Source organism: Nitratidesulfovibrio vulgaris str. Hildenborough (assembly GCF_000195755.1).
In the GTDB taxonomy this organism is placed as follows: domain Bacteria; phylum Desulfobacterota; class Desulfovibrionia; order Desulfovibrionales; family Desulfovibrionaceae; genus Nitratidesulfovibrio; species Nitratidesulfovibrio vulgaris.
Genome location: NC_002937.3, coordinates 2,632,490 through 2,689,762 on the forward strand (window position 1 = coordinate 2,632,490; position 57,273 = coordinate 2,689,762).

General features: G+C 64.4%; 55 protein-coding genes and 1 tRNA gene (2 of these 56 only partly in view). 27 read left to right on the forward strand and 29 right to left on the reverse strand.

What is annotated here, in order from left to right:
• The 8 genes from rplM to DVU_RS11815 all read left to right on the forward strand — a co-directional run.
• Nucleotides 1–37: the 3' end of a 50S ribosomal protein L13 gene (gene rplM / locus DVU_RS11780; protein WP_010939788.1), read on the forward strand. The gene continues 398 nt to the left of window position 1, outside the view; only the last 37 of its 435 coding nucleotides appear in the window; its start codon lies beyond the left edge, outside the window; its stop codon occupies nt 35–37.
• Between the two features lie 18 nt (nt 38–55).
• Nucleotides 56–448 (forward strand): 30S ribosomal protein S9, encoded by a 393-nt coding sequence (gene rpsI, locus DVU_RS11785; protein ID WP_010939789.1) that lies wholly within the window; start codon nt 56–58, stop codon nt 446–448.
• Between the two features lie 551 nt (nt 449–999).
• On the forward strand, nt 1,000–1,542 hold the full coding sequence (gene thrB / locus DVU_RS11790; protein ID WP_010939791.1) for a homoserine kinase: 543 nt from the start codon (nt 1,000–1,002) through the stop codon (nt 1,540–1,542).
• Nucleotides 1,535–2,137, forward strand: coding sequence for a hypothetical protein (locus DVU_RS11795; RefSeq protein ID WP_010939792.1), 603 nt, complete (start codon nt 1,535–1,537; stop codon nt 2,135–2,137). The genes thrB and DVU_RS11795 overlap by 8 nt, the downstream gene beginning before the upstream one ends.
• A 29-nt stretch (nt 2,138–2,166) precedes the next feature.
• Entirely contained in the window at nt 2,167–2,643 is a 477-nt protein-coding gene (locus tag DVU_RS11800) for a lipoprotein (protein WP_010939793.1), read from the forward strand.
• A gap of 519 nt (nt 2,644–3,162) precedes the next feature.
• Nucleotides 3,163–3,576 carry a cytochrome c3 family protein gene (locus DVU_RS11805; RefSeq protein ID WP_014524526.1) on the forward strand — a complete coding sequence of 138 codons (414 nt, stop codon included), beginning with the start codon at nt 3,163–3,165 and terminating at the stop codon, nt 3,574–3,576.
• Nucleotides 3,573–4,547 carry a hydrogenase small subunit gene (locus tag DVU_RS11810; protein ID WP_014524527.1) on the forward strand — a complete coding sequence of 325 codons (975 nt, stop codon included), beginning with the start codon at nt 3,573–3,575 and terminating at the stop codon, nt 4,545–4,547. Before DVU_RS11805 ends, DVU_RS11810 begins: the two co-directional genes overlap by 4 nt.
• A gap of 12 nt (nt 4,548–4,559) precedes the next feature.
• Nucleotides 4,560–6,209, forward strand: a complete 1,650-nt coding sequence (locus tag DVU_RS11815) for a nickel-dependent hydrogenase large subunit (RefSeq protein ID WP_010939796.1) — start codon at nt 4,560–4,562, stop codon at nt 6,207–6,209.
• 142 nt (nt 6,210–6,351) lie between these two features.
• Here DVU_RS11815 and DVU_RS11820 read toward each other — a convergent pair whose 3' ends face one another.
• From DVU_RS11820 to DVU_RS11885, 14 genes are all read right to left on the reverse strand, one after another.
• A complete protein-coding gene (locus DVU_RS11820; RefSeq protein ID WP_010939797.1) occupies nt 6,352–6,750 on the reverse strand; it encodes a MucR family transcriptional regulator in 399 nt (132 codons plus the stop codon).
• Nucleotides 6,751–7,102: 352 nt separating this feature from the next.
• Nucleotides 7,103–8,284 (reverse strand): phosphoglycerate kinase, encoded by a 1,182-nt coding sequence (locus DVU_RS11825; protein WP_010939799.1) that lies wholly within the window; start codon nt 8,282–8,284, stop codon nt 7,103–7,105.
• A 136-nt stretch (nt 8,285–8,420) separates the two neighbouring features.
• Nucleotides 8,421–10,415 (reverse strand): transketolase, encoded by a 1,995-nt coding sequence (tkt, locus tag DVU_RS11830; RefSeq protein ID WP_010939800.1) that lies wholly within the window; start codon nt 10,413–10,415, stop codon nt 8,421–8,423.
• A gap of 90 nt (nt 10,416–10,505) precedes the next feature.
• On the reverse strand, nt 10,506–11,174 hold the full coding sequence (rpe, locus tag DVU_RS11835) for a ribulose-phosphate 3-epimerase (RefSeq protein WP_010939801.1): 669 nt from the start codon (nt 11,172–11,174) through the stop codon (nt 10,506–10,508).
• A 47-nt stretch (nt 11,175–11,221) separates the two neighbouring features.
• Complete coding sequence (locus tag DVU_RS11840) at nt 11,222–11,605, reverse strand: MerR family transcriptional regulator (RefSeq protein ID WP_010939802.1); 384 nt, start codon at nt 11,603–11,605, stop codon at nt 11,222–11,224.
• A gap of 24 nt (nt 11,606–11,629) precedes the next feature.
• Nucleotides 11,630–14,026 carry a phenylalanine--tRNA ligase subunit beta gene (pheT, locus tag DVU_RS11845; protein WP_010939803.1) on the reverse strand — a complete coding sequence of 799 codons (2,397 nt, stop codon included), beginning with the start codon at nt 14,024–14,026 and terminating at the stop codon, nt 11,630–11,632.
• A gap of 179 nt (nt 14,027–14,205) precedes the next feature.
• Nucleotides 14,206–15,243, reverse strand: coding sequence for a phenylalanine--tRNA ligase subunit alpha (gene pheS / locus DVU_RS11850; protein ID WP_010939804.1), 1,038 nt, complete (start codon nt 15,241–15,243; stop codon nt 14,206–14,208).
• Nucleotides 15,244–15,414: 171 nt separating this feature from the next.
• Nucleotides 15,415–15,768 carry a 50S ribosomal protein L20 gene (gene rplT / locus DVU_RS11855; RefSeq protein ID WP_010939805.1) on the reverse strand — a complete coding sequence of 118 codons (354 nt, stop codon included), beginning with the start codon at nt 15,766–15,768 and terminating at the stop codon, nt 15,415–15,417.
• Nucleotides 15,769–15,850: 82 nt separating this feature from the next.
• Nucleotides 15,851–16,048, reverse strand: coding sequence for a 50S ribosomal protein L35 (gene rpmI / locus DVU_RS11860; RefSeq protein WP_010939806.1), 198 nt, complete (start codon nt 16,046–16,048; stop codon nt 15,851–15,853).
• Nucleotides 16,049–16,217: 169 nt separating this feature from the next.
• Nucleotides 16,218–16,748, reverse strand: coding sequence for a translation initiation factor IF-3 (infC, locus tag DVU_RS11865; protein WP_010939807.1), 531 nt, complete (start codon nt 16,746–16,748; stop codon nt 16,218–16,220).
• A 7-nt stretch (nt 16,749–16,755) separates the two neighbouring features.
• The gene (thrS, locus tag DVU_RS11870) at nt 16,756–18,690 is read right to left on the reverse strand and encodes a threonine--tRNA ligase (RefSeq protein ID WP_010939808.1); all 1,935 of its coding nucleotides are present in this window, start codon (nt 18,688–18,690) and stop codon (nt 16,756–16,758) included.
• An 85-nt stretch (nt 18,691–18,775) separates the two neighbouring features.
• Nucleotides 18,776–18,850, reverse strand: a tRNA-Val gene (locus DVU_RS11875).
• Nucleotides 18,851–19,002: 152 nt separating this feature from the next.
• Nucleotides 19,003–20,145: a double-cubane-cluster-containing anaerobic reductase gene (locus DVU_RS11880; protein ID WP_010939810.1), complete on the reverse strand. Its 1,143-nt coding sequence runs from the start codon at nt 20,143–20,145 to the stop codon at nt 19,003–19,005.
• A 7-nt stretch (nt 20,146–20,152) separates the two neighbouring features.
• Nucleotides 20,153–20,962: an acyl-CoA dehydratase activase gene (locus DVU_RS11885; RefSeq protein ID WP_010939811.1), complete on the reverse strand. Its 810-nt coding sequence runs from the start codon at nt 20,960–20,962 to the stop codon at nt 20,153–20,155.
• Between the two features lie 499 nt (nt 20,963–21,461).
• Between DVU_RS11885 and hcp the strand changes: the two genes are divergently transcribed.
• From hcp to DVU_RS11905, 4 genes are all read left to right on the forward strand, one after another.
• Complete coding sequence (gene hcp, locus DVU_RS11890; RefSeq protein WP_190275556.1) at nt 21,462–23,075, forward strand: hydroxylamine reductase; 1,614 nt, start codon at nt 21,462–21,464, stop codon at nt 23,073–23,075.
• Nucleotides 23,076–23,133: 58 nt separating this feature from the next.
• Nucleotides 23,134–23,949 (forward strand): ATP-binding protein, encoded by an 816-nt coding sequence (locus DVU_RS11895; protein WP_010939814.1) that lies wholly within the window; start codon nt 23,134–23,136, stop codon nt 23,947–23,949.
• 467 nt (nt 23,950–24,416) lie between these two features.
• On the forward strand, nt 24,417–25,577 hold the full coding sequence (ercA, locus tag DVU_RS11900; protein WP_010939815.1) for an alcohol dehydrogenase-like regulatory protein ErcA: 1,161 nt from the start codon (nt 24,417–24,419) through the stop codon (nt 25,575–25,577).
• Entirely contained in the window at nt 25,561–27,183 is a 1,623-nt protein-coding gene (locus tag DVU_RS11905; protein WP_010939816.1) for an ATP-binding protein, read from the forward strand. Before ercA ends, DVU_RS11905 begins: the two co-directional genes overlap by 17 nt.
• A 305-nt stretch (nt 27,184–27,488) precedes the next feature.
• Here the strand turns inward: DVU_RS11905 and DVU_RS11910 are convergent, their stop codons facing one another.
• Both DVU_RS11910 and DVU_RS11915 read right to left on the reverse strand, forming a co-directional pair.
• A complete protein-coding gene (locus DVU_RS11910; RefSeq protein ID WP_010939817.1) occupies nt 27,489–28,175 on the reverse strand; it encodes a Crp/Fnr family transcriptional regulator in 687 nt (228 codons plus the stop codon).
• Between the two features lie 3 nt (nt 28,176–28,178).
• Nucleotides 28,179–28,808 (reverse strand): FMN-dependent NADH-azoreductase, encoded by a 630-nt coding sequence (locus tag DVU_RS11915; RefSeq protein WP_010939818.1) that lies wholly within the window; start codon nt 28,806–28,808, stop codon nt 28,179–28,181.
• A 254-nt stretch (nt 28,809–29,062) separates the two neighbouring features.
• Between DVU_RS11915 and DVU_RS11920 the strand changes: the two genes are divergently transcribed.
• Nucleotides 29,063–29,338 (forward strand): hypothetical protein, encoded by a 276-nt coding sequence (locus tag DVU_RS11920; RefSeq protein ID WP_010939819.1) that lies wholly within the window; start codon nt 29,063–29,065, stop codon nt 29,336–29,338.
• A gap of 259 nt (nt 29,339–29,597) precedes the next feature.
• On the opposite strand, the gene DVU_RS11925 is transcribed toward DVU_RS11920, so the two are convergent.
• The 5 genes from DVU_RS11925 to DVU_RS11945 all read right to left on the reverse strand — a co-directional run bounded on the left by DVU_RS11925 (nt 29,598) and on the right by DVU_RS11945 (nt 35,375).
• On the reverse strand, nt 29,598–30,833 hold the full coding sequence (locus DVU_RS11925) for an HD domain-containing phosphohydrolase (RefSeq protein WP_010939821.1): 1,236 nt from the start codon (nt 30,831–30,833) through the stop codon (nt 29,598–29,600).
• A 336-nt stretch (nt 30,834–31,169) separates the two neighbouring features.
• Nucleotides 31,170–32,561, reverse strand: coding sequence for a glutamate--tRNA ligase (gltX, locus tag DVU_RS11930; RefSeq protein WP_010939822.1), 1,392 nt, complete (start codon nt 32,559–32,561; stop codon nt 31,170–31,172).
• 173 nt (nt 32,562–32,734) lie between these two features.
• Nucleotides 32,735–32,962 (reverse strand): NifU family protein, encoded by a 228-nt coding sequence (locus tag DVU_RS11935; protein ID WP_011791779.1) that lies wholly within the window; start codon nt 32,960–32,962, stop codon nt 32,735–32,737.
• A gap of 120 nt (nt 32,963–33,082) precedes the next feature.
• A complete protein-coding gene (locus DVU_RS11940; protein ID WP_010939824.1) occupies nt 33,083–33,967 on the reverse strand; it encodes a DUF2156 domain-containing protein in 885 nt (294 codons plus the stop codon).
• Nucleotides 33,954–35,375: an MATE family efflux transporter gene (locus DVU_RS11945; protein ID WP_010939825.1), complete on the reverse strand. Its 1,422-nt coding sequence runs from the start codon at nt 35,373–35,375 to the stop codon at nt 33,954–33,956. The genes DVU_RS11940 and DVU_RS11945 overlap by 14 nt, the downstream gene beginning before the upstream one ends.
• Nucleotides 35,376–35,521: 146 nt before the next feature.
• Here DVU_RS11945 and DVU_RS11950 point away from each other — a divergent pair, with 146 nt between their 5' ends.
• A complete protein-coding gene (locus DVU_RS11950) occupies nt 35,522–35,890 on the forward strand; it encodes a hypothetical protein (protein ID WP_010939826.1) in 369 nt (122 codons plus the stop codon).
• A 287-nt stretch (nt 35,891–36,177) separates the two neighbouring features.
• On the opposite strand, the gene DVU_RS11955 is transcribed toward DVU_RS11950, so the two are convergent.
• Entirely contained in the window at nt 36,178–37,170 is a 993-nt protein-coding gene (locus DVU_RS11955) for a biotin--[acetyl-CoA-carboxylase] ligase (RefSeq protein ID WP_010939827.1), read from the reverse strand.
• Between the two features lie 82 nt (nt 37,171–37,252).
• On the opposite strand from DVU_RS11955, the gene bioB reads away from it, so the two are divergent.
• The 9 genes from bioB (at nt 37,253) to bioD (ending at nt 46,166) form a co-directional block, all read left to right on the forward strand.
• On the forward strand, nt 37,253–38,338 hold the full coding sequence (bioB, locus tag DVU_RS11960) for a biotin synthase BioB (protein ID WP_014524529.1): 1,086 nt from the start codon (nt 37,253–37,255) through the stop codon (nt 38,336–38,338).
• On the forward strand, nt 38,335–39,963 hold the full coding sequence (bioA, locus tag DVU_RS11965; protein ID WP_010939829.1) for an adenosylmethionine--8-amino-7-oxononanoate transaminase: 1,629 nt from the start codon (nt 38,335–38,337) through the stop codon (nt 39,961–39,963). The genes bioB and bioA overlap by 4 nt, the downstream gene beginning before the upstream one ends.
• Entirely contained in the window at nt 39,960–40,346 is a 387-nt protein-coding gene (locus tag DVU_RS11970; protein WP_010939830.1) for a hydroxymyristoyl-ACP dehydratase, read from the forward strand. Before bioA ends, DVU_RS11970 begins: the two co-directional genes overlap by 4 nt.
• The gene (locus DVU_RS11975; RefSeq protein ID WP_010939831.1) at nt 40,343–41,371 is read left to right on the forward strand and encodes an SDR family NAD(P)-dependent oxidoreductase; all 1,029 of its coding nucleotides are present in this window, start codon (nt 40,343–40,345) and stop codon (nt 41,369–41,371) included. Before DVU_RS11970 ends, DVU_RS11975 begins: the two co-directional genes overlap by 4 nt.
• 99 nt (nt 41,372–41,470) lie before the next feature.
• Entirely contained in the window at nt 41,471–41,878 is a 408-nt protein-coding gene (locus DVU_RS11980; protein WP_010939832.1) for an acyl carrier protein, read from the forward strand.
• A 277-nt stretch (nt 41,879–42,155) separates the two neighbouring features.
• Complete coding sequence (locus DVU_RS11985; RefSeq protein WP_010939833.1) at nt 42,156–43,604, forward strand: beta-ketoacyl-[acyl-carrier-protein] synthase family protein; 1,449 nt, start codon at nt 42,156–42,158, stop codon at nt 43,602–43,604.
• Between the two features lie 14 nt (nt 43,605–43,618).
• The gene (locus tag DVU_RS11990; RefSeq protein WP_223295099.1) at nt 43,619–44,197 is read left to right on the forward strand and encodes a hypothetical protein; all 579 of its coding nucleotides are present in this window, start codon (nt 43,619–43,621) and stop codon (nt 44,195–44,197) included.
• Entirely contained in the window at nt 44,170–45,444 is a 1,275-nt protein-coding gene (locus DVU_RS11995) for an aminotransferase class I/II-fold pyridoxal phosphate-dependent enzyme (protein WP_010939834.1), read from the forward strand. The genes DVU_RS11990 and DVU_RS11995 overlap by 28 nt, the downstream gene beginning before the upstream one ends.
• Nucleotides 45,426–46,166, forward strand: a complete 741-nt coding sequence (gene bioD / locus DVU_RS12000; protein WP_010939835.1) for a dethiobiotin synthase — start codon at nt 45,426–45,428, stop codon at nt 46,164–46,166. The genes DVU_RS11995 and bioD overlap by 19 nt, the downstream gene beginning before the upstream one ends.
• 155 nt (nt 46,167–46,321) lie before the next feature.
• Here the strand turns inward: bioD and lysA are convergent, their stop codons facing one another.
• Nucleotides 46,322–47,587, reverse strand: coding sequence for a diaminopimelate decarboxylase (gene lysA / locus DVU_RS12005; RefSeq protein ID WP_010939836.1), 1,266 nt, complete (start codon nt 47,585–47,587; stop codon nt 46,322–46,324).
• The gene (locus DVU_RS12010; RefSeq protein ID WP_010939837.1) at nt 47,587–48,291 is read right to left on the reverse strand and encodes a TrmB family transcriptional regulator; all 705 of its coding nucleotides are present in this window, start codon (nt 48,289–48,291) and stop codon (nt 47,587–47,589) included. Before DVU_RS12010 ends, lysA begins: the two co-directional genes overlap by 1 nt.
• Nucleotides 48,292–48,890: 599 nt before the next feature.
• Here DVU_RS12010 and DVU_RS12015 point away from each other — a divergent pair.
• On the forward strand, nt 48,891–50,129 hold the full coding sequence (locus DVU_RS12015) for a M20 family metallopeptidase (protein ID WP_010939838.1): 1,239 nt from the start codon (nt 48,891–48,893) through the stop codon (nt 50,127–50,129).
• 69 nt (nt 50,130–50,198) lie between these two features.
• Entirely contained in the window at nt 50,199–50,624 is a 426-nt protein-coding gene (locus DVU_RS12020) for an FKBP-type peptidyl-prolyl cis-trans isomerase (protein ID WP_010939839.1), read from the forward strand.
• Nucleotides 50,625–50,723: 99 nt separating this feature from the next.
• On the opposite strand, the gene DVU_RS12025 is transcribed toward DVU_RS12020, so the two are convergent.
• From DVU_RS12025 to DVU_RS12040, 5 genes are all read right to left on the reverse strand, one after another.
• Complete coding sequence (locus DVU_RS12025; RefSeq protein WP_010939840.1) at nt 50,724–52,376, reverse strand: sensor domain-containing diguanylate cyclase; 1,653 nt, start codon at nt 52,374–52,376, stop codon at nt 50,724–50,726.
• A 137-nt stretch (nt 52,377–52,513) separates the two neighbouring features.
• The gene (feoB, locus tag DVU_RS12030; RefSeq protein ID WP_010939841.1) at nt 52,514–54,712 is read right to left on the reverse strand and encodes a ferrous iron transport protein B; all 2,199 of its coding nucleotides are present in this window, start codon (nt 54,710–54,712) and stop codon (nt 52,514–52,516) included.
• On the reverse strand, nt 54,709–54,969 hold the full coding sequence (locus DVU_RS12035; protein WP_010939842.1) for a FeoA family protein: 261 nt from the start codon (nt 54,967–54,969) through the stop codon (nt 54,709–54,711). Before DVU_RS12035 ends, feoB begins: the two co-directional genes overlap by 4 nt.
• A gap of 80 nt (nt 54,970–55,049) precedes the next feature.
• Nucleotides 55,050–55,205, reverse strand: a complete 156-nt coding sequence (locus DVU_RS16715; RefSeq protein ID WP_010939843.1) for a hypothetical protein — start codon at nt 55,203–55,205, stop codon at nt 55,050–55,052.
• A gap of 31 nt (nt 55,206–55,236) precedes the next feature.
• Nucleotides 55,237–55,473 carry a FeoA family protein gene (locus DVU_RS12040; protein WP_010939844.1) on the reverse strand — a complete coding sequence of 79 codons (237 nt, stop codon included), beginning with the start codon at nt 55,471–55,473 and terminating at the stop codon, nt 55,237–55,239.
• 236 nt (nt 55,474–55,709) lie between these two features.
• Between DVU_RS12040 and DVU_RS12045 the strand changes: the two genes are divergently transcribed.
• Entirely contained in the window at nt 55,710–56,810 is a 1,101-nt protein-coding gene (locus DVU_RS12045) for a M20 family metallopeptidase (protein WP_010939845.1), read from the forward strand.
• Nucleotides 56,807–57,273 carry the 5' end (the start) of an ABC transporter ATP-binding protein gene (locus DVU_RS12050; protein ID WP_010939846.1) on the forward strand. The gene runs 499 nt beyond the window's last position, so only the first 467 of its 966 coding nucleotides appear in the window; its start codon is at nt 56,807–56,809; the stop codon falls past the right edge of the window. The genes DVU_RS12045 and DVU_RS12050 overlap by 4 nt, the downstream gene beginning before the upstream one ends.

Genomic DNA, 57,273 nt, shown 5'->3' on the forward strand with positions numbered 1-57,273 from the left:
CGCCCAGAAGCCCACGCCCCTTGAGCTGACGTACTAATCAGGTCCGGAGATAGCCATGACCAAAGAATTCAATTACGGCACCGGCCGTCGCAAGACCGCGACCGCCCGTACCCGTCTCTACCCCGGTACCGGCGTCATCGAGATCAATGGTCGCCCCTACGAAGAGTTCTTCCCCCGCAAGACCCTCCAGATGATCATCCGTCAGCCCCTCGTGCTCACCAAGATGCTCGAGAAGTTCGACGTGAAGGTCAATGTCGCGGGCGGCGGTATCAGCGGTCAGGCCGAGGCTGTGCGCCACGGCATCTCCCGCGCCCTGCTCGAACTCGACGCCGAACTGCGCCCCGTTCTCAAGCGTGCCGGGTTCCTCACCCGTGACGCTCGCAAGAAGGAGCGCAAGAAGTACGGTCTGCGCGCCGCACGCGCCCGCTACCAGTACTCCAAGCGTTAATCCGCGCGTTTTCCCCGGATACGCAACCGGATACGCACCCCGGATACGACAGGCAGGCCCGCATTGCGGGTCTGCCTTTTCGTGTTCGTGAAGCATCGCCGTCCCTGAAGCCCCGCCCTCCTGCGTGTATGCCCTGTGCACCGCGTATCCACGCACCTCTCATGCATGAGCACCATGACAATGCGTGCGACTCCCATGCCAGCCCCACTCCGGTCATACATCCTGACCGCATGACAGATGATGGTCAGCGGAGGCACAGCTTCCCGGAGGGGGCAGGTCGACGTGAGGTCTTCATGAACCATCCACGGTACCCCATGAAGCAGCGCCGACTCGCAACGGAGACCCTGCCCGCGTACAGGCAAGCCTCGGTGCCATCGAACATCAGCCACAGCACGGATGACACGCACCACGTCAAGGGCATGGCCTCACGCGAGGCAGCATCCGTCAATCACCGTACACGCCGCCTTCACCCCCCACCCCGTCGGTTGACACGCAAGCCCCGCCCCGCATACACCAAGCAACCACCCCGAATCACGCGACAGGACATGAGAATGATGACACGACGTGAAGGCGCACGACTTTTTGAAGGATGCTGCGTAACCATCATCGGCATGGCCGGTGCAGGCAAGACGACAGTGGGAAGGGAACTTGCACGCCAGATGGACTGGGCACATGTGGACACGGACAGCCTCATCGAGGCGACGTACGGGACAGTACTCCAGAATGTGGCCGACAGCATGAGCAAGGAAGCCTTCCTCGATGTGGAAGCCGGCATCATCTGCCGCATCGGGGCGAAACGGGCTGTCCTTTCCACGGGTGGCAGCGTCGTCTACCGGGCAGAGGCCATGCGCCATCTCGCGTCACTGGGCCCGGTCGTCTATCTTGATGTCTCGCTGCCGCTCATCCTCGAACGCATCGCCCGCAACCCCGACAGGGGCCTCGCCATCGCACCGGGGCAGACCATCGAAGACCTCTACAACGAACGCAAGGCCCTGTACGAAACGTATCAGGACTTCACCTTGACCGCCGACACCCTCACGCCCGAGGAATGCGGTCGCGCCATCCTGTCATGGCTGGAGACGGCAGATGCCTAAAAGACCCGTACGCAAGCCCGGTGTATTTGCACGCCTCGAAGACCTCTACACCCGCATGGAGACCGCCTACAACGCCACGGCGGCGGCTGCGGGGCTGACCTGCACCGGGTGTGACGACAATTGTTGCCGGACGCATTTCCGTCACCACACTCGCATTGAGTGGGCCTACCTATGGAAGGGGATGCTCTCCCTCTCCCCGGAGAGGCGTGAGGCCTACCTCGAAAGGGCGAAGGACGTTGTCGCGCAGTGTGATGCCGCCCTCGCCGCCGGAGTCGTGCCGAGAGTCATGTGTCCGCTCAACGACGAAGGGCGGTGCGGTCTCTACAAGTACAGGCTCATGATCTGCCGCATGCACGGTACCCGCAACATCCTCCGCCTCCCCGATGGAAGAACGCAGGTGTTCCGCGGCTGCCATCGTTTCGACAACTGTACGGCACAGTTCGCCGATGCCGACCGTCCATCGCTTGATCGCACACCGCTCTACACCGAGCTCGCAAAGCTGGAGATGGAGCACCTCGGGCCCACAGCAGCACGACAGCAACGGGTCGACTTGACCCTCGCCGAAATGCTGGTCTATGGTCCCCCAAAGCCTTGACCCACAAGAACATCAACCCCGGAGAAGTCATGCTGCGTGCAGTCGCTCTTCTGCTTCTCTTGATGCTGGGCGGCTGTGCCCAGACGACGGCCCTCCATCTGCAGCGGGCATCCGCCCTCGCAGGTCAATCCGGCACGCTGACCATGCGCCACGCAGCCTTCGACTACACCACTGTGGCCCTCGACCATCAGGTCGGCGTCGTCGGTACGGCACGCCTCGTTCCCGCTTCCGTGCCATCGTGGGCGAAACACGTCGCGCAGTATGTCGTCTATGCCTACATCTGCGATACTTCCGGTAACGTCCTCGCATCCGGCGACATCGACTTCATCCCGCGCACCATCGAAGAATCCGGCGCACTTCCGTTCGAAATACGCATCGACACACGATTCCAACCGGGAGACAGGCCCCTGCAACTGGCCTTCGGCTACCGTATCGTCCTCCGCGAATCGTCCATGCCCGATGAGGGCCGCAGCTTCGTCGCCACTGAGGTCGCCCTGGAGGAATGATCCTGCGGCTTTTCATCTCGCCGATGCAACCTCCGGCACATCGTCGAGAATCGAGCGACATAATACTGCGACGCCGCCACGTGGTCGTGTTCTCCCTGAGTGCACCCGCGCGCCATTCCAGCGCCATGATGCCCCGTCATCATAGCCGGTTGCGCATCCCCCTCCGTCAGCCCCCCGGTCCCTGCCCAGAGTATCAGTAGACAGCTACCGTAACGTGCCAAACGGTGTCTGCCGTTTCACCGCGCCATATGCCCTTGCGCGTCTGCCCGCACTGCAGCACCCACGCCCGGCACCACGGCGGGCCTTCCGCCCATCTTCACGCCTGACCGTCTGCTCAAGGCCGACTACGCCCTGCAGCCACGTCTGCAGCCATGCCGGGTCGTCGCAAAGGACTCTGCAGCGGGCCGCCAGCATACCTGCCCCAAAAGATATCATGTGCGTTCACACCGCACACCGTTGACCGAAAAAACGCCCTGCCTGTACCATGGAAGGTATATCCGTCATCATGGAGGTAGCGCGATGCGGTCAGCAATTCGATGGGGTCTGCTCACACTGGTGCTGTTGTCTCCTGCACTAGCGGCAGCCTATGACGTACCCAAGGAAATCGAGATCAAACGTCCGGCCAAGAACAAACCCGTGGCCTCATGGGTCGGTCCCGTGAAGTTCCCGCACGGATTCCATGCCATCCACAACCCGTGCAAGGCATGCCACCACGAAGAATCCGACAAGTCCCTCGGCAGCTTTCTTCCCTGCAGCCAATGCCACAACAAGCCCGGAGATGCCGAACAGATGAGCTTCTATCGGGCCTGGCACAATGACAAGGCCTATAGCTGCATGGGGTGCCATCGCCAGAAGCGCCTTCTGAAGCAGGGTGAGCCACCCATTTCATGCACACGCGGATGTCATCCCTTGCCTACCGGGGGTGCACAATGAGCTACACGACACGCATTCCGGCAAAACTCCTTGCTCGACAGGCTGAAGACGGTCGCATGACCCGCCGCGAGTTCATGAAGTTCTGCGGCATCGTCGCCGTCGCCATGGGCATGGGCCCCGGATTCGCCCCTGCCGTCGCCGAGGCGCTTCAGGCAAAGGGGCGCCCCAGCGTGGTGTACATGCATGGCGCAGAATGCACTGGCTGCACCGAAGGTCTTCTCCGTTCCATCGACCCCTTCATCGACATCCTGATGATGGAGGTCATCTCGCTGGACTACTGCGAGACGGTGATGGCGGCAGCAGGCAGGGCCGCCCATCATGCGCTGGAGGACGCCCTTCGCAACCCCGCGGGCTACGTCTGCACCATCGAAGGTGCCATTCCCACCCGCAAGGGCGGGGTCTACGGGCAGGTCGGTGGCGAGACCATGCTCTCGCTGTTCAGCCGGGTGGCGAGCGGGGCCAAGGCTGTCATCGCCATGGGCACATGTGCGAGCTTCGGCGGCATACAGGCAGCCGCCCCCAACCCTTCGGGAGCCATCGGCGTACGCGAAGCCCTTGCCCCGTTCGGCATCCAGCCCATCAACATCGCAGGATGCCCCCCCAACCCGGTGAACTACATAGGTACCGTCGTCCATCTGCTCACCAAGGGCATGCCCGAACTCGACAGTGCCGGTAGGCCGAAGATGTTCTACGGCACGACCGTGCACGACCAGTGTGAAAGACGGAAGCACTTCAACGCCGACGAGTTCGCCCCCGGCTTCGAATCGAAGGAGGCACGTGAAGGCTGGTGCCTGCACAAGCTGGGATGTCGAGGGCCCTACACCTACAACAACTGCCCGACAGCCCAGTTCAATCAGGTCAACTGGCCGGTCAGGGCTGGAGCCCCTTGCATTGGCTGCAGCGAACCCGGCTTCTGGGACGCGCTGGCCCCCTTCAACAAAGATGTCCGCCAGAAGAGCGACAAGGCCTAAGGAGGCATCAGCATGACGGCTAAAGCATTCACAGGGCCCATCACCATAGACCCCATCACGCGCATCGAGGGGCACCTCAAGATCGATGTGGATGTCAAGGACGGCAAGGTCGCCAACGCATGGTCCAGCGCCCAGTTGTTCAGAGGCATCGAGATGATCGTTCAGGGACGTCCGCCGGAAGACGTGCACCACTATGTGCAGCGTGTCTGCGGCGTATGCACCACGACACATGCGCTGACCAGCATCCGCGCCGTCGAGAACGCCATCGGCCTCAAGCCTCCGCCAGCGGCAGAACTCGTGCGGCTGCTCATCCTGTCGACCCTCGACGTGCACGACCACCTCGTGCACTTCTACCACCTGCACTCGCTCGACTTCTTCGACATGGCAGATGCCCTGAAAGCGGATGCCGTGGCTGCGGCGAAGCTCGCGAGCGAGGTCTCGGGACGGGAGACACAGCCCGGCGACTTCTTCATCGTGCAGGGGCGGCTCAAGAAGTTCGTAGAGGGTGGGCAACTGGGGTGGCTCAATCACGCCTATTCCCTCGGTGGGCATCCGGCGTATCGCCTCTCGCCGGAAGAGAACCTCATCCTTGCCACCAACTATCTCGAAGCGCTCAAGGTACAGATGAAGATAGCACGGGCCATGGCCATCTTCAGCGGCAAGAACCCCCACGCCCAGACCATGCAGGTAGGGGGTGTCACCTGCTACGAAAGTCTCCGGCCTGAACGTATCGCGGAATTCAGGGCCCTCTATGAGGACACGCGCGCCTTCATCAATCACAACTACGTGGGCGACCTCACCATACTCGGCAAACGCTATCCCGAAGTGGCGACGTACGGGCGCACTACGAACTTCATGGACTTCTCCGACTTCTTCGACCCTGAGACGGGCAAGGCACCCTTCTTCAGAGGCGGGGTGATGTGGGCGCGCGACTTCAAGAAGGTCGAGGAGGTGAACCCGGAACAGATAGTGGAGCATGTGGCCCACAGCTGGTATGTCAAAGGAGCCCCCAAGCCCCCGTATGACGGCGTCACAGCCCCGGACTACACGGGCTACGACCAGAACGACCGGTACTCGTGGGCCAAGGCCCCGCGTTACAGGGGCGAACCTGTTGAAACAGGCCCTCTTGCACGACGGATGCTCGCCTACGCACGGGGCGAACAGGAGACCGTCCGCCGCATGGATGCATGGCTCGCAGCCTGCGGGCTGAACAAGGAGAACATGTTCTCCACCATGGGGCGCACTGCCGCCCGGATGGTGGAATGCGTGGTGCTCATGAACCGTATCGAAGGTTGGCTCAACGACCTTGAAGCACGCATCAAGGCTGGTCCGGTCGAGATATTCAAGCCATGGAAGATGCCCGACAAGGCCAAGGGCGTGGGCTTCTGTGCCGTGACGCGAGGCGGCCTCTCACACTGGATACGCATCGAAGGCGGAAAGACGGCGAACTACCAGATGGTGGTGCCAAGCACATGGAACCTCGGCCCCCGGTGCGAGGCTGGCAAGCCCTCTCCCGTCGAGGAGTCGCTCATGGGCAACCCTGTACTGGATGCCGAACGCCCGGTGGAGGTCTTGCGGACCGTCCACTCGTTCGACCCCTGCCTTGCCTGTGCCGTCCACCTCATTCATGCGGGCGACAGACAGGTCATACGCGTCCTCTAGCGGCCCGCGTGGCCGTTGCCGCACTGCGACGAATGGCAACGGAACGGGCAAACGCCGCATTGCAACGACAAGGGGCACCGCCAGCAAACGGCGGTGCCCCTGCAAAGGAAACAGAACGAAACGTATAGAGCGGAAGACGCTGCTACTTGGCCTTACGGCGCTTCTCCCACAACTTCATATCCTTCATCTTCTTACGACGCTCACGCTGCAACGACTTGCACACCAGCGGAGAGTTCTTCTTGAGCCCCCACTTCTCACGATAGCTGTCCGGGTCGAGACCATGACTCGCCAAGTGTTTCTTCGTGAGAATCTTGAACGACTTGCCGCATTCGAGGCAGGTGATGGTCTTTTCCTTGATGGCCTTGCGAGGGTCTCCCCCCGTTTCGCAGCAGCCTTCTTCAAGGTTCATCTCACCTTCCGCAATGGCCTTCAGCCCTGTGGCGAGCTTACGTACCATGGCGGTGATTTCATCCTCGGTCATCGTGCGCACACTGGCCTGCGCCTTGACTATTTCCAGTGCCTCTTTGAGGAATTCGTCCATGTGGGCCCCCCTGTGGACCTTCCGGTGACGTAAAGAACGATTTTCAACAACTTGCAGACAGCCGTCACATACAGTCACCACAGATAAACGTCAACACAATGAATAGTGCAAAGCCCACAACAGTCGGCACAACGAACGATCAGATTAGTTTTCCTTAAAGTACAACCAAAGCCACCCCACTTGCATAGCCTGTTCCAAAGGTACTTCTGCGTAGAGGCTATTCCGAAGCACGCGACATCCATCGTTCGGCACAGCCACGCCCATAGCTGCATGGCCTTTCACAGGCTCATGACAAAAAAAGGCGGCCTTCAGCATTGCGAAGGCCGCCCACAGTACGTAGCACGCTAGAGCATCACGATTGCGCGGCCCTTTCCTGCAGTATGGCGACAGCCGGAAGTTCCTTGCCTTCAAGGAACTCGAGGAAGGCTCCACCACCCGTGGAGATGTATCCCACACGGCTGGCAACGCCATACTTCTCGACGGCGGCGACGGTATCGCCACCGCCGGCTATCGAAAAGGCAGGACTGTCGGCGACAGCCTCGCACAGGGCGCGGGTTCCTGCCCCGAACTGTTCCCACTCGAAAGCACCCACCGGGCCGTTCCAGACGATGGTTCCGGCGGCGAGCAGAATCTCGCGGTAACGTGTCGCCGTCGCGGGGCCGATGTCGAGAATCATCTCGTCAGGGCCGACTTCGGAGACCTTCCGCACCGTGGCAGGGGCACCATCGGCCAACTCGGGGCCGACCACCACGTCCAGCGGCACGGGAATCTCACCGCCAGCTGCCCTGGCTGCGGCCATGAGGCGTGCGGCCTCTTCCACGAGTTCGGGCTCATAGAGGGACTTGCCCACTTCGTAACCGGCGGCCTTGATGAAATTATTGGCGATGCCGCCGCCCACGATGAGGCGGTCGACACGGTGTGACAGGTTGTCGAGAAGCGTCAGCTTGGTCGAGACCTTCGAACCGCCGATGATGCCCACAAGCGGGTGCTTCGGGGCGTCAAGGGCGCGTTCCAGCGCGTCAAGTTCTGCAGCCAGCAGCGGCCCCGCGCAGGCAACAGGGGCGAAGCGCGCCACGGCGTGGGTAGAAGCCTGCGCCCGGTGTGCGGCACCGAACGCGTCCATGACGAAGATGTCGCACAGAGCGGCAAGCCTTCTGCCCAGTTCCTCGGTGTTCTTCTTCTCACCCTTGAGAAAGCGGACGTTCTCGCACAGGACGCAATCGCCCTCGGCGACATCCACACCGTCGATGTAGTCCTTCACAAGACGCACATCACGCCCGAGTTCGCGCGAAAGATGTGCGGCCACAGGGGCGAGCGAAAAAGCCTCATCGAACTCGCCCTCTACGGGGCGACCCAGATGCGAGACGATAAGCACACGGGCCCCCGCCTCCATCGCCATGCGAATGGACGGCAGAGCGGCGCGTATGCGCTTGTCGCTGGTGATGCGCCCCTCCTTGAGGGGCACGTTGAGGTCTTCACGCAGAAGAACCCGTTTTCCCTTGAGGTCGAGATCGGTCATCTTGATAACGGCCATGCGTTGCTCTCCTGGCAGGCTGGATGCATTACGAGAAAGGCGCGAACGCGGTCATCCTACCACGTTCGCGCCCCGGGTCATAGAGCATGGAGAAGGCACGACCGACGGCATGACGTCGCCAGCGGCCCGCCCTCGGCTAGAGAAGCGACGTGACGGTATCCACCACGTTGTCCACGGTGAAGCCGAAATGCTTGAACAGGACACCGCCGGGTGCGGACTCGCCGAAACCGGTCATGCCGACCACCTTGCCGTCGAGACCCACATACTTCCACCATGCGTCGGACGCGGCGGCCTCCACGGCCACGCGCACGCGCACGTCGGAGGGCAGGACGCTCTCACGGTAGGCGGCATCCTGCCGGTCGAAGACGGAAGACGAAGGCATGGAAACGACGCGCACGCGGCGACCACGCTTCTCAAGTTCGGCAGCGGCCTCGACAGCCAGTTGCACTTCAGACCCCGTAGCCATGATGATGGCTTCGGGCTTGCCCGCGCAGTCGCGCAGGATGTAGCCGCCGCGCCCGATGGCCGCACGCTGTTCGGCTGTGCGGGCGATGTGCGGCACACCCTGACGGGTGAGGGAGATGCATGTGGGGCCGGTGGCGCATTCGATGGCACTCTTCCAAGCGGCCACGGTCTCGACCGTGTCGCACGGACGCCATACCGAGACGTTGGGAATGAGCCGCAGCCCGCCCAGCTGTTCGACAGGCTGGTGGGTGGGGCCGTCCTCGCCCACGCCGATGGAGTCGTGGGTCAGCACCCACACCACGCGGATGCCCATCAGGGCCGAAAGGCGGATGGCGTTCTTGGCGTAGTCGGAGAAGATGAGGAAGGTGCCGGCGTAGGGGATGAAGCCGCCATGCAGGGTGAGGCCGTTCATGATGGCCCCCATGGCGAACTCGCGCACCCCGTAGGAGATGTAGTTGGCGTCCCAGTTGTCGGGGGTGAGGCGAACCGACCCCTTGTGCCATGTGCCCACCGAACCGGTGAGGTCGGCGGAACCGCCCACGAGTTCAGGCAGCAGCGGCGCGATGCCGTTGAGGGCGTTGCGCGAAGCCACACGCGTCGCCAGCTTCTCTGCGGCGCTGTCGGTGGCGGCGATGCAGGCTTCGACCTCGGCTTCCCAGTTGGCGGGAAGTTCACCGGACATGCGGCGTTCGAATGCGGCGGCAAGGTCGGGGTACGCCTTGCGGTAGCCCTCGAACATCTCACGCCATGCGGCTTCGTCCTTGGCACCCTTGTCGCGGCAATCCCACGCGGCATAGATGTCGGCGGGAATCTCGAACGGCGGGTGCGGCCAGTTCATGGCCTCGCGGGCGGCGGCAATCTCGGCCTCGCCCAGAGGCGAACCGTGGCAGTCGTGGCTGCCGCACTTGTTGGGGGCACCACTGCCGATGCAGGTCTTGCAGCAGATGAGGCTGGGCTTGCCGGTCTGCGCACGCGCGGCGGCGAGGGCGGCATCGAGGGCCGCAGCATCGTGGCCATCAACATCGCGTACCACATGCCAGCCGTAGGCTTCGAAGCGGGCGGGGGTGTCGTCGGCGAACCAGCCCTTGACCTCGCCATCGATGGAGATGCCGTTGTCATCGTAGAAGGCGATGAGCTTGCCGAGGCCCAGCGTGCCCGCAAGGGAGCATGCCTCGTGCGAGATGCCTTCCATCATGCAGCCGTCACCAAGGAACACATAGGTGTGGTGGTCGACCACGGGGAAGCCGTCACGGTTGAACCCGGTGGCGAGCATACGCTCGGCCATGGCCATACCCACGGCGGTGGCGATGCCCTGCCCGAGGGGGCCGGTGGTGGTCTCGACCCCGGGGGTGATGCCGTACTCGGGGTGTCCCGGCGTACGCGAGCCCATCTGGCGAAAATCACGGATGTCGTCCATGCTCACGGCATAGCCGGTGAGATGCAGCAGCGCGTAGATGAGCATGGAACCGTGCCCGTTGGAGAGCACGAAACGGTCACGGTCGGGCCAGTGCGGGTTGGCGGGGTTGTGGCGCAGCGGCCCTCTCCAGAGGGCTTCGGCGATGTTGGCCATACCCATGGGTGCACCGGGGTGCCCCGACTTGGCCTTTTCGACCGCATCCATGCTCAGGACGCGAATGGCATTGGCAAAATCCTTGCGAGACGGCATTGATTCCTCCATCGGCGGGTTGCCCCGGTACGGGCCGGGTGGCTTCCCCTAGTCTGTTCCGTGGCGCATGGCAACGGATGAGAACACGTTTCAGTTCGCGGGGCGTGCGGCAGCCGCTGCGTCCTCGAAAGCGCGCAGGCGCTGGTCATACGGCGGAAAACCGAAGAACGCCGACCCGGACACCAGCACATCGGCCCCGCTCTCGACGAGGGCTGCCGTGTTGGAAGGGTCGACACCGCCATCGACCTGTATATGCGCGGAAAGGCCACGGGCATCGAGCATGGCGCGCAGGTCGCGTATCTTGCGGTACGTGGCGGGCAGGAACTTCTGCCCCCCGAAGCCGGGGTTGACGCTCATGATGAGCACCATATCCACATCTTCGAGCACGTAGTCGAGCACCGAAAGCGGCGTGTGCGGGTTGAGCGCCACCCCCGCCTTGCACCCGAGGCGGCGAATCTCCGCCAGTGTGCGTTGCAGGTGGTTGGTCGCCTCGGCATGTACCACCAGCATATCCGCCCCCGCCTTGGCGAAGTCGGCAAGATAGCGTTCCGGTTCATGGACCATGAGGTGCACATCGAAGAAGAGGCCGCTCTTCTTGCGCAGGTGGCTGATGACAGGCTGTCCGTAGGTGATGTTGGGCACGAAGCGACCGTCCATCACATCCCAGTGGACCCACTTGACGCCCGCCGCTTCAAGCGCGGCGAGTTCTTCCGTGAGTCGACCGAAATCGGACGACAGAAGCGAGGGGGAAAGAATCATGGTGGGGTCTCTCGGCGGGGCGGCGCCCCGCAACGACGCGCAAGGCGTCAGGAGGTTCCGGCAAGAAGCCGTCGCAACTGCTCGAGCTCCGCGACGATGTCGCGGACGACCCCGCCGCAGTCGCACGATGCGGCTACGGCGGGGGTGGTGTCTGCGGAGTCCGGTGCGACGACCGGCAATGGTTCTGCGGCGGCATGACCGCCTTCTTCGGCGAGGATACGACGGGCACCCTCTATGGTGAGTCCCCTTTCGTGCAGGAGGTGGCGGATGCGACGCAACACGGCGATATCACGCTCGGAATAGAGGCGCTGCCCCTTCTCCGTGCGCAAAGGGTCGAGCTGGGGGAACTCGGTCTCCCAGAACCTCAACACATAGGTCTTGAGGTTGAGCAACTCGGCCGCCTCGCCGATACGGTACGTCTTCTCCTCCATGCGCCCTCCTGTCCGGGCGTCCCGTCAGATGCGGACGGGAAGCTTCTCCACGAGGGAATGTGCCACTTTATCGCGTTCCTTGTCCACCTCGGCATCCTTCAGGGTGCGCGAGGCGTGGCGGAACGTCATGCGGAACGTGAGGTTACGCTCGTCCTTCCCTTCCGGTTCGAACACGTCGATGAGTTCCACGCCGCAAAGCAGCGGCAGGCGCAACCCGAGGATATGGTCGAGTACGGCACCCACCTGCAACGAACCGGGCGCTGCCACGGTGATGTCGCGCCGCACCGGCGGGTAGACGGGCAGCGACCGGAACGCGATGCGGGCGGCATCGTGCAACTCGCGCAGCACGTCGAGGTCGAGGTCGGCAAGCCACGCGTCCTTGCGGGCGTGGTAGGCATCGGCGATTTCAGGACGCACACGCCCGATGACGCCAACCTGCCTGCCCTGCACGGCGACGTCCACACACGGCATCAGGAACGGATGCGACGCCGCAAGCGTGAAGGTGGCGCCCTCGAGGTGCAGGAAGGCGAGGCAGTGTTCCACGATACCCTTGATGTCGGCGTAGTCGGCGTCAGCCTCGACATGCGGCCACTGGCTGTCATACCTGCTGCCGTAGACGAGGATGTCGAGCCGCGCGCGCTCGCGGGCGGTGGTGTCTGACGTGGCGTCGGCCTCGAAGATGTGCGCCACTTCGAAGAGGCGGAGTCCCGCGTTGCCCTGAGCGATGTTATGGCGCAGGTTCTGCAACAGTCCGGGTGCCAGTTCGGTGCGCAGCACGTTCTGGTCGGCGGTGAGCGGGTTCATGATGGGAATGCGCCCGTCCACGGCAAGATTGAGGTGGTCGAGGTCCTTCTGCCCCACGAAGCTGTAGTTGATGGCTTCGTTGAGACCGAGTCCTGCGGCCCAGTGCTTGAGACGCAGCCAGAACGAGTACTTCGATTCGGGCGCACCAGCACGGTCGAGAGGGCGCATGACCTTGGGCAGCACCGGTTCGATGGTATCCATACCCCGCACGCGCGCCACCTCTTCGATGAGGTCGGCCTCGCGTTCGAAGTCGCGCCGATGGCTGGGGGCCGTCACCTTCCAGTCGGCAGCGTCTGCGGCGTCGACCTTGCAGCCGAGGCGCTCAAGCGTCTCGCGGCAGAACGTCTCATCAAGGCTGATGCCAAGCAGTGCCTCGCCCCTTGCGCGGCGGAAGCGCAGCACGGGTGCCTGCCACGGCAGCGGCTCATTGTGGCAGATGCCGGGACGAAGCGTCGCCCCGGAAAGGCCCGCGATGAGTTGCGCAGCGCGGTTCATGGCGTAGGTGCACACCACCTGGTCGACCCCGCGTTCGAAACGGTACGAGGCTTCGCTGGAGAGACCAAGGCGACGGGCCGTCTTGCGGATGGTGCCGGGGCGGAAGACCGCGGCTTCGAGGAACACCCGGCTGCTCTTGTCGGATATCTCCGTCTCGGCACCGCCCATGACCCCGGCAAGGCCCACGGGCTTCTCGCCGTCGCGGATGAGCAGGTCGTTGGATGTCAGCACGCGTTCGACACCGTCGAGGGTCGTCAGACGCTCGCCCTCTCGGGCGGCGGAGACTTCGATGCGGCCTCCTGCAAGCAGGTCGAGGTCGTAGGCGTGCAGCGGCTGACCGAGTTCCATGAGGATGTAGTTGGTCACGTCCACGATGTTGGAGATGGGACGCACCCCCACGGCGATGAGCCGGTAACGCATCCACGCCGGACTCTTGCGGACGGCGGCCCCTTCGAGCACTCGCCCGTGGAACAGCGGGCACAGCGAGGCGTCGGGGATGTCGATGCGCAGCGCATTGGACGCATCGGCCCCCTCTTCCTTCAGGTCGAGGGCAGGCATGGTGAGCGGCAGGCCGAAGGCCAGTGCCACTTCGCGGGCGAGGCCGAGAACCGAGAGGCAGTCGGCGCGGTTGGGCGTGATGGCGATGTCGCAGACCTCACGGTCGAGGTCCAGTTCATCGACCAGCCTGGCACCGATGCGGAACGATTCGGGCAGCACCATGATGCCGTCATGGTCTTCGCCGAGGCCCAGTTCGCGCTCGGAGCAGATCATGCCATGCGAGGGCTGTCCCCGCAGTTTGGCCTTCTTGATGACCATGCCGCCGGGCATGGTGGTGCCCACCAGGGCCACCGGGACACGCTGACCGGCAGCCACGTTGGGCGCACCGCACACGATGTCCAGAGGTTCGCCCTGCCCCACGTCGACCTTGCAGACCGAAAGCTTGTCCGCCTCGGGATGCCGCTCACGCGAGACCACATGGCCGACGACGATGGGCTCGATGGCGTCGAAGGGGCGGATGATCTCTTCGAGTTCGAGGCCGAGCATGGTCAGCCTGTCGCCGAGTTCGGCGGCGGTGCCTTCAAAGGGTACGAATTCGCGCAGCCATTTGAGACTCAGAAGCATGTGCCACTCCCATGACCGGGGTCGCCACCCCGGACACGCTTTTGTGCGCCCGGCACGCCGGTGCGCTTGCCGGAACACCCGGCTGAACCCTCAGGAAGCGGTGATGCGCACCACTCCCCGTCCTGTCGTCCCCCTGCGGGGGCACGTCACGCCAGCCCCGCACGTCGCGAGGCCGACCATCACGCGAATTGCGACAGGAAGCGGACGTCGTTCTCGAAGAACATGCGCAGGTCGCCTATGCCGTACTTGAGCATGGCGACGCGCTCGACGCCGAGGCCGAAGGCGAAACCGGTGTACACTTCGGGGTCGTAGCCCACGGACTTGAACACTTCAGGGTCGATCATGCCGCAGCCGAGAATCTCGACCCAGCCCGTGGTCTTGCAGACGCGGCACGGTTCGTTGCCCACATGCCCCTTGCCGCCGCAGATGCAACACGAGATGTCGACCTCGGCACTGGGTTCGGTGAAGGGGAAGAAGCTGGGCCTGAAGCGCACCCGCGTGTCACCGCCGAAGACCGTGCGCAGGAACGAGGTGAGCGTGCCGCGCAGTTCAGCCATGCTCACGTTGTGATCGACCATGAACCCTTCAATCTGATGGAACATGGGCGTGTGGGTGATGTCAGAGTCGCGACGGTACACCTTGCCGGGGGCGATGGCAGCCACCGGAGGGCGAAGCGACTTCATGGTGCGCACCTGAAGCGGTGAGGTGTGCGTGCGCATGAGGATGCTCTCTGTGATGTAGAGCGTGTCCTGCATGTCGCGCGCAGGGTGCTCGGGCGGCATGTTGAGGGCTTCGAAGTTGTGGTAGTCGTTCTCGACCTCGGGCCCGGTGACGATGTCGTAACCGAGCGCGCCGAACACGGAGCATATCTCCTCCATGACCAGCGTCACGGGATGGAGAGACCCGCGCCACGGCATCCTGCCGGGAAGGCTCGGGTCGAAACGCGAGAGTGCGGCGGCCTCTTTGGCCTGCTCGAGCACGACCTTGCGCTGTTCGAACAGTTCGGTGAGTGCCTGCTTGACCGTGTTGGCAGCCTGACCGACACGGGGACGCTCTGCGGGGGCGAGCTCCGGCAGATGCGCCATGACCTGTGCAAGACGCCCCTTCCTGCCGAGGAAGGCGATGCGCTGCTCTTCAAGCTCTTGCAACGACGAAGCCTGGCCCAATCCTCTTTCGAGTTCCGGCACCAGGCTTTCAAGTTCCTTCAGAAGGTCCATGATGTGTATCCCCGGAAAGGACTGGTATCGCTTCCCTGGACATGCAACGCCATGACAGCATACGCCGGGTGGGCCCGGCGCGCCGCAGTCCGGCGTGATTGGGCCGAAAGGCGCTTTCGGCGAACGATAAGCCGCCGGACGGCCACACGTGACCGTCCGGCGACATGCACCCTAGTTGAGCTTCGACTTGGCCAGTTCGGCGATCTTGGCGAAATCGTCCTTCTCGCGAACGGCGAGGTCGGCGAGGACCTTGCGGTTCAGTTCCACGCCGGCGAGGGTGAGGCCGTGCATGAACTTGCTGTAGGAGAGACCGTTGAGACGCGCGGCGGCGTTGATGCGCAGGATCCACAGCTTGCGGAACTCGCGCTTCTTCACCTTGCGGTCACGGAAGGCGTAGCAGAGCGAACGCTCGACGGCTTCGCGGGCGGTGCGGTACAGGCGGCTGCGGCCACCGCGGTAGCCCTTCGCCATATCAAGATACTTCTTATGACGCCGATGAGCGGCGAGACCTCTCTTTACACGCATGGATCATTCCTCCATTGCTGCACTCCGCGAGGCGAGAGTCCGTGCCAGCGGAGCAGAAAATGTGATGTGGTGCGCGCGAGCCCTATGCGTAGGGCATCATGCGGCGCACGGCCTTTTCATTGGTGGCGTCGACGATGGCGGACTGACCAAGGTTCATCTTACGCTTGGCAGACTTCTTCGTGAGGATGTGCCGGAGGTTCTGCTTGCGGCGGCGGAACTTGCCGCTGCCGGTGACGGAGAACCGCTTGGCGGCACTGCGTCGGGTCTTGATCTTGGGCATGATCGTTTCTCCTTCCGTCGGTATGCGCCGTCGGTCCTACAGCATGGCGACGGCGTTCGAGCCCTTGCGGGCACAAATATCTTTGCGGTGCTGCGGGACGCAGCAAACCGTCCCCCTCCGGGGAGGGGCATAATGCGACAATTCAGCCGCAGAAGCAAGTGCCGTATGGCTACTTCTTGGGAATCGGCGCCAGCATCATCTGGAGGGTGCGGCCTTCGGCGCGCGCCTCCTGATCAAGCTTGGCGAGATCCTTGGTATCTTCCACGAAGCGGTCGAGGATGGTGAGCCCCCTGTCCTTGTGGACGATCTCGCGACCACGGAAGAACACGGTGACCTTGCAGCGATCGCCCTCTTCGAGGAAGCGACGGACATGCTTGAGCTTCGTCTGGTAGTCGTGCTCGTCCGTCTTGGGCCTGACCTTGATCTCCTTGATCTGGACGACGGTCTGGCGCTTCTTGGCTTCCTGCTTCTTCTTCTGCTGCTCGTACTTGTACTTGCCGTAGTCCATTACCCGGCATACGGGCGGATCGGCAGTAGCAGCCACCTCGACGAGGTCGAGGCCCTTTTCTTTGGCAAGGGCGATGGCATCGTTACGGGAGATGATCCCGAGCTGTTCGCCCTCGGCTCCGATCAACCGCACCTCGCGGGCACGGATCTGCTCATTGCGGCGCACACTGTCCTGCGGGACGTCGCGGCGCATCCTGTTGTTAGGAGAAGCTATAGCTCATCCCTCCACGTTTAAACGGTTCCTGGCAGTCCGATTCGAGCAGCGACACGACCTCGTCGAGACTCTTGAGACCAAGGTTCTCGCCCGTACGCAACCGTACGTTGACGCCCCCCGCCTCGACCTCCTTGTCTCCCACGACAAGGATGTACGGTATCTTCTCAAGCTGGGCTTCACGGACCTTGTAGCCCAGCTTCTCGTTGCGCACATCGGCTTCGACGCGGATACCGGCTTTTGCGAGTGCGGCGCGAGCCGACTCGACAAACTCGTTCTGCGCGTCCGTCACGGTGAGCAGACGTGCCTGAACCGGAGCCAGCCACGCAGGAAAGGCCCCGGCATACTGCTCTATGAGCACACCGATGAAGCGCTCCAGCGAGCCGAGTATGGCCCGGTGTACCATAACCGGGCGATGCCGCTCGCCATCCTGACCGACATACACCAGGTCGAAACGCTCAGGCAAGGTGAAATCGCACTGGATGGTGGAGCACTGCCATTCGCGGCCGATGCAGTCCATGAGCCGCACGTCGATCTTGGGGCCGTAGAAGGCACCGTCGCCCTCGTTGATGGTATACGGAATCCCCGCGCGCTCGACGGCTTTCACCAGAGCGTTGGTCGCCAGTTCCCACGCCTCGTCAGAGCCGATGGACTTCTCGGGGCGGGTGGAGACGGCGACCTTGTAGTCGAAGCCGAACAGATTCATAAGGTCGCGCACGAGCGCGATGACATCAATGATTTCATCTTCAAGCTGGTCGGGGCGGCAGATGATGTGTGCATCGTCCTGCGTGAACTGGCGTACTCGCAGAAGCCCGTGCAACACGCCCGACTTCTCGTGACGGTGCACGACGCCGAGCTCGAAGAAACGCTTCGGAAGGTCACGGTAACTGCGGATGGCACTACGATAGATGAGCATGTGCGCGAGGCAGTTCATGGGCTTCACGCCATAGGCGTTCTCGTCTATCTCGGTGAAGTACATGTTCTCGCGGTAGTTGTCGTAGTGGCCCGACTTCTCCCACAGTTCACGGCGCAGCAGCTGCGGCCCCTGCACGATGTCGTAGCGGCGCTTGAGGTGTTCCTTGCGCAGGAAGTCCTCGATGATGGTGCGCACCAGCATCCCCTTCGGATGCCAGAAGACCATACCGGGGGCCACGTCCTCGTGGAAGGCGAAAAGGTCGAGTTGCTGCCCCAGCTTGCGGTGGTCGCGGCGCTTGGCCTCTTCGATGCGGTGCAGATGCTCCTTGAGCGTCTTGGCATCGGCGAAGGCCGTGCCATAGATGCGCGAGAGCATGGGGTTCTTCTCGTCACCGCGCCAGTAGGCACCCGCCACGGACATGAGCTTGAACGCCTTGGCGAACCCGGCATGAGGGATGTGCGGGCCGCGGCACAGGTCGACGAACTCGCCGCACCGGTACAGCGACACCGTGTCGTTGGGCAGGTCGCGGATGATCTCCACCTTGTAGGTCTCGCCCATGCCCTCGAACAGGGCGACGGCCTCGTCACGGGGCATCTCGCTCCGTTCGAAGGGCGTGGCGGCGTCGACGATCTTCTGCATCTCGCGTTCGATGGCCTCGAAGTCTTCGGGGCTGAAGGGACGCTCGGCGTCGAAGTCGTAATAGAAGCCGTTGTCGATGGAGGGACCGATGGTCACCTTGGCGGCGGGGAAGAGACGCTTCACCGCACATGCCATGATGTGCGCCGTCGAATGGCGGATGAGGTCGAGACCTTCGGGAGAGTCGGCGTAGACCGGCTCGATGGTGGTCGTTCCGTCGGGGACGGTGGCGGTGATGTCCACGAGGCCGCCGTCGAGGCGACAGGCAAGCACGTTCTTGAACTTCTTCCCGCTGAGGGCACCCTTGAGGGCGTCACCACAGGAAGCGCCCGATGCCACTTCGAGCATCTGCCCTTCTATGGACACGTTCACGCCACACTCTCCTGATATTCGGTGTTAGGCATTGTATACGATAAAAAGAAAGGGAGGTGTTCCTCCCTTTCCTTATCTTGCGGTGTGGTAGGCACGAGCAGATTTGAACTGCTGACCCCTTCCGTGTCAAGGAAGTGCTCTCCCCCTGAGCTACGCGCCTACACCGTCGAGGCAGGAGTGGGTTCTATGTGGGAACGCCCTCTTCGTCAAGCGATTTTTTAAGAACATCGCATTTTTTTCTGCAAGCCCTTCCCGGCGTATTGGCGCTGTAGGGCCGGACGGGTCTGTCCCTGTCCGCACCGTACAACCGGCCTATCGCCCCAGCATCTCCAGATACGCCTCGATGCGCACCTTCAGCTGTTCGGCGTCCGACTCAGAGTAGTCCGTCTCGATGTGCAGCACAGGCAGGTCGAAGGTCTCGCGGAAGAACGACCGCACCTTGTGCGCCTCTACGTTGTAGGTGTGGCATGCCTGCCATGTGAGGTCGACCACCCCGTCCACGGCGAAATCGCGGGCGATGTCCGCAAGCATGGTGAAACGGCCCGTGTTGGGCGTCATGACGGAACAGGGGGTGGCGAGGTAGCGACGCGCAAGTTCAGTCAGAGGGTCACCCTGTTCGTCGACCATGAGCGTCTTCTTGTACCCGGTGCAATTCTCCATGCACACCACATCGGCACCGCACTCCTCGATGAGCCTGACGACCTTGTGCGACCCCATGCCCACAGGCACGCCCGTGAGCAGGATGCGCGGAACGCGCGGTCTTTCGGGCAGCGCACCGGCGTCGGCAGCCGCGTGCACCTCTGCCACCACATCTTCGGCCAGCCTGATGATGGTCTCACGGTCGCTGAAGAAGCCAAGCTTGAAGAGCATCTCCAGCATGGTCATGCCACTCACGGGCGACGGGTTCAGGCGTGGCAGGTCCATGAGCGCCTTGAGTGCGCGACGTTCGCGGTTCATGGTGGCGATGGCACCCCGGAGGTCGTCATCGGTCACTGTCACGCCGAAGTCGGCCTCCATGCGCCGCACGAGGGCCTCCAGTTCATCACGCCAGTAGTCCAGCGCCCTCGGCCCCTGTTCGTGCGGCAGTTGCAGCATGTGCACGGGCTTCATCTCGCCGAGGAGTTCGAACATCTTCTTCTTGCCGTCGCAGGTGGTGTCCGCCACCACGAGGTCTGCCGCGCCGAGGTACGGGCACGAACCCTCCACGGCGAAACCGAAACTGCTCTTGATGAGCGGGCACAGGTTGCGCGGCAGGGTGCGTTCCGCTGCGGCGATGGGGTCCTGCCGCGTGCCGCACAGCACGACGGGTATGGCACCGGCCGCGATGGCAATCTCCGCCGGGGAATAGAGACAGTAAAGTCCGACGACCTTGCGCCCCGCCGCCTTCGCCTCGTTGATGGCGAGGGCGTTGCGTTCTGCCGCGTCCTTCAGTCGATCGATGCTCGCAAAGCTCATGCCTGAATCACCTCGTAGCTTCGGGTGAAGCCACCGCACCGCGTCGCGCGGTGTCGGCGGCGATGAGGGCCGCACCAAGGGCACCTGCCGCTTGCGGCAGGTCGGGCACGACCATGACCACATCCAGAACCTCACTGAAAAGTCTCGCGAAGGCGGGGTTGGTGGCGAGTCCGCCCGTGAACACACACGGGGCCGCCAGCGGGATGCGCCCTGTCAGGGCCTTGAGTCGCGACGCCACCGACCGTACCACGCCCGCCGCGATATCCTCCGGCGGCACGCCTTGCGCCAGAAGCCCTATGACCTCCGTCTCGGCGAAGACGGCGCACATGCTGTTGAGGCGCACGCCTTCACCACGCAGGGCGGCATCGCCGAGTTCATCAAGGGTCATGCCCAGAACACCGGTCATGACCTGCAGGAAACGTCCTGTACCAGCGGCGCATTTGTCGTTCATGACGAAGTCCCTCACCGCCCCGCCCTGCTCGATGGCGATGAGCTTGCTGTCTTGCCCGCCCACATCGAGCACCGTGGACGCACCGGGGACGAGATGGGCCGCCCCGCGCGCATGGCAGGTTATCTCCGTCACCTTACGGTCGATGGAAGGCAGGCTGATACGCCCGTAGCCCGTCCCGACCACAAGGCAAAGGTCGTCACGGACAGCCCCCGATGCGTCAAGGGCGGCGCACAGGGCCCCCTCACCCGCTTCACGGGGGTTCCATCCGGTGGGCAACACGCCAACCCCAAGCACCACACGTTGCGCAGCGTCGTAGACGACGGATTTCGCCGCCGCCGACCCCACGTCGATTCCGGCTACGAGCATGACGTTCCTCTTCGCCCTTCTCCGGGCAGCATGTTCAATGAAGAAAGACCCGGCATGCGACCTTCGTGTGCATGGCCGCACGTGCCCCTGCGGGCGCACTGCGCGCGGTGCATGCCTACGGACGCGAGTCGCATCCCGCCATATGTAGGGTAGTTAGAGCACAGGTGGACGCCCCGACGAAAATCGAAACATCCGATGGATCAAGGCTGGTTCCATAGGCCGGGGCCGCACAGGAGACATGAAAGGGGCAGATGGCCGAAACCTATCAATGACCTGCACAGGCTGACGCGGTACGATGAAGAACTTTTTCCGGCGATTTGACGCACGTCACAACACCGTCCCGCAAAGGTGGCTAGGTTGGCATCACGGAAGGACGACTTCCCACCCAACCCGACCAGCACGGAGCGACATCATGGTCTTCGACCGCATCATCAGCTTTTTCACCGGCAGGCAAGAGGCACCGGTCAACAACATCCAGCCCAGGGAGGCGCACATGTCCATGTTCTGCAACCAGTGTGAACAGACCGCCAAAGGAACCGGCTGCACCACCATCGGTGTATGCGGCAAGCAGCCTGAAGTCTCGGCGCTTCAGGACCTCACCATCTACGCCTTGCGCGGTCTCTCCCTCGTGGCCCTCGCCGCCCGCGAGAAGGGCATCATCGATGCCAAGATAGATGAATACACGGCCAAAGCCCTGTTCACCACGCTCACCAACGTGAACTTCGACCCCGCCCGCTTCGACGTGTACGTTCGCGAAATCGTGGCGCACCGCAAGGCGCTGGCCGCCCGCGCCGGGGTGGACTTCAGTGAGGGTCCCGCCGCATTCGAGCCTGCCTCCACCCTCGACGGGCTGGTGGCACAGGCTGAAATCGGTTCGGTCACCGCCGGGGCGGAAGATGCCGACATCCGCTCGCTCAAGCAGATTCTGCTCTACGGCATGAAGGGCGTCGCGGCCTATGTCGACCATGCCGCCATCCTCGGCCAGACCGACGCAGCCGTCTTCGGCTTCCTGCACAAGGGCCTTGCCGCCGGATACGATGGCGTCGCCCGAGACCTTGGCGCATGGATCGAACTGGCCATGGAATGCGGTCGCGCCAACCTGCGGGCCATGGAACTGCTTGACGCGGGCAACACCACAACCTACGGGCACCCCGTTCCCACGCAGGTTCCCCTGGGGCACCGCAAGGGCAAGTGCATCCTCGTCTCGGGACACGACCTCAAGGACCTTTTCGAACTGCTGAAGCAGACCGAGGGCAAGGGCATCGACATCTACACCCACGGCGAGATGCTGCCCACCCACGCCTACCCCGAACTGAAGAAGTTCCCCCACTTCTACGGTCACTTCGGCACGGCATGGCAGAACCAGCACAAGGAATTCCCGGCCTTCCCCGGTGCCATCCTCTTCACCACCAACTGCATCCAGAAGCCGCAGGCGTCCTACGCCGCCAATGTCTTCACCACCGGACTCGTGGGCTGGCCCGGACTCGTCCACTGCGAGAACCACGACTTCACGCCGGTCATCAACAAGGCGCTTGAACTGCCCGGTTTCACCGACGACGTACCCGGCAAGACCGTCACCGTGGGCTTCGGACGCAACACCGTCATGAGCGTGGCCCCCGCCGTCATCGACGCGGTCAAGTCCGGTGCCATCCGCCACTTCTTCCTCGTGGGCGGTTGCGACGGCGCGAAGCCCGGCCGCAACTACTACACCGAATTCGTTGAGAAGACGCCCGCCGACACCGTGGTGCTGACGCTGGCATGCGGCAAGTTCCGCTTCTTCGACAAGGACCTCGGCACCATCGGCGGCATTCCCCGTCTGCTCGACGTGGGTCAGTGCAACGACGCATACTCCGCCATCAAGATCGCATCGGCGCTTGCCGAAGCCTTCAACTGCGGCGTCAACGACCTGCCCCTCTCGCTGGTGCTCTCGTGGTACGAACAGAAGGCCGTGGCCATCCTGCTCACCCTGCTGGCGATAGGTATCAAGGACATCCGCCTCGGCCCGTCACTGCCCGCCTTCGTGACGCCGAACGTGCTCAAGTTCCTTGTGGACAACTTCAACATCAAGCCCATATCCACAGCCGACGAAGACCTGAAGGCCATTCTGGGCTAAGGCGACCCGACGAATGCAAGACGGGGGGCGTACACCGCCCCCCTTCACGGAGTATCTCATGAAGACCATGCGCAAGATCCTCGAAATCGACGAAGAACGCTGTAACGGCTGCGGACTGTGCGTCCTCGATTGCGCCGAAGGCGCCATAGCCATCGTGGATGGCAAGGCGAAGATCGTTTCCGACTCGTTCTGTGACGGGCTTGGGGCGTGCATCGGAAGCTGCCCGCAAGACGCCCTGCACATCATCGAACGCGAAGCCGTCCCCTTCGACGAAGAGGCTGCCATGGAGCATGTCCGCAGCCAGGGTGGCACTCCGGAGGCCAACCACGGCCATGGACACGGGGCCGGCACGCCGCATCGTCATGGACAGAGTGCGGAGCACGGAGGGCATGGTCGCATACCCGGACATGGCGGGTGCCCCGGCGCGGCCATGCGCCGTTTCGACAGTGCCGAATCGCCCGCCTTCGCCGTTGCGGAAGGCACCGTGAAGGGACCGGGACACTGGCCGCTGAAGATACGGCTCGTCCCCCCCACCGCGCCTTTCCTCAAGGGGGCTGACGTTCTGGTGGCAGCAGACTGTGCGGCTGCCGCATCCCCCATCTTCCACAGCCATTTCGCGGCAGGCAAGGTGGTGCTCATCGGCTGCCCCAAGTTCGACGACACCGAAGCCTACGCCGAACGCCTCGCCGACATCCTGCGGGTGAGCGGCATCGCCTCACTGACGGTCCTGCGCATGGAAGTACCCTGCTGCCGCGGCCTTTCCGCCGCAGCCGAGAAGGCGCGCGTCCTTTCGGGTACGTCCCTCGTCCTGAAGGAAGTGATCATGACCTGTGCAGGCGGCCCAGCGGCCCCCGCCCCCCTCTCGTCCCTCTAGTCCGACGGGGCTACACCGGAATGCACGGGGTGCGTACCCGACGAGGGACAGCGCGTACCCGACGCGATACGAACGCGAAACGGAACCCCCCAGGCGCCTGAAGGCCGTCCGGGGGGTTCCGCGTCATCGGCGTCCGGTCGCCTTGCGGGTATGCCGGGCGCAGTGCGGGATGACTGGTCAGGTGTCATGATGGACTGGTGCGGAGGGAGGAGCACCGACTCCGCTCACAGCCGGACAGGCGTGACCCGAACAGGCGTCCCCACCTCCCGCCCCCCCGTCCCGGCCACGCATCGCCACACTTCGCCAGATGCATGTGGATGGAACATATCGCCGACACAAGCGTTGCGTGACAAGGCCCCGGATGTCGCCTATACAGAAAAGAGGCCTTGTACGTTTGCCGCGATTGCACAATCGTCACGATGCGGCAGACAAGAGTGGAGGGGATACCGTCTTTCCGGGGGACCACCATGGAATCCGCAAGGGAGCTTCGCAAGTTCGTCGCGCCGGAGTTCGTCTTCGGCAACGGCGCGGCCCGGCTGGCAGGTCGATATGTGCATAATCTCGGGGGTACCCGCTGCCTCGTGGTCACCGACCCCGGGGTCATGCGAAATGGACATGCCGACACCGTCATTGGCAGCCTCACCGCCTATGGCATAGCCCATGCGGTCTTCCAGGACATTTCGCCCAACCCGCGTGATGTGGAAGTCCAGCGCGGGGTCGAGGCCTACCACCGCGAAGGGTGCGACGCCATCGTCGCCGTGGGGGGCGGCAGCCCCATAGACTGCGCCAAGGGCATCGGCATCGTGGCAAGCAATGGTGGCAGCATCAGCCTCTACGAAGGGGTCGACGCCATCCCCAAGCCGATGCCACCCCTCGTATGCGTCCCCACCACCGCTGGCAGCGCAGCCGACGTCTCGCAATTCGCCATCATCACCGACACGACCCGCATGGTGAAAATCGCCATCGTCAGCAAGGCGGCTGTGGCGGATGTATCGCTCATCGACCCCTCGACCACGAAATCCATGAGCCGCGACCTCACGGCAGCCACGGGCATAGACACCCTCACCCACGCCATCGAAGCCTTCGCCTCCAACGCCAGCGGCCCCATAACCGACATGTTCGCGCTGGAAGCCATCAGTCTCGTGAACACGCATCTGCCGCAGGTGCTTGCAGACGGTGATGACGACACCGCCCGCGAAGGCATGGCACTCGCCTGCCTCAACGCCGGACTGGCCTTCTCCAACGCCATTCTGGGTGCTGTCCACGCCATGGCGCACAGCCTCGGCGGGCTGCTTGACCTGCCCCATGGCGAATGCAACGCCATTCTGCTGCCCTTTGTGGTGCGGCGCAACTTCGACGCAGCCCCCGTGCGGTACGCCCGAGTGGCGAACGCCCTCGGCATCGACGTTGGAGGCACCCCCGCCACCGCCATCCGCGACGCGCTCTTCGACAGGTTGATGACGCTGCGCACGGCCGCCGGGTTCACGCGCGGGCTTTCCGCCTTCGGAGTCACCCGTGAGCAGATAGGACGCCTTGCCCGCCTTGCCGTGGAAGACCCCTGCCTTGCCACCAACCCCGAAGCACTCGACATCGCAGACATCGAGAGCCTGTATGCAGAAGCCCTCTAGGGACGACATCCGCAAGCAACTCATCGGCTTCGGTGAAGATTCGGTACGTAAGAGCTACTACCCGGAGTTGCGCCGCAACCTGCAACAGGTCGAGCGTTTCCGTGCCCTTCTCGAAAGCAGCGGCGACGCCATCTTCACGCTGGACGCCGCCACCGGCATAGTGATGGACTGCAACCATTCGGCGCAGCGCCTCGCTGAACGCGACACGCTCGAAGGCATCGCCCTCGGCGACATCCTGCCCGGCATCCCCGCACCGCCCTTCTCCGGCACACAACGCTTGGAACTGACGAAAGAGGTGGCGGGCTGGAAGATGCACCTCGACGTGATGCTCGAACCGCAGCCCATCGACGGCGGGCGTTACGCCTCGTGCATCGTCCGCGATGTCACCCGCAGGGTGCGCGCCGAACGCGAACTCGCCGACACGCTGGCCACCTACAGGTCGCTCTATGATTCGGTCATGGACGCCATCATCGTCATCGACGGGGCGCGCATCGCCGATTGCAACAATATCGCCGAACGCCTCTTCGGTCTCCACCGGGGAAAACTCATCGGGCGCAGCATCCACGAGATGTCTCCGCCACTCCAGCCCGACGGACGACCCTCACCGCAAATGGCGCTTCAGCATATCGAGGCCGCCATCCGTGGACGCTCCCACCGTTTCGACTGGGTACATATCGGTGCGGAAGGCGTGCCCTTCCGGGCTGAGGTCTCGCTGTCGCCGCTGAAGCACGAGACGCACGACTACTGTATCGCCGTCATCCGCGACGTGACGGAACAGCACAGAATGCGCGAACTCATGATCCAGACGGAGAAGATGCACTCGGTGGGGGGCGTCGCCGCAGGCATGGCGCACGAGATCAACAACCCCCTCTCGGCCATCGCGCAAGCGGCCCAGAACATCGAACGCCGCCTCGCCACCGACCTTGCAGGCAACATCAAGGCGGCGTCCGTCACGGGCATGGACCTCGAGGCCCTCAGGAACTACCTTGAAGCACGCGGCGTTCCCATGCTTCTGGGACACATCCGCGATGCCTGCGCCCGTGCCGCCACCATCGTTCGCAACATGCTCGACTTCTCACGGCGAAGCGACTCAAGCCGCACCACTTGCGACATCGAGGCCATCATCCGCAAGGCGCTGGCACTGGCAGACAACGACTACGACCTTCGCAAGCATCATGATTTCAGGTCGATACACATCTCGTTCGACTGCCCGGACGACCTGCCGACCATCACCTGCGTACCCACCGAACTCGAACAGGTCATCTTCAACCTGCTCAAGAACGCCTCTGAGGCCTTCGCGGACATCGACGCCACAGACAGGCGCGAAGACCCCGCCATACACATCGCCGTCACCACCGAAGAAAGCTACGACGGGCTTCGCCTCGCCATCTCGGACAACGGCCCCGGAATGCACGAGGCCCTTCGACGCCGCGTCTTCGAGCCGTTCTTCACAACCAAGCCTCCCGGCAAGGGCACGGGGCTTGGGCTGTCGGTGTCGTACTTCATCATCACGCAGAATCATGGCGGAGAGATGTGGGTGGAGTCGCAACCCGGCGCGGGTACCACCTTCGTCATACGGCTTCCGTCGGCCTGCGCCGGGGCCTGAAGCCCGCCACCACCAACGCCGTACCCCTCCGTTGAAGGCGACACCGCCCGCATCCGCCCCACCGGGTATCATCGGGCATCATCGCGCATCAGAGGACATCAGAGGACATCCGGGTAGCGCCGGGGCGTCGGGTATCACCATGGGCCGCCTCGTGTCCGCTGGTGCCTCCGCCAGCTGGCGTGCATGAAGACGACCTGTTCCTGATGACTCCACCAGAAGGCCACTTGCGATGACAGACCGGCAGCAACGCCGGACATGTGCCCCCGTGGGAGGCACGACATGCGCCACGCAGACGCCTCCGCGCGCTAGAGTTGCTCCGTCCCTTCGACCATGGCTTCAAGGAATGCCCTGTCGAGGATGGTGACGCTACGCCCGTCCAGGGACACAGCCCCCCGTTCGACCATCCGCGAAAGACAGCGCGAGAGCGTCTCGCGGGCCGTTCCCAGCAACCCTGCCAGCAGCCCCTTGGTGACGTCCAGCGTGAAGGTGTCGGCCCCGCCCGCCAACTCGCTGGCGTGCAGCAGATAGGCCGCCAGACGCTGCGGTGTCTCCTGCAACGTGAGGGCCTCTACCTTGTGCGTGAACTGGCGCAGCTTGCGCGACAATGCCGCAAGCATGTTGAGCGCGAGGGTGGGGTCGCGCGAGATGCGGTCCACAAGCGCGCGCCGGGGCAGGAAGAGAACCTGCGAGGGAGTGACCGCCATGGCGTTGGCGGGAAACCTGTCGCCCTGGAACACGGCCACCTCTCCGAAGGGTTCGCCCGGACCGAGCACATGCATGATGGCCTCGCGCCCGTCCGGTCCGGAACGGAACACCTTGATGCGCCCTTCGGCGACGACGTAGAACCCTTCCGCAGGCGCGCCTTCGCAGAAGACCATCTGCCCGCGTTCCACCTTGCGGTCGACGACAAGAGAGGCCACCCCCTCCAGTTGGCCCTGTGACAGGCCCTCGAACAGGGGTAGCCCCTCGATGAGGTCAAGGATACGCTGCACGTCCTAGAACTCCAGTGCCATACGGCGAGCCTGTTCCACGGCTTCGGCCCGCTTGGCCTGTGCCGTATCGGGGCCACCCGCCAGAGTGGGTTCGACCACGACGGAACGGATGTCGGTGAAGCCGATGAATCCCAGAATGTGCTCGAGATACCGCTTCTGGAAGTCCCATCCTTCGGCCGGGGTTCCGGCGGGGTAGGCTCCGCCCCGGGCATAGGAGACGAGCACGGGCCTCCCTGTCACCAGACCATGGTAGCCTTGCTCGTCATACGAGAAGGTCAGACCCGGCTGGATGATGATGTCGAAGAACTGCTTCAGGCGCCACGGAATGCTGAAGTTCCACATGGGCAGGGCTATGACGTACTTGTCTGCCGTCTTGAAATCCTCCACCTGCCGCTTCACGGCGGCCCATGCAGCCTCCTGTGCCGGAGAGAGGGGGTCGCCCTGCCCCGACAGGTACCGCGCCACGACAGCGTCCGTGCCGAAGGCTGGCAGGTCGGCTTCGAAGACGTCCAGTACGCGGACGACATCGCCGGGATTGGCCTCGGAGTAGGCCTTAACGAAGGCGTCGGCCACTGTCACGCTATGCGAGCGCTCTCCACGCGGGGAGGCCTTGATATACAGAATGGTAGCCATGAGAACCTCCTGTCGTCACAGGGTCTGTTAGCCATGAGACACTATCTCAAGATAGCCAGCCCCACGCATACGCACAAGCCCCGGCGAAGGAAAAAGCGGAAAGCCGCCACAAAGATGGGCGTCGTGCCCAGCTTCCCCCCTATGCCTGTGGTGCCTTTCCGACACCTGCACGGTGACGCGGTCACAGGTTGCGACACGCAGTGTCATGCGCTATCTGCACAGTGCGGCGCATACGCCGTCCCAAGGAGACCATCATGCATTTCGGAAACGCCGTCGCACATCGCATCGAAGAACTGCTGCGCGAACAACTCGAAGAACTCGGGGTGGATGTGTCCGCACTCGAACCGCACGAAATCGCAGCCAACATGCGCTGCGACATCTGGCCCGACCAGACCCTGCTCTATGCATGGAAAGAGACGCCCATCCTGCGGGTCGTACCGGAACGCTATGACGACGGCACTGTGCAGTGGCGCATGTTCACCACGGACGGCACTGAACAGCGCGGGGCCGAAGAAGAGACCGTGCAGTAGGCCGCGCGACCGCTGACGGCCCCCGTGCCCTTCAGGCTGGCACCTGTCCGGCGTTCCTGCCTTCAGCGGGCCTTGGCCGGGGCCCAGCCGTACAGACCCGCCACATGCAGGAATCAGAGGCCTCTCTTCGCAGACTCGAAGCGGGGTACGGCAGAACGCCGCGGCGATGCTGCACGCTCATCTGGCAACCCGTGACAGGCCACGATTCCAGCCCGGCGAATCAGGCGTACGGCGTCCATTGCCCCGTCATCCTGCCCTGTCAGGTCGACTGATCGGCCTTTGCGCCCTTCTCCCCTGCGGGCTGCAACACGTCGGAAAAACGGCTGCGCGCCGCATGTTGCGCATCCAGCACCCGCCCGACCATGTCTGGATAGGACTCGGCCACGGTCTCCACAAGCTCACCATCCACGCGACCCGTCGTGCATTCGTCCCGCAGCACCCGCAACACGCCTTCCCGCCCCTGCCCCTTCCGGTAGGGCCTGTCTTCTGCCATGGCCGTGAAGATATCGGCCACGCCGATGATGCGGGCCTGCGGGTCGAGTGCCCTGCCTTCAAGATGGAACGGGTAGCCGGAACCATCCAGTTTCTCGTGGTGATAGGCCGCCCATGCAGCCATGCCGCCAAGGCCGTCCACGCCCCGCAACAGTCTGTAGGTATGGAAGGTGTGCTGCCGCATGAAGGCGAACTCGGCCTTCGTGAGGCCTGACGGTTTCTCGAGAATGGACGTGGGCACCGCCATCTTGCCAAGGTCGTGCAGCAATCCGGCGATGCGCAGTACGACACGGCGTTCAGGGGAGAGGTCGCAATACCCGCCGAGTGCGTCGGCCGCCTCGGCGACCCCTGCCGAATGCGCCGCCGTGAACGAAGACCTGAAGTCGACCATGCCCTGCACCAGCCCGGCATGGACTTCCACCCCACAGGCATCGAGCATCTCGCCACGGCAGGGAGAAATCGCCTCAAGATGCTGCCCGAGAGTGGGAAGCACCATCTGAAGCCAGAAATCCTCACGCCGGGCGACTTCGAGGAAGGCCCGGACGATGGAGACCTCGAAGTCGCAACGTGCGAGGTCGCGGGCCATGTCGCACATCGTGTCCGCCTGATGCAGGACGTAGCGCCCACGGTCGAGGGCACGGTCCACGAGGTCGGAAAGGTGCACAATCTGGGCGAGGCGCGCGGTGTCCTCATCGACATCGGCGAGGCTACCGTCGCGAAGTGTGGCATGATGCAGGCGCAGGACGCGCCCTTCCTCGCCGAAACCATCGACCTGATGCAGCAGCCGCGCACCGCGGATGCAATGCGTGTCGCACTCCTCCACCTTCGAGGCGTAGAGGTCCATCTTCTCTTCCGGCGACAAAGCGCCCACATCATGCAGGAGGGCCGCGACGAAGAGTCGCCGCCGCAACACCTCCGGCAGGTCGAGTACCGCTGCAATCTCGCCGGCGATGAACGCCACACGCTTCTGATGCCCGGCAAGCGTCGGGCATGCGAGTTCCATGGCCTCCGACATGCATAGAAGCAATTGGGCCCTGTCCACTTCAAGCTGAACGTCCAAGCGCTTCCCCATATACTGCACCAGCTGTTTGATATGTCAGGATTCGAATCCACCCGCGATTCGAACGTATCCCCACGGTTATCGCCATCGGCTATCCCGGAACAGACTAGGTGCCATTCTATACCCGGCACGACCACGCGGCAAGGCATGTCGGGGATGCGCGCGACTCGACATGGCGGGGCGCAGCACAGCGAAAAGGGCACCCCTAGACGGGATGCCCTTGCAATCTGACGCATGCGCTTCCGGCGCGTGCCGGAGAATCAGAGCGCGGAACGAGCCTTAAAGAGCCACGGCCCTGTCGAGACGCGCCAGCACGTCGTCACGTCCCAGAAGCGCCATCATGTCCGGCAAACCGGGGCCGCCCATGGCACCGACCACTGCGACACGCACCGCCGGGGCGACCTGCTTGAACTTGAGTCCGTTGCCCTCCACGTAGTCGTGGATGGCCTTCTCGCACCCCTCGCGGTCGAAGGTGCCAAGGGCGGCCAAAGCCTCGCGCACCCCCGCCACATGGCGTCTGCCCTCTTCGGTGAGTGCCTTGGCGACAGCGGCGGCATCGTACTCCACCTCGGCGGCGGGGACGAGCATGAAACGCATCACACGGGCCAGTTCGACAAGGTTGTTCGCCCTCTCGCGGAAGAGAGGCACAAGCTGTGCGAGGCGCGAAGCGTCCACATCGAAGCCTTCGGCAGCCACGAACGGCAACACAAGGCGTGCAAGTTCTTCGGGAGACGTCTCGCGCAGGTAATGCCCGTTGAGCCACTCCAGCTTGTCGGGGTCGAAACCGGCTGCGGAACTGTTGAGGTTCTCGGTGCCGAACTTCTCGACCAGTTCCTCGAGGGCGAAAATCTCCTGATCGCCATGCGACCAGCCAAGGCGCACGAGGTAGTTGACCAGTGCCTGCGGCAACAGGCCGTACTGCTCGTACTCGATGACGGCCTTGGCCCCGTGGCGCTTCGAGAGCTTCTTGCGGTCGGGACCGAGGATCATGGGCACATGCCCGAAGCGCGGCAGGTCGAAGCCGAGGGCCTGATACAGCAGAATCTGCTTGGGCGTGTTGGAAAGGTGGTCGTCGCCGCGCAGGACATGGGTGACCCCCATGGTGGCGTCGTCCACGACCACGGCGAGATTGTAGGTGGGCGCGCCGTCGCTGCGGCGCAACACCATGTCGTCGAGTTCGGCCACGTCGAAAGCCACGGTGCCCTTCACGAGGTCGTCGAACACGATGCGGCCTTCGGCCGGGGCCTTAAGGCGCACGACACGCCCGTCGCCGGGGCCGAGGTCGCGGCTGCGGCAGCGGCCGTTGTAGCGCGGCTTGAGTCCCTTGGCGCGGGCCTCTTCGCGCATCTTCTCCACCTCGTCGGGCGGGCATTCACACCAGTAGGCGTGCCCCGATTCGAGCAGTCTGTCGATGTAGCTGTTGTAGATGTCGAACCGTTCACTCTGGTAGATGAGGTCGCCGTCCCAGTCGAGGCCAAGCCACTTCATGGAGGCGAGAATGGAGTCGGTGTACTCCTGCTTCGAGCGTTCGGTGTCGGTATCTTCGATGCGCAGGACGAAACGGCCCCCGAAATGACGGGCCAGCAGCCAGTTGAAGATGGCGGTGCGGGCACCGCCGATGTGCAGGTGCCCCGTGGGGCTGGGGGCGAAACGCGTCACCACGTTGCTCATGCTCTCTCCCTGACAGGAACGGCGGGCAAGGCCCGCCGGTATGATATTGTGGAACCGGCCACGCAGGTGTCGCACTGTGGCGATGCGTCGATACGATGCCGACACGAACCGGGCAGCCACTCCGGCAAGGCGTTCTCCCGCACCACGTGCAGTTGCGTGGTGCGAATTCTACATCAGGCGTCTACGGCTTCCACACGCTGCACGGCGGGCACGAATTTGAGCACCATCTTCTCGACGCTGTTCTTCAGCGTCTTCTGCGACATGGGGCACCCCTTGCAACGTCCGGTGAGGCGCACGCGCACCACGCCTTCGGGGGTGATGTCCACCAGTTCGACATCGCCGCCGTCCTGCTGGAGCAACGGGCGCACTATGGCGAGAGCCTGTTCGACCTTGTCACGCATGGGAATATCCTCGCTCAAGCGAATGTGGCCCCGCAGGGCCGCGCTGTTCTACGTCCTTTGCGCAGGGGGTGTCAAACGAGGGAGGCTCGCACCGTCCCCTCCGAAGCCCCCCTGACCGTGCTACACGGGAGCGATGCGCACCGTGGCCTTGCGCAGGTAGTCCACAGGGTAGTAGCTCTGCTTGGCCTTGCGCAACCCTTCGTCGTCGAGGTCCTGCTCGCGGTTCACCAGACGGAAGCGGGCCCCCTCGTACTGCACGAACTGCTGGTTGATGGCCTGATAGACGCCACGGTAGTCGCCACGCCCCTTCTCGAAATGCACAACGAGGGTCTCGTCGTCGAGGGCCTCTCCCACGGTGTAGGCCACCATGCGCCCCTCGGCATAGAGTGCGCCCCCCACGAGGCCGGGGATGCTGTCCCACTCTTCGAGCACCCGGATGACAGCCTCGTTCTCGGCCAGCAGCGACTCGGATTCGGCGCACTCGCGCCACTGGCACCATTCCTCCTGCATCTCGATGACGGCCTCGATGCAATCGGGGGTGAGGGGATGGTAGTCGATGCCATAGGCCTTGGCGTAACCGTTCACATGATTCTTCTTGCGATGGAAGCGGTTACCCTTGAGGTCGGCGAGGTCGGCGGAATCGTAGAGATAGTCCCACTGACCGGGCGTCTCCTGCACCGTCACCCTGTCGCCCAGCACCTCGCGCCAGAGGCTTGCCAGTTCTTCCGGTACGCGGATGAACTCCATCCCCTTGCCGAGACATGTGCAGGATGCCCAGTCGATGTCGCCCCACGGCCCCACGGGGGCCCAGTAGCGCACTTCGGGCAGGGTCTGCCGCAACCAGCACAGTCCGTGTTCGAACCTCCATTCGAGGCCGTAATGCTCTGCCCATCCCCACAGGTTGGTGAAGCTGTAGTCCGAGGCACGGCGTGGCGTCCGTGCGAAAAGGGCGAGATAGTCCTGCATCGCATCGAGGGTGACGGGCGAGAAATCAGTCGCGGACATTGCTATTGCCTCCCTTGTGCGTCGTACCGTTGGCGCGGCGCATCATGCTGAACCTGCTCCAGTCCTTGGTCAGGAAAAGCCAGAACATGGTCGAAGACTGAAAGACCTGCGAGACGAGCATGGCGATGAAGACCCCCGCCGCGTCGCGCCAGACCACATGCCCCATGAACCACGCGCATGGAAGGCGCACGAACCATGTGGCCGAACTGTAGACGATGAAGTTGTAGAACGTGGCCCCCGCCCCGGTCATGATGCCCCCGAGGGTCATGCTGGCGACGGTGAAGGGAATGGATACGAGGTTGTAGCGCAGATAGCTCACCGTCTGCGCGGCCACGGCCGCATCGGGAGTGAGGATGGCGGAGAGTTCGGGCACCCACGGCCAGAGCAGGGCCGCCAGCACGGTCATGCTGCCGCACCCTATCACCAGCAGGCGCAACCCGACACGGCGCGCGTCATCGCGCAGCCCCGCTCCCAGCAGATGCCCCACGAGAATGGAGGCCGTCATGTTGAAGGCGAAGGCCGGAAGAAAGATCAGCGACTCCACGCGCATGCCCGCCGTCAGCCCCGCCAGCGCATTCACGCTGTCCGCCGGGGCGGGCAGCGACCCCGTGATGGCGAAGAGCACCAGATAGCCCATGTGCCACAGCACCTGCATGGCAGCTGCGGGTGCCGCCACCTTCACGAGGTAGGGGGCGCCGCACCGTATCCAGCGCCAGGGCGGCATCGAAACACCCTGCACCATGCCGCCGCGCCGCAGAAGCACCACATTGAGCGCAGCCCCTGCCAGCACCGACCAGAACGTCCCCCACGCGACCCCGGCATAACCGAAGTCCGGCAGCCCCCACAGGCCAAGGCCGAAACCGGCACTGGCGACGGCGTTGACGACGCTGACCACGACCATGGTCAGCAACGGGGCGATGACATCCTTGCGCGCCCTGAAGGCGGCGTTGCTGATGGTGAAAAGATAGTGGGCGGGCAGCGTCAGCAGGTAGACATGCCAGAAATAGGAGGCCACGGGCATTATGCGTTCCGGCACCATGAGCACATGCAGCAGCGCGTCGGCAGCCACAAGGCCCGAGGCCGCCACGACGCCGCCGCACAGCGCGCCGCCCCAGAGGATGAGCGAGACGTAACGCCGGGCCCGGGCCAGCAGGCCCGCGCCAAGGGCCTGCCCCACTGCGGCGACGGCCCCGTTGGAGAGGGCCACCGCCACCACCAGCAGGAAGAACATGCACTGGTTGACGATGCCGAGAGAGGCCTGCACATCGGGGTTGATGCGCCCCGCCACCCATACGTCGGTGAAGCCGATGATGAACTGGAAGAGCATCATGAGCATCTGGGGCCATGTGAGCCGCCAGATGCCCCTGAAGGAGGCGTCGCCCGCCGCTATGGATGATGTGACCGTCACGCCTGTGCCTTCCGCCGATGGTGCACGACTGTGTCTTGCAAGCGTCACACGGTAGCCGTACCATGACCGTGTCGCTGTCCGCTTCAGGGTCTCTGCTTGAAGCCCCGAAGCGCATCCGCCGTCAACCCCGTCATCAGGAGGTTGTCATGTCGCACTTCAAAGAAACCCCGCAGACCCCCGCGCTCACTCTCGACATCGGTGCCGCACGCCGCGAACGCCTTGACCGCATCCTTGACACGGCACGCGAACTCGGTCGCCGCGTACAGCCCGAAGAGCACCTGTTGCGTGCGCTCGACGCATGGCTGGACGACACCGGAAAGCAGCTTGAGAGGCTGCGCCGCGAGCGCGAACGCCTCGCGGCCGCCACCGGAGACCCCATTGTCATGGGCCCCGCGCCTTCTTCTGACGAAGCAGGGCGTCCCCCATGCCAAGCTGCCCGCGACACGCAGTGCCATCCGGGTGGACAGGGCACCGCCATCGACCTGCGCCCTGACAGATATCCCCGTCCGGCCTGAAACAGGGGGCTGCAGAAGCCCCCTCGGACCCGGTGCCCGTGCGTGCTCGACTCATGAGGCCGAGGATACGTGCATGACGCACATCGTATGGCGCCATGTTCTCCCGCAGCCCTGCGGAACGCATGGCTGACGCGTACGCCAGCGCCTGTCCGGCAGCATACATGGCAGCATACCCGGCAGCACACCCGGCTACTCGTCCGGTATCATGCGGGGCATCATAAGGACTCTCACGGGACGCGATGCGCGCAAGGCTTACGGGGCATCACGCGTCGGACAAAGATAGGCCGTCAGACCCGGCTGTCAATGACGTCTCCCGCATGCAGCCTGTGCAGCGTACCGTTTCCGGCCAGAATGCACAGCCAGCCTTCAGGGGTCATGTCCGCCACGCGCCCTTCGACAAGTTCATCGCCGTGGCGCACTCGCAGATGCCGGCCCACGATATCCGAAAGTTCCTTCCAGCGTGTGATGACGGCCCCGGTGTCTCCCTCGCGCAGTGCACCGTACCAGTGTTCGGCACGTTCCAGAAAGGCGCGGGCGACATCAGCCCTTGCGACAGGTCGGCCGCACTCCGTCTGCAGCGACGTGGCGGCGACGCCCGCATCGACGAGGGCTTCCGCCGGGGTACTCACATTCACCCCCACGCCGGTGACGACCCAGTCCACCATGTCGGCGACGAGTCCCACCTCGGTGAGGTTGCCACAGACCTTGAGCCCCGCCATGAGCAGGTCGTTGGGCCATTTGACCTCCGGCATGAGGCCCGTCACGGCCTCGACAGCCTCTGCGGCGGCGACCGCCGTCATGAGGGTCACCAGCGGGGCCGCCTGCGGAGAAAGGCGGGGACGCAGCACCAGCGACACATACACGCCACCCTGCGGCGAGACCCATGGTCTGCCCGTACGCCCTCGCCCTGCCAGCTGCTGTGCGGCCATCACGACAGTGCCTTCGCAGGCACCGCCTACGGCAAGCGCCACGGCATCGCGATTGGTCGAGTCGGTGCTCTCGTGCCAGTGCAGACCGACCTTGCCGAACACCTCTGTGGCAAGTCCGCGCAGTACCTCTGCCGCCTCGAAGGGGGCTGTGGTCCTGTCCAGCCTGTAGCCGCGCCGCGTCACCGCCTCGATGACATAGCCCGCCGCACGCAACGCCCTGACATGCTTGCCCACGGCAGCGCGACTGACCCCGAGTTCCCTTGAAAGCTCCTCGCCGGAGCACCATCCATCGGCCTCGAACAAGCGTTCGAGTACTCGACGACGGGTCCCGTTTCTGCCCCTGTCGTCCATGATAATTGTAAACCCTCTAGAGCGTCTCTCGTTGACAGTAAGAGAAGGCACGGTTAGTCGCTCGCGATACGCGAGGTACACCATGCACAACCTGCTCGAAAACCTGCGCCGCCGCCTTCTGGCGCAGCGCACCCCGGAACCGCTCCCCCCGACATCGCAGGGTCTTGCACGACCGTCCCATGACGTCGTCCGTGGGCCTTGCGATGCCGACATCCCCCCGGATGCCCGAAACACGATGCCCGAAGGCATCACCGTCGAAGAAGCGCTTGCCGTGGCAGAACTTCCGCAGAAGCACGCCCTCGACATCCTCGCCACCGCACAGGCGATTCGTTCAGTCCACAAGGGCGGCCCCGCCGCGCTGTGCGGTATCGTCAACGCCAAGTCGGGCCGCTGCCCGGAAGACTGCGCCTTCTGCGCACAGTCCTCGCACCATGCCACGGGCAGTCCCGTGCATGCCCTTCTCGACGCGGAGACCCTTCTCCGTCGTGCAGAAGAGCTACGCCAATCCGGAGCCGAGCGCTATGGTATTGTGACGAGCGGCACGCGCCTGACCGTCCGTGAACTCGCCACGTTGTGCGAGGCGGCGGTGCGCATCCGACGCGAAACAGGCATCGCCCTGTGCGGTTCTCTGGGGCAGTTGACGCCTGACGCGGCCGCCTGCCTGAAAGAGGCGGGTTTTTCCAGCTACCACCATAACCTTGAGACTTCTAGAAGTTTCTTCCCGGCCATCTGTTCCACACACGCCTACGACGACGACATCGCCACCGTGCGTGCCGCACGGGCTGCCGGGCTGCGCACATGTAGCGGCGGCATCTTCGGCATGGGCGAGACCGACGCCCAGCGCATCGAACTCTCGGCCACGTTACGCGAACTCGACGTGGATTCCATCCCCGTCAACCTGCTGTCGCCCATTCCGGGAACCCCGCTGCAACACCGCCCCACCATGCCACCCATGCGCGCCCTTGTGAGCATCGCCATCTACAGACTCATGCACCCGGCGCGTGACATCCTCGTGTGCGGCGGCCGCGAGGCGACCCTCGGCCCGTGGCAGTCGTGGATATTCCTTGCCGGGGCCAACGGCATGATGGTGGGCAACTATCTTACAACCACGGGACGGGATATGGCGGACGACCTTGCCATGCTCGCCACCCTCGGAGTCCGCGCATGAGCACTTCTCCCTTCAACAGCCGTGTCGCGCCTATGCCGCATGATGATGCTACCGCGCCCGTTTTGCATTACGCGCATGACGCTGCTGGTGCGCATGACGCTGCTGACGCTGCTGGTGCGCATGACGCTGCTGACGCTGCTGGCACGCCACCCTGTGCCGCCTCCCGCACAGCCCGCCTCCGCAGCCTCGACGCAGCCCATGTATGGCACCCCTTCACCCAGATGCGCGACTGGATGGGCAGTGAACCGTGCATCATCGACGCTGCCGACGGCAACCATCTCATCGACACCGACGGCAACCGCTATCTCGACGGCGTCTCGTCGCTGTGGACCAACGTCCATGGTCACCGCCATCCGCACATCGACGAGGCCATACGACGGCAACTCGACCGCGTGGCCCACTCCACACTCCTCGGCCTTGGCGGTACGCCCTCCATCGAACTTGCGGCACGTCTCACCGCCATCGCCCCGGCAGGGCTCACACGCGTGTTCTATTCCGACAGCGGTTCCACCGCCGTGGAAGCGGCCCTCAAGATTGCCTTCCAGTACCATCGGCAGGCCCCGGAGGGCGATGCACGCCGCACCCGCGTGATGGCCTTCAGCAACGCCTACCACGGCGACACCATCGGTTCCGTCTCGCTAGGGGGTATGTCGCTCTTCCACGGCATCTACGGGCCGTTGCTCTTCGACCCCGTGCGCGCCCCCGCCCCGCACTGCTACCGCTGCCCTGCGGACCTCAGGCCGGAGACATGCGGCATGGCGTGCCTCGGCGAGGTCGAACGCCTCATGCGGCACCACGGGCACGAACTGTGCGCCGTGGTCGTGGAACCACTGGTGCAGGGCGCGGCGGGGATGCTGGTGCAGCCCCGCGGCTGGTTGCGCGGGCTGCGCGACCTCTGCGACCGCCATGGCGTCTTCATGGTGGCAGACGAGGTCGCCGTGGGCTTCGGCAAGACGGGCACCATGTTCGCCTGCGAACAGGAGGGCGTCGTGCCCGACATGCTCTGCCTCGCCAAGGGCATCACCGGGGGCTATCTGCCACTGGCGGCGACCCTCGTCACGGAACACATCCACGATGGCTTTCTGGGGGGCTACGCCGACTTCCGTACCTTCTTCCACGGACACACCTACACGGGCAACGCCCTCGCCTGCGCCGCGGCCCTCGCCTCGCTCGACGTCTTCGAAGAGGAACGCACGCTGGAGACCCTGCGTCCGCGCATCGAACGACTGGCGACACTGCTGGCCCCGCTGAACGACCTGCCCCATGTGGGCGACATACGCCGCGTTGGCGTGATGACCGGCATTGAACTGGTCGCCGACCGCGAGACCCGCACCCCCTATCGCCCCGAAGAACGCATCGGCCATCGCGTGACCCTCGAGGCGAGACGGCGTGGCGTCATCGTAAGGCCGCTGGGGGACGTGATGGTGCTCATGCCCCCCCTCTCCATCACGGAGACGGAGTTGGAGACACTGGTGCATACCGTACGCGGCGCCATCATCGCCGTCACCGAACACGGGGCGGACGGGGGATTGTGGACGAAGCGCCCTGACGGCCCGGACAACCCGGACAAGGCCAACACGCCGGACACACCGGACGGGGCTCGCACCGGGGAGACCGTGGTGTGAAGACCGTCCACGAAGGAACGTTCCTCTTTCCCGCCACCCATCCGCTCTTCGCAGACCACTTCGAAGGTGCGCCCGTGGTGCCCGGTTCGTTGCTGCTTCGCGCCTTCGTGGAGGAAGCGGGCACCGTATGGCCCGACTTTGCGACGCAGGGCGCCACGGGCTTTCGTTTCCGGCGGTTCGTGACGCCGGGTCGTCACCCGTTTCGCATGGAACGTACCGACCTCACTGTGCGCTGTACACTCATGGACGCTCAGGGGGGCATACTGGTGCGAGGCGATCTGACGACGGCAGACGCGACGGGCGATGCCGGAACGGATAACGACAGAACGGGCGCTGACGGAGAGGCGGCCCTGCATACCTCGCCAAGAGGAACAACGGCATGACTCTGCACCAGAAGGATGGTGACGACTACGCGGGGGGCACGCGACGCCCCACCGCCGTCGCTCACGCGCAGCATGACATCGCCCCCGGAGTGGTGCTCATCCTCGGCGGTTCCAGCACGCTGGGGCTTGCCGCAGGTCGTGCGCTACTTGCCGCGGGACATCCCGTGGCCCTGACAACCCGCAATGCCGAAGGAACAGGGCGCATCCTTGCCGCCCTCGCCCCCGGTGAAGCGGGCATACCCGACGGCGGCACTGACTTCTCCGGCAACAGGCCTGACCTCTTCAGCAACAGGCCTGACCTGTCCAACGGCGGGGCAGACAGGTGCCGTGTCTGTAGACATACGGGACACGCACCGTATGCCGTGCTGCCCGTCGAGAGTGCCGAATCATTACCCGACCGGTGCGCGGACGCACTGGGGACCCCGCCCCGCCACATGCTGGACTTCATGCATGGCCGCTTCGAGACGCTGGTCGCTGCCGCCCACGTCCACGACATCGACCGGTGGGCCATCGACGACATCGCCCTGCGGGCCCGATGCCTTCGCGCCGTCAGTCGGGCGATGCTGGCGGAGAGGGCCGGACGTTGTGTCTTCGTCTCCTCGACGGCAGCAGCCATGGCAGCGCACGGGCAGGGCTACTATGCCGCAGCCAAGGCAGCGGGCGAGGCCCTGTACCGCAGTGCGGGTCTTGAACTGGCATCACGCGGGGTGACCACCTGTTCGTTGCGCCTCGGGTGGGTGGATGCGGGGCGCGGGGCGGACTTCATACGGGGCAATGACGCGCCCTACCGAGACGGGACTGCCCACGCCGTGCCCACCCCACACACCGCCACACAGCTTGCCGATGGCGTCCCCACCGGGCGTCTCGTCACCGTGGACGAGGTCGTGGGCACGCTCATGTTCCTCCTCTCCGGGGCGGCGACATCGCTCAACGCCACCCATATCACCCTCGACGGCGGCTTCACCGCCGGAAAGCCCCGCGCCGGAACGCCGCGCACAGGTTCAGGAACACGGCGCACGGGCTGATGGCATCCCGAAAGCCGCCCTCCGCAGCACACACCGCAACAGACCGTCCAGACACCACGAACCATCAACAGTGGGCGGACGCCCACCCACGAGAAGCCCATGCCAGAGACACCAGCATTCGACACGGTACGCGCCATCGTCGCCGACATCTTCGAGGTGGCACCCGAAACCCTCACGCCCGCGACCCGTCTCTTCGAAGACCTGCCCTGCGAGTCCATCGACCTTCTGGAAATCGGCGCGGGTCTCAACCGCCGCTGCCGCATCCCCGTGGATGACGACGCGGCCTTCCTGCGTTCACTTCGCATCCACCTCATGGAGGCCGAGAGAGAGAGACGCGATGCGACACAGCACCTTGCCAGCGTCTACCCGCACCTCACAGCACGGCGGGTGGCATCCATCGTCGAGGCACTGCGCGCCCCCGCATCACCGCCTGTGCTCACGCTGGCTGACATCACCGCCTACGTCGACCACGTACGCAACGACGTGCAGCGCACCGGAGAGGTTTGACCGGCATGGACGGGGAAAGAGACAGGGGACAAGGGGGGCATGGACACCAGGCCCCGTCACTCCTGTCCTCTCACCGACGTGCGGGCGGCACCCCGCAGTCAAGGGACAGGGCGGCCCCCCGGACTGGCACACAGACTGACGTGCCCACCGGCACCCCGACTGGCCCCTGCACTGCACTGACGGGCGCACAGACACCGCCTTGCGAAGTAGCCCGACAACCATCAGCACCCCGCCTGCACTCCATCTGTGGGCCCTATCCACCTGACATCGCATCGCCATGAACGACTCCGCACATCACCAACGCACGCAAGACGCCACGGGCAACCGCATGCGCGTCGTCATCTCCGGCATGGACTGCGTCACGCCCTTGGGCGACGACGCCAGCCTTGCCGCCCACCTACACCACGGCACCCCGCCCTTCATGCCCGCCCCGGTGCTGCCGGGGGCCGCATGGTGCCCTGTGAACGCCTTCGACCCGGCACAGGCGACAGACCACTGGCGACACCGCCGCTATCTCTCGCGGGGCGGTCTCTTCGCGCTGGCTTCGGCCCTCGGCGCAGCACGCGATGCTGGATGGGGGGCATCGGCCCCCGACGGGGCGGCGCTGGTCACCGCGCATGGTCCCAACCTCGACATCACCTCGGACTTTCCGCACTGCCATTGCGACGTCTCCGGGACTGGCGACACACAAGGCGATGCGCCCTCTCCCTGCGCGACCTCGACGCATGGAGGCCCCACCGCCGCGCACGGCGTCAATGGCATGAATGGCGTGGATGGCCCAGATGAGGCGCGACATGGCCTCTCCCGCGATACGGCAGGACTCGACCACCCCGGACTTGATGCCCTGTGGCTGCTGCGCTGGCTGCCCAACACCGCCGCCTCGGCCATCGCGCAGCGCCTCGGCATCCATGGTGAAGGGCTGGTCGTAGGCACGGCCTGCGCCGCAGGCTTGCAGGCACTGGGAGAGGCATACCGCCGCGTGCGGCACGGTCTCGCCCCCACGGTGCTGGCTGCGGGCGGCGACTCCCGCCTCTCTGCGGGGGGGATGCTGGGCTACGCACGGGCCGACGCCCTGTGGCACTCCAACGCGCGCCCGGCCTCCCATGCCGAGGCCCTGCGTGCCATGCGGCCCTTCGACGCCGCGCATGGCGGCTTCGTCCCCGGTGAAGGCGGTGCGGCCTTCGTACTGGAGACGGAAGCCGCTGCATGTGCGCGGGGGGCTACAATCCACGGCGAGATTCTCGGATTCGGCGCGACACTGGACGGTGCCAGCCTCACGGCCCCCGATGCCACGGCGCATCACGCCGAATGCGCCGTGCGCAAGGCCCTCGATGACGCAGGGTTCACCCCCGGCGACATCGCATGGGTGGCAGCGCACGGCACCTCGACACCGCGCGGAGACGCCGCCGAAGCCCTGCTTCTGCAACGCGTCTTCACCGACGCGGGGCACCGCCCCGCCGTCACCGCCCTCAAGTCATGGACAGGTCACCTCGCCTCCGCCTGCGGACTCGCCGAATGCGCGCTGATGCTGCGGGCCGCCCGGTGCGGCGTGCTGCCGTCCATCCGCAATCTCGACACCCCATGTTCCCCGGCAGCGGAAGGACTCGACCTCGTGCGCGAACCACGTCCCTTCCCGCAAGGGCCGGGACTCATCCAGAGTTTCGGCTTCGGGGGGCAGAATGCCGCGCTCATCGTCATGCCTGCCGTAACAAGGGCGGGCCAGTGATGCCGCGTCACGCCATGCCGACAGCACACGACGCCATCTTCACGGACGGCACACAGAGGGCCTCGCACACGTCCCCTTGCCCCCCGCATCTCCCCGGTGAAGCACTCCCCGACGACACGCCCCCCGGTTTCGTGCTTCTGGACGCCATCACGCGCTACGACACCTCGGGGTTGACCGCAGTGCGCCAGTACAGCCGCACCCCGGCATGGCACGCGGTGGAAGCCATGGCACAAGCCGGGGCCATGCATCTGCGGTTTCTGGGCGACTTCTCAGACCATGCCTTCCTGCTTGGCATCACCGACTGCCCTTGGCCCGAGACGCCGCTTGACGGCTGCTGCCGTATCGAAGTGCGCCTCACAGCCCTCACACAGGGGGCGGCATCCTACGACATGACCCTTTCCCTCGATGGCCCTGATGAGGTGACCACAAAGCAACAGACGGTGGGGCGTACTGTAGAGCACGCGGTACGGTGGGTGGGGCAGGGTGCGATGCTCTTCGGTCGCGTCCCCTACGACAACATATACCGCGAGGCCGTCCTCGCGCCACGCTACCGGAGACTCTTCGCATGGCTCACCCGTTCCTGCACCGCCTGACCCTGCGCCTCGACGCGCAACGCGCTGCGGGTCTCGACCGCACTGTCATGACACCGGAGACGCGTACGACTCGCCACGTCATCCTCGACGGTCAGCGACTCTGCAACTTCGCCTCCAACGACTATCTCGGCCTTGCCGATGATGCGGCATGGCGTGCCGAGGTCGCCGACTGCTTCGCCCGCCACCCTGCTTCGGGCACGGCATCACGCCTTGCCGCCGGACATTCCGCGCTGGTGGCCGAAGCCGAAGCTGCATGGGCCGAACATTTCGGATATGAGAGTTGCCTCTTCCTGCCCAGCGGCTATCAGGCCAACCTCGCCGTGGTGACGGGGCTGCTGCACACGGGCGACACCCTCTTCATCGACAGGCGTATCCACGCCAGCATGGCGCGGGCAGTGCCCCTGTGTGGGGCACACCCGGTCACCTATCCCCACGGCGACCTCGCCCGACTCGACCGCAGGCTGACCGCGTGGAGACACGAAACAACCGCGGAGACGGCATCAGCCGCACCTCTCACAGAGGGGGCGCCCCTGTCGTCCCCGCCCGCGACATGTCCGACGGCATCCCCGCCGCCGCACGGGGACGCCAGCCCCGTCATACTCACCGAATCCCTCTTCAGCATGGACGGCACAGTGACCTCCATGGACGCCCTCGCCACCCTGCGGTCACGACACGGGGCCTTCGTCATCCTTGACGAGGCCCATGCCTGCGGTGCCTTGGGGCAAGGCGGGCGCGGCCTTGCATGGGGACAAACGGAGAATGCCCCCGCCGCCGACGTCATCGTGGGCACGCTGGGCAAGGGACCGGGATTCTTCGGTGCGTTCGTGCTCATGCCGCGCATCGTGCGCGAGTCGCTTGAGAACTTCGCCTCTGCCGTCATGCACTCCACGGCCCTGCCTGAAGCCCACGCCGCTGCCGTGTTGCGTCTGCTGCCCCGCATGGCGGGCATGGACGACGCACGCGCACGCCTCGCCCGCAACGCCCGCGCACTGCGCGAGGGGCTGGCCGGTTGCGGCCTGCCAGTGCATGGCGACGCCCATATCCTGTGCATTGAGACAGGTGACGAGGCACAGGCAACGCAACTGGCCCGAAGACTTCGTACCCAAGGGGTGCTGGCCCTCTCTGCGCGACACCCCACCGTCCCCCACGGGCACGCCATCGTGCGCTTCAGCGTCACCGCCGCCCATACCGACGACGACATCACGTATTGCAAGGAGACCGTTCACACATGTCTGCACACGAGATGAACCACGCGACACCACGTCTGCCTGCGCCCCTCTTCGTCACCGGTACGGATACGGGGGTGGGCAAGACGGTGGTGAGTCTGTTGCTGATGAGGGCGCTGTTCAGACGGGGGATGGTCCCCTTCTACGCCAAGCCCATGCAGACGGGCTGCCGCGACCCGTATGACACGGACAGCGACGCAGCCTTCGTCTACCGGCATGTGCCGGAATTGGCGGAAAGGGATCCTGCGGAAGCGGTGGGATGGTGCTTCAGGGCACCCAAGGCTCCGCTCCACGCCGCGCGGGACGAACGCAACGGCGTGGAGACGGAAGACCTGATGCGCAGGTTGGCAATCCTGCGCGCTACACATGCCTGCCTCGTTCTGGAGGGTGCGGGCGGGCTCATGGTGCCCTTCACCGCCGACGCGCTGTGCGTCGACTGCATCCGGGCGGCGGATGCGCGCCCCGTGCTTGTGGCGCGGGACGGTCTGGGAACCGTGAACCACACCCTCCTTTCCGTGGAGGCGATGACCCGAAGAGGCGTGACGCCGGCAGGGATCGTTTTCGTTGCATCCGGAAAACGCCCCACCCCTTCGGACCTTGTCCACGACAACATGGAAGCGGTGGCCATGCTGTCAGGGATATCCGTGAGCGGCATCGTGCCGCCCATCCTTGATTTTCATGCGCCGCCCGAAGCTGCGCTGACCGTTGCCGACGCCGTCATCGACGCGGCACTCGGCCTGTAGTCACCCATACCCCGCGTGGCTACGGCATGGGCCGGAAGGCCGCCCCCGCCCCGCGGCAGGAGAATGCGGTGCGGGGGCGCACTCCGGGCAGACGGGGTGCACTCCCGGAGCACCCGCGCCTTTCCGGAGAAACGTCGACGTATACGTGACGGGGGCTAGAGCCCCAGCCCCTCGTACATGGCCACAAGGTCGTCCAGCGTCTCGCGGCGCCGCACGAGGCGAGGCCTGCCCTCGAGGTCGATGAGCACCTCGGCGGGGCGCATCCGCTGGTTGTAGGAGGAACTCATGACATAACCGTAGGCACCGGCGTCGAGAACACCGAGGATGTCACCCTCCTCCACCGGAGGCAGGGGCCTGTTCCTGGCGATGATGTCGCCGCTTTCGCAGATGTTGCCCACAACGGTCTGCGGCAGCAGCAGGTCCGAGGGGGCTCCGTCTTCACGGTACACCTCGATGTCGTGGTGCGCGTCGTACATGACGGGACGCGCCAGCACGTTGAAGCCGAGGTCGGTACCCACGTAGCGGTTGGCACCGTTGGACTTCACCGAATGCACCGAACCGAGAAGCAGGCCGCATTCGGCCACCACGTAGCGCCCCGGTTCGACGAGGAACCGCCCGCGATAGCCGCGCCGCTGCGCCCAGCCGGAGATGAGGTCGTCGAACTGCGCCCCCATGGCGGTGAGGTCGAGACGGGGCTGGTTGTCGTACTTGTGATAGGGGATGCCGAAGCCGCCGCCGAAGTCGATGACCTCGACGTCGTCGAAGCGTTCCGCCAGCGTGAGCAGAAAACGCGCAGCCTCGACATAGCTTTCCGGTTCGAGGAAGAGCGAGCCGATGTGCTGGTTGATGCCCGCCAGCGTGAGATTGTGCCGTGCGAGGATGGTACGCACCTCATCGATGGATGCGGGGTCGACGCCGAACTTCGTCTCCTTGCCCGCCGTGACCACCTTCTTGTGGTGGCCCGCCCCGATGCCGGGGTTGAAGCGCACCATCACGCGCCCGCCGGGGTTCACCTCGCCGTAGAGGTCAAGCTGCGAGAGCGAATCGACGCTCACCAGCAGGCCATGCGACACGGCATTGCCCAGTTCTTCGGCGGAGACGTTGTTGCACACGTAGAGAATCTTGTCGGGGGAGAAGCCCGCCCGAAGGTTCATGAACAGTTCGCCGGGCGACATGGCGTCGACCACCAGCCCTTCCTCGCGGATGATGTGGAGCAGCGCGAGGTTGCTGTTGGCCTTGGCGGAATAGTTCACGCGGAAGCCGGGATGCGACGAGAGGGCCTTCATCTCGCGGCAACGCTGGCGGAGGATGGCCTCGCTGTAGACATAGAGCGGACTGCCATAGGTCTCGACCAGTTCGGTGGGCGAGGTGAGTCCGAAGAAGCCGACGGCGTCGGTGTAGGTGGATCGTACGTTGGGCATCACTCTGCTTCCTTGCCTTCGCGGATGCGGATGAGTTCCATTTCGTGCAGGATGGCCTCGCGCATGAGGTAGACGAGATGCTCGTTGCGCGAATACAGGCACCGCCCGCTCACGCCGGGTTCCAGCAGTCCCGCGATGACCTCGCTGGTGTCGGCGATGAGCTTCACATGTCCGGTGCCAGCCCGGTTCTTCAGAAATACGGCTCCCGCGATGGCGGGGTCGGTGTCGGAGAGGATGACGACCTTGAGGCCGCGTGCCACGCAATCCTCGAACTCACGCCGGAAGAGGGCAAGATTCTCGTGATGCAACGAGGCATAGACGCGCAGCGTCGCACCCGTCAGCATGTTGCGTATCTTGTTGGCGGTGTTCGCCAGTCCCGCGACGGTGAGATAGGGCGTCTCGTCGGGCTGTTCCTCGGGCAGGTTGGCATCGAGGAAGGCAAGCGTGGCCTCCGTGTCGCGCCGCAGGTTCCCAAGCAGTTCATGCCGGGGTACGGGGACATAGCGGCTGGCATCACCGCTGGCGACCACAGCGCCCCCCTTCTCGACGAGGCTGGAAAGCGCGGCATAGGCGTTGGAACGCGAGATACCTGCAGCCTTGGCAGCCTCATAGCCCGTCATGGCCCCGTGGCGCAGCAGGGTGACGTAGAGCAACGACTCCTGCTGCGTGAATCCGAACTTGCGTAGTGCGAGGATGGTCTCCATCGCGCGTCTCCTCTCTCTGTGCCGCACATGCGGCGGTACCTTTCCGCATCGCCGCCAGGGTACGGGCGGTGCCCCTGCGTCATGCATATCGCACGACCTGCCCGGGGCCGCACCATCGAGTCCGGCCTCCGGAAGGCCGCCACCGCACCTCTGACCAAGCAGATGGCAACGCACGCAGCATCGGCAGAACTACGAAGAAGGCGGAACTTGAAGACAGTCTCTGCCTGCTTCCTGTGCTTGCGGCCGACGCCGCCATGCGTGGTACTGATTAGTACCACTATAGCCACAAATCATTGCTGTCAATACGGAAGCCGGGTAATTCCATACGCTGCATCCCAGTCGCCCCATACCCATTCGCACAAGCCAGCCCGCACTGGCGGCGCTCGGGTGTCCTTCTCCTCTTCACCAGTGGATGCCTGTTCCGTCGGCATCCCTCGCACCATGGCGCTGATGGACACCGGCTGCACGTCAGGGGACGTTGTGCAGAGGGACACTGCCGCCTTACCGGCGAAGCCATGCAGGGGTGACGAGGACGACACAGCAGCGACAATACCGGAACGGGCACGCCCCGTCTTCGCAAACCGCCCACGGAGGCCAACTTGTCAGGTCATACCGCACACTCCGGCACCCGCCATCCGCACACCGGGGCAACAGTGCAACGCCTTGCCGCAGAGGTCGAGTCGCACATCATCGCGCACCGTCGTGCCTTGCACGCCATCCCGGAAACGGGCTTCGAAGAGAGGTGCACCGCCGCCTATGTGGCCGAAACCCTGTCGGGGCTTGGGCTGCCCGTCCGCACCGGCATCGCCACGACGGGTGTCACCGCCCTTCTCGACACGGGACTCGAGGGGCCTGTGGTCATGCTGCGGGCCGACATGGACGCCCTGCCCGTGACCGAGGCCACGGGGCTGCCTTTCGCGTCACGGCACGAAGGCAGGATGCACGCCTGCGGGCACGACGCGCATATGGCCATGCTCCTTGGCGCAGCCGAGATGCTGTCCGCCATCGTCCGTGAAGAACCCGGCAGACTGCGGGGCAAGGTGCTCTTCCTCTTCCAGCCCGCCGAGGAGGGCCCGGGAGGTGCCGCCCCGATGATAGCCGAGGGCGTTCTCGACGAACCGAAGGTGGATGTCTGCCTCGGTGCCCATGTGTGGCCCTCGCTGCCTGTCGGCACGGTGGGCGTGAAGCCGGGGCCGCTCATGGCCGCCATGGACCGCTTCGAACTTGCCGTGCATGGCAGGGGGGGGCACGCCGCCACCCCCCATCTCTGCGTCGATGCGCTGGAGACGGCGACACAGGTCGTGGGTGCCCTGCAGCGGGTCGTGAGCCGCATGACCGACCCGCTGGAACCCGTCATCCTCACCATCGGCGAGCTTCATGCCGGTACGGCCTACAATGTCATTCCCGGTGAAGCGCGCATGGCGGGCACGGTGCGCACCTTCTCGCCCGATGTGCGTGCCGCATGGGAGGACCGCATCCGCACGGTGGCAGACGGCGTCTGTGCAGCCATGGGAGCCACCGCCACCCTCGACTTCCACTATTGCCACGGCCCGGTGATCAACACCCCCCGAGTGGCCGAGGTGGTGCGCCGCGCGGTGGTCGAGGCAAGAGGGGAACAGGCCGTGACGACGCCCACCCCCACGCTCGGGGGCGAGGACTTCTCATGCTTCCTCGAACGGATTCCCGGATGCTTCTTCTTCGTGGGATGCGGTGGCGACGTTCCCATCCACAACCCGCGCTTCGACCTCGACGAGCGTTGTCTTGCGCTGGGGGCCGAGACGTTCGTTCGTGCCGCACTCCTGTTCACGGAGGGCGGCGCAACGGGAATGACCGCGTAAAAACGCTTTGACATGCTGCAACGGGCGGGCGAGAATGCCGCTTTACCCACCCACACAAAAGGAAACATCATGGCAATACAGAACGGCGCTACGGTTCGCGTGCACTACACCGGGACCCTTGATGACGGGACCGAGTTCGATTCGTCGCGCGACCGCGAGCCGCTCGAATTCACTCTTGGCGAAGGGATGCTCATCCCCGGCTTCGAGAAGGCCGTGCTCGGCCTCAGCAAGACAGGCGATGCCGTGAAGGTCGTCATCCCCGCCGAAGACGCCTACGGCGAGCGCCTTGAAGAACTGGTCATCTCCGTGCCGCGCGATCAGGTTCCGCCGCACATCGAGCCCGAAGTGGGCCTGATGCTCCAGCTCATGACCGATGGCGGCGAGATGGAAGTGGCTGTCACCGAAGTTACCGACGAAGCCGTGACCCTCGACGCCAACCACCCCCTCGCGGGTGAGACGCTCACCTTCGACATCGAACTGGTCGAAGTGCTGTAGCCCTATACCGGGCGGCGCACCCCGCCGTCTGCCCTATGCGCAACGAACGGCGCGTACCCCACGGTGCGCGCCGTTTCCATGTCCGTCCACGAAAGATGTCTAGGCCTCGCCCCGACCGCCATCGCCGTCAGCAGAAGTAGCCCCATCAGGAGCCTTCCCGGGCAGGCAGGGTCCGTCGCCATCGCCTTCACGCCACACGCACACCCTGTCACGCCCTTCGGCCTTGGCCCGGTACAGCGCTGTGTCCGCCCTGCGAAGAAGCTCTTCCAGCAGATTCCCGTCTCCGCCGTGTTCATCCAGCGAGGCTACCCCGACACTCACCGTGAAACGAATGACGTGTCCACCGAACTCCACCACAAGCGCAGCGGCATCCACACGCAACCGTTCGGCAATCACCACGGCGTCGCGGGTATCGGCATTGGGGGCTATGACCACGAACTCCTCGCCGCCGTGGCGCGCCCCTATGTCCGACCATCTGAGCCCTCCGCGGAACACCTCTGCAAAAGCCTGCAACACGGCGTCTCCGGCTTCGTGTCCATAGGTGTCGTTGATGGTCTTGAACCGGTCGATGTCAGCCATCAGGCAGCTGCACGGTCGCCCGCCACGCCAGCACACATCCACCACCTTGGCACCTTCAACGGCGACATACCGACGGTTGTGCAACCCGGTAAGCTGGTCGGTAACTGCCATGCGTTCCAGCGCCCGCATGTGTTCGCCGAGTCGGGCCGACATGGTACAGAAGTTCTTGTACAACTGTCGTATCTCGACAGGTGCGGCAGCAAGGTCGACAAACTCGCATTCCGGCTGGAAATCTCCGGCCGCAATCCTTCCTGAAAGTGTAGCCACCAGCCGCGTAGGCCGGACGATGGTTCGTCCGAAGCGCACCACGAACGGTACAAGGACGAGTACGATGGCACTGTTCACCAGCAGAACGACCAAAGCCGCACGCCGCTGTCCCGCAAGTGCCACGTCCTGCGGCAACTCGCGCACGAGAAGCCACTCCCCCCCCTTGGCAAACCGCGCCACACGCAGCACGTCAGTGCCTTCCGCTGTTTGCATGACCATGAAACGACGCCCGTCATCCCCGGCAAGTGCGCGTAACGAGGCAACTTCGTCGGTGCCGAGTGTCCGGCCCTTTGTCAGCGTGATGCCGTCGCGTCCAACCAGAAATGCCGTTCCACCATCGCGCAGGCGAAGACTCTGCAGCACCATGTTGACCCGCGTGAGGTCGACCACGCCCCCCACGGCACCGGCGATAGCACCCGCCCTGTCCCGATAGGGGGCGGCGATTACCACGATGGGCTTGCCACTGACCCGCGACTTCACGACCTCGGAAACGACGCGACGCCCATCGAGGGCGCTACGTATGTAGCTTCGGTCTCCGAGGGCAAGCCCCGGTTTCGCCTTGATGCCCGCCACCACCGTCCCATCCGGGCCAACAGCGAAAATATCATCGAAATCAGGTGTTGCACTCTGAACGACGCGAAAATGGTCCTCAAGACTCAAGAGTGAGTCATCATGCAGCATGATGGTCGCCGCAAGCACCTGCACCCTTCCCGCATACCCGTCCAGCAATCCATCAAGGACACGGGCATGGTGGGCCAATTCGGCATTCAGGTCGGCCGACACATCCGCAACGAACGGCTGTCGCAAGAACAACAGGAACACGAGAGGGGCTACCAGCAACGGTGCACCGAACAGCAGCAGTACAAACAAGACGAGCCTGCCCTGCAACGTGTCGAAACGCTTCATCCGAACCTCTCAGGTCGCATTCCCAGCCTGCTGACTCTATCCTACCGTTTCCTCCCCCTCAATACATTAGAATATCATATGAAGAAGGGGCACCCCCTACGGGGTGCCCCTTCCGGCAGTCCTGTGTCCGGTGACAGCTATCGCAGCAGCACCAGCGTGCCGACCTGATAGACCGCTACCGAGACGCCGAAGGCCAGTACCGTGTTGAACGCGGTGCTGAAAAGCGCCCAGCCCCACGAACCGGCCTCCTGACGGATGGCGACTACGGCTACGAAGCAGGGGGCGTACAGGAGAACGAACACCAGCAGCGAGAGTGCCGTGGCGGCATTCCAGTTGGGGTCGTTCCTGATCTGTTCGGCCAGCGGTGCCGCATCTTCGGGGTCGACCTCACCCAGCGAGTAGGCGGTACCAAGCGTGGAGACGATGACCTCCTTCGCTGCAAAACCACCCACAAGGGCGATGTTCGTACGCCAGTCGAATCCCGCATAGCGGCTCACGGGTTCGAGTGTGCGTCCGATGCTGCCCGCCACGGAGTGCTCAAGGGCGGCCTCGGCCCGTTCGGCATCAAGGGCGGCAAGCTGTTCCTCAAGTTCGGTGGTGTCCTGCCCTGCCTCCTTGCCCTGCTCGATGGAAGCGGCGACGGTGGCGCTACGCGCCTCGAAGTCGGCGACCACGTTCTCGGGCAGGCTGGGGAAGGTCATGGCCAGCCACAGCAGCACGGAGATGGCCAGAATGACGGTACCGGCCTTCTTCAGGTACTGCCAGGTACGCTCCCACGTGTGGATGAACAGGCCACGCATGGTGGGGAGGCGGTACGGGGGCAGTTCCATGACGAAGGGCGTAGAGGGCCCCTTGATGACGGTGGAACGCAGCAGCCGTGCGACAAGCAACGCCGTGGCCCAGCCCGCCAGTGTCAGACCGAAGAGCACCGACGCCTCATTCTCGGCGAAGAAGATGCCGACGATGAGGATGAACACGGGTACCTTCGCACCGCACGCCATGAACGGCACGGTGAGCAGTGTTGCAAGCTTCTCGCGACGGCTGCGGAGAGTGCGCGCAGCCATGACGCCGGGCACGGCGCAACCGCCCGCGATGCCCCCGCCCACGATGAACGGCATGACAGAGCAGCCATGAAGGCCGAACACGCGGAACACCCTGTCGAGCATGTAGGCGATGCGCGCCATGTAGCCCGAGTCTTCGAGGAAGGCGATTTGCAGGAAGATGAGCATGATCAGGGGCACGAAGCCCATCACGCCGCCCACACCGTCGATGATGCCCGATATGATGAGCGACTTCAGCAACCCTTCAGGCAGGCTGTCGGAGGCGATGCCCTTGAGCCACTCGAAGAACGCCTCGACCCATCCCATGGGAATCTCGCCGATGGAGAAGGTGACGAGATAGATGGCATACAGCACGCCAAGCATGAGCAGGGGGCCCATCAGGCGATGGGTGAGCACCATGTCCATGCGGTCGGAAAGGGCCATGCGGTTGGCGAGTTCGTCGTGCCGTGTGACGACGCCCTGCCGCAACACCGAAGAGATGTAGCCGTAACGGTAGTCGGCGATGACGGCTTCGGGGTAGCTGTTGAGTGTCACCTTCAGGTGGTCGGACACTTCACGCACCATGTCTTCAAGCTGGGCCGAGGCAGCGGCCGAGGCTTCGCGCCCGAGGTTCATGATATGTTCGTCGCTCTCAAGATACTTGAGCGCCACCCAGCGGGCGGGATACCGCCCCGCAAAGAACTGCTGTTCCTCGATGAAGTTCTCCATGCGGCGGATGACCGGGTCGAGGTCGGCACCGTAGGAGATGGAAAGCGGCGTCCACGGCGTGGCGCTGCGGGCCTCGCCAAGCGCTACGGCCTGACGCAGAAGTTCCTGCAACCCCTCGCCAGTGCGCGCCACGGTCTCGACCACCGGCACCCCGAGAAGGCCGGCAAGGCGTTCCGCATCGATACGAAGCCCCTGCTTGCGCGCCTCGTCCATCATGTTCAGCCCGATGGCGACAGGTGCGCCCATTTCCATGATTTGCACGGCGAGGTAGAGGTTGCGCTCAAGGGCACCTGCGTTGACCACGTCGATGACCACATCCGGCCTGTCATCTGCCAGCACCGAACGGGCCACGACCTCTTCCTGCGTGTAGGCCGTCAGCGAATAGGTCCCGGGCAGGTCGACGATGTGGATGTCGCGCCCGTCAAGCCGGGCGTAGCCTTCCTTCTTCTCGACGGTGATGCCGGGGTAGTTGCCCACATGCTGGCGCGCCCCGGTGTATTCGTTGAACGCCGTCGTCTTGCCCGAGTTGGGGTTGCCCGCGAGGGCCACCACGAATCTGCGGCTCATGCCTTCTCCCCTCCGTCGGCTTCCATCACTTCAACGGTGATGAAGTCGGCCTCGTTGTTACGCAGCGAGAGGGTGAACCCCTTGAGTCTCAGGGCCACGGGGTCGCGCAGGGGTGCCCTGCCCACGACCTCGACTTCCGCGCCGGGCACAAGCCCCATATCGCGGACACGCCTGCCAAGTTCACCCTGTGCCGACACGGTGGCTATCCGTGCCGCCTGCCCGACGGCCAACTGCCGCAGGGAGATGGTCGAACCCATGTGATGCTCCTTCGTTGGCGGGGAACCCCACGCTCCCCGCAATTGATTTTCTTTATCAATGATGATGCCAAAAAAAAGACTCAGTGCCGGCAGCCACTGCAACCGCCCGAACCGCTACCCGTGCCGCCGCTTCCGCAGCCACAACCGCAGCCCGACTTGCGGAACGCATAGCGCCACACGAGATAGCCGACAGCCGCCACGACGATGGCGGCGACGACCATTGTATCCCACGTCATGATCATACCTCCTGCCCGAAATCCGGGCTTCTTACACCTTCGCTGCCACAGGTTCGCACAGCACAGTGCAAGCCAGCGAGTCTCCCAGCACGAAAGAGGACTCGCGCACACGTACGCAACATCCACCGGCCTGCGAACAGACCTCTATCTCCGAACCGGGGGTGATTCCGAGCGCACACAACCTGCCCCTGTCACGAGGGCAGTCGCAGAGGCGGTTGACCCGAACCCGCGAACCGGCAGGAGCTTCACGGAGAGAACAGCAACGCATGGCGTATCCTTGGCATGTCTACGTTATGAAGGCAGATACCCGCATCTTCCGATGCAGACGACACACATATGCACCCGATGAAAATGATTGTCAAGTTTATCCTCAAGCACATCGCAACGCCGCAGCCAGCCTTCGCCAAAGCTGGACGTTGCAGGGCCTATGGCGCTATGAAGCGCTCAAACCACACGCCGCCAGCCCTTCAATCGTGACGGCGGCATCGTCCACAAGGAGACGCCATGTCCAGCCTTGAAGATATTCTCGCCCTCACATCGGCCCTCATCCGCTACCGGTCCACCGACACCCGTCCGGAAGAGCGCGACCGCTGCGCCGCGCACATCATGCGCTGGTGCGATGCAGAAGATATCGCCTCGTCTCGTGTGGACAACAACGGCGTCACTTCGCTCATCATCGGTCCGGCGTCGAAGCGCGCGCCTCTACTGTTCATGGCCCATTACGATGTCGTGGAAGGCCCGGACGCCCTGTTCCAGCCCGTCCTCAGCGACAGCGTGCTCAAAGGACGCGGCAGCATCGACGACAAGTACGCCGTAGCCCTCTCGCTTGTGCTGTTCCGTGATCATCTGCGCCACCTGCGCGCACAGGGCCGCTCTCAGGACGACATGCCCCTGCAGCTGCTCATCACCGGAGACGAGGAGACTGGAGGCTACGACGGAGCCCGTCATGCTCTCGGCCATGTGGGGGCGGAGTTCTGCATCGCTCTCGACGGCGGGTCGCCCTCCACGGTCATCACCAAGGAGAAGGGCATCATCGACTGCACGCTCACCGCTCATGGCAGGGCCGCCCACGGTGCCCGCCCATGGCTCGGCACCAATGCCGTGGAATGCCTCATGGCCGATTATATGGCCCTGAAACGACTCTTTCCCGGACAGGACGACCCCACCGACCCCATACACTGGCACCGCAGCCTGAACCTCGGCATCGTTCGCGCCGGGTCTGCCGTCAATCAGGTTCCCGACCTCGCCACGGCATGGCTCGACGTGCGCTACACCGAACACGACGACCCGCAGGCCCTTTTCGCTGCCATGCAGGAATCCATACGCGGAGAACTGGTCGCCACGCGCACCGAGCCTGTCTTCCACTCCGGCGAGACACCATGGATTGACAGACTGCTGGCCTGTGCCCCCGGTGCGTCCACAGGGTTCGCCCACGGAGCGAGCGACGCCCGCTTCCTTTCAGAACATGGCATTCCGGGCGTTGTGTGGGGCGCAGAGGGAGAGACCAGCCAGCACGGCCCCGATGAGCACCTTCTTGTGGACAGCCTCGATACGGTCCACAAGGCCCTCGCCGCATTCGTGCGGACGGCAGGGGGCACGGCATGACCACACCCCTGCTTGAGGTGCAGGGCCTCGACGTCGTCTTCGACATCGAGGCAGGGGCCATCCACGCCGTTCGGGACGTCTCCTTCACCCTGCCGCACGGCAGAACGCTCTGCATCGTGGGCGAGTCGGGCTGCGGCAAGAGCATGACAGCCCTCGCCCTTCTCGGCCTCGTGCCCGCCCCCGGTCGCGTCACCGCCCGTCGGCTGCAGTTCGACGGGCATGACCTGACCGCACTCGATGAAAACGGGCTGCGCGCCCTGCGCGGGCACCACATGGCAATGGTGTTTCAAGACCCCATGACCTCACTGAACCCCGTCTTCCGCGTAGGCGACCAGGTGGCGGAGGCACTCCGGCTGCATCTGCGTCTCAAAGGACGTGCGGCACGCGAGGCCACCATAGAACTGTTCCGGCAGGTGGGCATCCCTTCGCCGGAGACACGCTACGACGACTACCCCCACCAACT

Bases quoted from the DNA above. Each gene is read 5' to 3' on its own strand.
- DVU_RS11880 (WP_010939810.1), bottom strand. From the start codon at position 20,145: ATGAGCTTTGCGAGCATCGATCGACTGAAGGACGCGGCAGAACGCAAC.
- DVU_RS11920 (WP_010939819.1), top strand. From the start codon at position 29,063: ATGCATTTCGGAAACGCCGTCGCACATCGCATCGAAGAACTGCTGCGC.
- bioA (WP_010939829.1), top strand. From the start codon at position 38,335: ATGAGCACTTCTCCCTTCAACAGCCGTGTCGCGCCTATGCCGCATGAT.
- DVU_RS11820 (WP_010939797.1), bottom strand. From the start codon at position 6,750: ATGGACGAATTCCTCAAAGAGGCACTGGAAATAGTCAAGGCGCAGGCC.
- DVU_RS11905 (WP_010939816.1), top strand. From the start codon at position 25,561: ATGCAGAAGCCCTCTAGGGACGACATCCGCAAGCAACTCATCGGCTTC.
- DVU_RS11980 (WP_010939832.1), top strand. From the start codon at position 41,471: ATGCCAGAGACACCAGCATTCGACACGGTACGCGCCATCGTCGCCGAC.
- DVU_RS11800 (WP_010939793.1), top strand. From the start codon at position 2,167: ATGCTGCGTGCAGTCGCTCTTCTGCTTCTCTTGATGCTGGGCGGCTGT.
- DVU_RS12040 (WP_010939844.1), bottom strand. From the start codon at position 55,473: ATGCGTTGCTGTTCTCTCCGTGAAGCTCCTGCCGGTTCGCGGGTTCGG.
- DVU_RS11915 (WP_010939818.1), bottom strand. From the start codon at position 28,808: ATGGCTACCATTCTGTATATCAAGGCCTCCCCGCGTGGAGAGCGCTCG.
- pheT (WP_010939803.1), bottom strand. From the start codon at position 14,026: ATGCTTCTGAGTCTCAAATGGCTGCGCGAATTCGTACCCTTTGAAGGC.
- DVU_RS11955 (WP_010939827.1), bottom strand. From the start codon at position 37,170: ATGGACGACAGGGGCAGAAACGGGACCCGTCGTCGAGTACTCGAACGC.
- DVU_RS12035 (WP_010939842.1), bottom strand. From the start codon at position 54,969: ATGGGTTCGACCATCTCCCTGCGGCAGTTGGCCGTCGGGCAGGCGGCA.
- DVU_RS11940 (WP_010939824.1), bottom strand. From the start codon at position 33,967: ATGTCCGCGACTGATTTCTCGCCCGTCACCCTCGATGCGATGCAGGAC.
- DVU_RS11805 (WP_014524526.1), top strand. From the start codon at position 3,163: ATGCGGTCAGCAATTCGATGGGGTCTGCTCACACTGGTGCTGTTGTCT.
- DVU_RS11795 (WP_010939792.1), top strand. From the start codon at position 1,535: ATGCCTAAAAGACCCGTACGCAAGCCCGGTGTATTTGCACGCCTCGAA.
- DVU_RS11985 (WP_010939833.1), top strand. From the start codon at position 42,156: ATGAACGACTCCGCACATCACCAACGCACGCAAGACGCCACGGGCAAC.
- rpsI (WP_010939789.1), top strand. From the start codon at position 56: ATGACCAAAGAATTCAATTACGGCACCGGCCGTCGCAAGACCGCGACC.
- rpe (WP_010939801.1), bottom strand. From the start codon at position 11,174: ATGATTCTTTCCCCCTCGCTTCTGTCGTCCGATTTCGGTCGACTCACG.
- DVU_RS11815 (WP_010939796.1), top strand. From the start codon at position 4,560: ATGACGGCTAAAGCATTCACAGGGCCCATCACCATAGACCCCATCACG.
- DVU_RS11885 (WP_010939811.1), bottom strand. From the start codon at position 20,962: ATGCTCGTAGCCGGAATCGACGTGGGGTCGGCGGCGGCGAAATCCGTC.
- DVU_RS11935 (WP_011791779.1), bottom strand. From the start codon at position 32,962: ATGCGTGACAAGGTCGAACAGGCTCTCGCCATAGTGCGCCCGTTGCTC.
- rpmI (WP_010939806.1), bottom strand. From the start codon at position 16,048: ATGCCCAAGATCAAGACCCGACGCAGTGCCGCCAAGCGGTTCTCCGTC.
- lysA (WP_010939836.1), bottom strand. From the start codon at position 47,587: ATGCCCAACGTACGATCCACCTACACCGACGCCGTCGGCTTCTTCGGA.
- DVU_RS12045 (WP_010939845.1), top strand. From the start codon at position 55,710: ATGTCCAGCCTTGAAGATATTCTCGCCCTCACATCGGCCCTCATCCGC.
- DVU_RS12010 (WP_010939837.1), bottom strand. From the start codon at position 48,291: ATGGAGACCATCCTCGCACTACGCAAGTTCGGATTCACGCAGCAGGAG.
- bioD (WP_010939835.1), top strand. From the start codon at position 45,426: ATGTCTGCACACGAGATGAACCACGCGACACCACGTCTGCCTGCGCCC.
- DVU_RS11995 (WP_010939834.1), top strand. From the start codon at position 44,170: ATGGCTCACCCGTTCCTGCACCGCCTGACCCTGCGCCTCGACGCGCAA.
- DVU_RS11975 (WP_010939831.1), top strand. From the start codon at position 40,343: ATGACTCTGCACCAGAAGGATGGTGACGACTACGCGGGGGGCACGCGA.
- DVU_RS11810 (WP_014524527.1), top strand. From the start codon at position 3,573: ATGAGCTACACGACACGCATTCCGGCAAAACTCCTTGCTCGACAGGCT.
- DVU_RS11840 (WP_010939802.1), bottom strand. From the start codon at position 11,605: ATGGAGGAGAAGACGTACCGTATCGGCGAGGCGGCCGAGTTGCTCAAC.
- DVU_RS16715 (WP_010939843.1), bottom strand. From the start codon at position 55,205: ATGACGTGGGATACAATGGTCGTCGCCGCCATCGTCGTGGCGGCTGTC.
- infC (WP_010939807.1), bottom strand. From the start codon at position 16,748: ATGCGCCGCGACGTCCCGCAGGACAGTGTGCGCCGCAATGAGCAGATC.
- ercA (WP_010939815.1), top strand. From the start codon at position 24,417: ATGGAATCCGCAAGGGAGCTTCGCAAGTTCGTCGCGCCGGAGTTCGTC.
- hcp (WP_190275556.1), top strand. From the start codon at position 21,462: ATGTTCTGCAACCAGTGTGAACAGACCGCCAAAGGAACCGGCTGCACC.
- gltX (WP_010939822.1), bottom strand. From the start codon at position 32,561: ATGAGCAACGTGGTGACGCGTTTCGCCCCCAGCCCCACGGGGCACCTG.
- tkt (WP_010939800.1), bottom strand. From the start codon at position 10,415: ATGCCGTCTCGCAAGGATTTTGCCAATGCCATTCGCGTCCTGAGCATG.
- DVU_RS11825 (WP_010939799.1), bottom strand. From the start codon at position 8,284: ATGGCCGTTATCAAGATGACCGATCTCGACCTCAAGGGAAAACGGGTT.
- DVU_RS11990 (WP_223295099.1), top strand. From the start codon at position 43,619: ATGCCGACAGCACACGACGCCATCTTCACGGACGGCACACAGAGGGCC.
- DVU_RS12025 (WP_010939840.1), bottom strand. From the start codon at position 52,376: ATGAAGCGTTTCGACACGTTGCAGGGCAGGCTCGTCTTGTTTGTACTG.
- DVU_RS11925 (WP_010939821.1), bottom strand. From the start codon at position 30,833: ATGGAACTCGCATGCCCGACGCTTGCCGGGCATCAGAAGCGTGTGGCG.
- DVU_RS11895 (WP_010939814.1), top strand. From the start codon at position 23,134: ATGAAGACCATGCGCAAGATCCTCGAAATCGACGAAGAACGCTGTAAC.
- DVU_RS11950 (WP_010939826.1), top strand. From the start codon at position 35,522: ATGTCGCACTTCAAAGAAACCCCGCAGACCCCCGCGCTCACTCTCGAC.
- feoB (WP_010939841.1), bottom strand. From the start codon at position 54,712: ATGAGCCGCAGATTCGTGGTGGCCCTCGCGGGCAACCCCAACTCGGGC.
- thrB (WP_010939791.1), top strand. From the start codon at position 1,000: ATGATGACACGACGTGAAGGCGCACGACTTTTTGAAGGATGCTGCGTA.
- bioB (WP_014524529.1), top strand. From the start codon at position 37,253: ATGCACAACCTGCTCGAAAACCTGCGCCGCCGCCTTCTGGCGCAGCGC.
- rplT (WP_010939805.1), bottom strand. From the start codon at position 15,768: ATGCGTGTAAAGAGAGGTCTCGCCGCTCATCGGCGTCATAAGAAGTAT.
- pheS (WP_010939804.1), bottom strand. From the start codon at position 15,243: ATGGACCTTCTGAAGGAACTTGAAAGCCTGGTGCCGGAACTCGAAAGA.
- DVU_RS12020 (WP_010939839.1), top strand. From the start codon at position 50,199: ATGGCAATACAGAACGGCGCTACGGTTCGCGTGCACTACACCGGGACC.